Below are 57,671 nucleotides of genomic sequence, written 5' to 3'. Positions count from 1 at the left end.
CGATACCGGTTAATGGCTCTTGCAATGCTTCTAAAATTTCATTTGAATTCATTTTAAAGCCACGAGGAACACCTTCAGCAAGGTTACGACCGCGAACTTCAATTTCATACACTTCATCAGTTGGATAAGCAGAACCTATACCATGCTTAATACGCTCAGCGGTTGCTTCACCGATCAAAGAACCGTAATTGCGACGCACATAGTTAATGATAGCTTCATCAAAACGGTCACCACCGATGCGTACTGAAGAAGAATACACGACACCGTTTAAAGAAATGACAGCGACTTCAGTCGTACCGCCACCGATATCAACCACCATTGAACCCGTCGCTTCAGAAACAGGTAAACCAGCGCCAATCGCTGCGGCCATTGGTTCTTCAATTAAAAAGACTTCGCGTGCACCTGCACTCAGTGCAGATTCACGGATTGCTTTACGTTCAACTTGTGTTGCACCAACTGGCACACAAACTAGCACACGAGGGCTTGGACGAAGAAAGCTGTTGCTATGCACCTGTTTGATAAAATGCTGTAGCATTTTTTCCGTAAGGAAAAAATCTGCAATAACCCCATCTTTCATTGGTCTTATTGCTGAAATATTACCCGGTGTACGCCCCAGCATTTGCTTAGCTTCACCACCCACCGCAGCAACGCTTTTTGGTGTACCAGAACGGTCTTGGCGAATAGCGACAACAGAAGGTTCATTTAATTTTACGCCTTGTCCTTTGACATAAATGAGGGTATTGGCCGTACCCAAGTCAATTGACAGGTCATTAGAAAACATGCCACGAAATTTTTTAAACATAACGAAAGGGTTATCCTGCAAGCTGGGGACGAATAAAAACCCGTCTACTCTACCAACCACTTGAAGCTGTCTCAAGGCGTTAATGAGCAGCTTCTAAAAATATGGTTAATCCATCTGTTGTAACAGCACAAATACTGCACATGCCTCTTTTAGAAACGAAGCAGATAACAACCTTTAAGATAGCTATTGGTACTTATCTTACGTCAAGTTGCAGCGTTGTTAACCCGCCGTTCCTCGATATATTTTAAGCCTATTGATACGTAAATTTTAAAGCGCATCAATAAATAATAGCGTATTGGTTGTTATATACGCCGTCTTTTATTTCACCCTGTGTTGACAAGTTTTTATGACTACAAGTTCAAATAATCTTTTGTTATTTTTTTTATCGCTGCACATCGACTGACTTCACAGCTAAATATGTTCATTTTCTGTATGTTAGTCCAATAATCTACTCTAGAACCTAGGTAATACCACTGACACATAAACATAACGCTTCGCAACATGATATTTTGCACGATAAAATAGGTTTTATACCAGAAAAAATTACATTTTTACAAATTAATTACAATAGTAGCAGGTGCGCAAGTCACAACTCACTAATTATATTAAGCATTGCGGCTATATACTCCAAATAATTCAAGGGTAACGGGATGACAAATAAACAGATCACTAGAAGCATAGACAATACCGTCATTGGTATGAAGTATGAATAAGTATAGTTACCATACCTGAAGTATAAACAGAGTTTATTAATCTTAAACCATTCCTCACTAATTATAGGAGCGAAGTATGCAAGCTCTCATTCTACAAAAAGACCATGATCAACTGACAGCCAATATCCAGTCCATTCCGACAGAACAACTTCCTCCAGGCGATGTGATTATTGATATTTATTGGTCAACACTAAATTACAAAGACGCCTTAGCAATTAATGGAAAAGCGGGGGTTGTGCGCCAATACCCAATGGTTCCGGGGATTGATTTTTCAGGTGTGGTGCATCACAGCGAAGATCCTCGTTTTAGCGTAGGCCAACACGTTCTACTCACAGGTTGGGGAGTTGGAGAAACACATTGGGGTGGGCTCGCAACTCAAGCTCGAGTTCCCGCAGATTATCTCACCCCACTCCCTGAAAACCTCTCACTGAGACAAGCCATGATTATTGGCACAGCAGGCTTTACAGCCATGCTCTGTGTTAACGCCTTGCAAGATGCAGGTATCACCCCAGATAAAGGCGAAATTATTGTGAGTGGAGCCAGTGGTGGCGTTGGCTCAACGGCTATCCAGCTGTTATCACAACTGGGTTATGATGTAGTGGCCATCTCTGGTAGAGCAGAAAATAGTGATTATTTGCTGAAAATAGGTGCCAAAAGAGTACTTGCGCGCAGTGATTTTACTGGAACAGCTAAACCACTTGATAAGCAACATTGGGCAGGGGCGATTGATACTGTCGGAGGAGAAGTGCTTGCCAATATATTAGCGCAAACACAATACAACGGTGCAGTCGCAGCTTGTGGTCTTGCGGGCGGTTTTTCATTGCCAACCACGGTGATGCCATTTATTTTACGTAATATCCGCCTGCAAGGTGTCGATTCGGTTTATTACCCAGCGAGCAAACGCCCCGCTGTTTGGCAACGCCTTTCGCAGCTGTTACCTGAATCATTTTATTCGCAAATTACCTCAGAGATTACATTAGAACAGTCCGTTGAGTACGCGCAGAAATTTCTCAAAAATCAGATTACAGGGCGTACACTTGTTAAGATTTTAACACCATAATTGCGTTTTGTGCGGGCCAACCCAAAAGTTTGGATTACCGCACAATTTAAAAAAATAAATGTAGTTAATTTCTCTGATAAGACCAGTATTTTGCTGTCATATGCTGTGAAATAATTATAATAGCCCTCCTTATCACGAAAGATCTGATATATTTTTATGATAAAAGATGACAAACCATCCACATCAGGTTATGTTGTCGGGTTATTGACATATCGTCGGAGTTAGCAACACAATGGCAGAAGATATTCACATTTTACTTCTCAATGGGCCGAACCTAAATCTACTTGGCACAAGGGAACCTGATAAGTACGGTAACCTCACCCTTGGAGATATTGTGTCTAAACTCACAAAGGAAGCGGAACAACTAGGCGTAAAATTGAGTCATTTTCAGTCCAATGCAGAGCATGAACTGATCAATAAAATTCATGCGGCAAAGGATAACGTAGATTTTATTCTAATTAATCCGGCTGCATTCACGCATACTAGTGTTGCTTTGCGTGATGCATTATTAGCGGTTGCGCTCCCGTTTATCGAGATCCATCTGTCTAATGTGCATGCCAGAGAACCATTTCGTCATCATTCTTACCTCTCAGATAAGGCGGTCGGAGTGATTTGTGGTCTTGGTGCCGATGGTTACAGTTTCGCGTTACAGGCAGCGGTTAACCGTCTGTCATCTTACTCCGAGTAATTTGAGCTGTAGTTAGGCGACAAATGAATGAGTCTCTAGAAACATAGGTAACTGTGTCACTAGTATGAATGAAGTCACCATAACCTTAACTTAAGGCGCTACAACTTAAACTATAACGAGTATGTGCTCTAAATAATTCAGGACGTAGTTAGGCGGCTGCTGAGTAAGTCGCTAGGAATATACGCCAGTATATCGCTAGTGTGATTGAGCAAAGCCAACAACACTACAACTTGAAATATAGCGAGCATAAATCACTTAAATTCAAATATAAGAGTACGGAATCATATCCATGGATATTCGTAAAATTAAAAAGCTGATCGAGCTGGTCGAAGAGTCTGGCATTTCTGAACTGGAAATTTCTGAAGGTGAAGAGTCAGTACGTATCAGTCGAGTTTCAGCTGCTTCTCAGGTCATGGCGGCACCTCAACAGTTTTACTCTGCACCTGCGGCACCACAACCTGCATTAGCAGCTGCGGTAGCTCCAGCACAAGAAGCTGCGGCACCAGCGGCGGCAACGGCGCCAGCAGTTTCAGGCCATCAAGTGCGCTCTCCAATGGTCGGTACTTTCTACCGTTCACCAAGCCCTGAAGCCAAACCATTTATTGAAGTTGGTCAAACAGTCAATATTGGCGATCCTCTTTTCATCATCGAAGCGATGAAAATGATGAACCAAATCGAAGCAGAAAAAGCAGGTGTTGTGAAAGCAATCCTAGCGCAGAACGGTGAGCCGATTGAATATGACCAGCCGTTAGTGGTTATCGAATAACGAGGCGTTTCCATGCTGGAAAAAATTGTCATTGCTAACCGTGGAGAAATCGCACTACGTATTCTTCGTGCCTGTAAAGAATTAGGCATCAAGACTGTAGCTGTGCACTCTGCGGCAGATAGTGATCTAAAACATGTCCTGTTGGCTGACGAGACAATTTGTATCGGGCCAGCAGCATCCGCAAAAAGCTACCTGAATATTCCTGCCATCATTTCAGCGGCGGAAATATCAGGGGCTCAAGCAATTCACCCAGGATATGGTTTCCTGTCTGAAAATGCGGATTTTGCAGAACAAGTCGAACGTTCTGGCTTTATATTTATCGGACCAAAAGCTGAAACCATCCGCCTAATGGGTGACAAAGTTTCAGCGATTGAAGCGATGAAAATAGCTGGTGTACCTTGTGTACCGGGTTCCGATGGCCCATTGGGCAGCGATACTGATAAAAACAAAGCTATCGCGAAACGTATTGGTTACCCTGTGATCATCAAAGCCTCTGGCGGCGGCGGCGGTCGTGGTATGCGTGTGGTTCGTCACGAAAAAGATTTAGAATCTTCAATCAGTCTCACGCGTGCTGAAGCAAAAGCGGCGTTCAACAATGATATGGTTTACATGGAGAAATACCTTGAAAACCCTCGTCACGTTGAAATTCAAGTAATGGCTGACGGCCAAGGCAATGCGATTTATTTAGCTGAGCGTGATTGCTCAATGCAACGCCGTCACCAAAAAGTGGTTGAAGAAGCGCCAGCTCCGGGGATCACTGATGAAGTTCGCCGTGGTATTGGCGAACGCTGTGCCAATGCTTGCATTGAAATTGGCTATCGTGGTGCAGGGACTTTCGAGTTCCTATATGAAAATGGTGAGTTCTATTTCATTGAAATGAACACCCGTATTCAAGTTGAGCACCCAGTCACTGAAATGATCACTGGTGTTGACCTGATTAAAGAACAGCTGCGTATCGCTTCAGGCATGCCATTGTCTGTTAAGCAAGAAGATATCGTTGTTCACGGTCATGCTATTGAATGTCGTATCAATGCTGAAGATCCAAACACCTTTATGCCTAGCCCAGGTAAAATCACGCGTTTCCATTCTCCGGGTGGTTTTGGTGTCCGTTGGGAATCTCATATTTACGCAGGCTACACCGTACCTCCGTATTATGACTCAATGATTGGTAAGCTGATCACCTATGGTGAAACACGTGAAATCGCCATTGTTCGTATGAAAAATGCACTCAACGAACTGATTATCGATGGCATTAAAACCAATATTGAATTGCATCAAATGATCATGAATGATGAAAACTTCCAAAAAGGTGGGACTAATATCCACTATTTGGAGAAAAAACTCGGTATTCAGGATTAATTGATCGTATTACTGACGTAAAATAAACATACCGAGAACGCATACTTCTCGGTATTTTTTTATCTTTTCAATTAACATGTACACTCTAGATAATTCAAAATGCCGCTAAGCACAGTCACTACCCTTGCGACTTGAAATATGGCGTGGATAAATCAGGAACCCCTATGTCTCTTAAACACAACAACTGGAAAAATATTGGAAAAACGCCTGATTACCGATTTTCATTAGCCAATGAAAGAACCTTTTTAGCGTGGATCAGAACAGCTTTAGCGCTGTTAGCAGGCTCTATTGCAGTTGAACAGCTCCTGCATGAAACCGCAACACCATGGATAAGGATATTATTATCACTATTTCTGGCTTGTGCTGGTGGTATTACGGCGATTATGGCCCTCTACCGTTGGCGACAAAATGAAATTGCCATGCGCACCGATGAACCATTGAGATATACCTCTTTCCTCACCATGATGACATTGTTTATTACCACCATCGCCATCATTTCTCTCCTCTATATACTCATTTAATGCCATATGATACGTGATCCAGGTTTACAACCCGAAAGAACTCAGCAGGCATGGAGCCGTACTTTGCTGCTTTTGTTCGTGAACACATTATTGTTTCTGCGACTTGGTTTATTAGATTCGTCATGGTTACCATTTGTAGGAGCCGTGATCGCCACATCGCTGCTATGTATGATTGGCTTTAAAAGACACATTTCGTCGGCTTATCAAAATAGTGGCTTAAAAATTGATAATGCAATTTTCCTTTATATCACCGCTTTGGCCATTTTAGCGATGTCGATCCTGCTAATCATTCATATCCTTATCATGGCATAACCCCTATGACTCACTATTAATGGATATGAAAACCCACCACTTTAGCCTAACTTATCCTCTAACCCACTCAAAAAACAGGTCGATAAGTGCAGAGATAAACGTCGTTAATCTACCTACCCCCAATGCACTACATCTTGAAGTATCACGAGTATCGACCGTTTTTTTTTACACTCCCCCCTAGGTTTATCGTACAATCCCTGATTATTTTTATTTTATGAGGGGGAAATACGTATGGATAAGCGTTTTCTTCAATCAAATAAGGAAGCTCGCTGGTCACTCTATCTCACTCTTGCCTATCTTATTGGTTGGGTGATCTGTGCCTATCTTCCAAGTAATACCATTGGTGTGACGGGCCTGCCATTGTGGTTTGAATGGTCGTGCCTGATCTTACCTATCATCTTTATTTTGTTATGTATCATGATGGTCAAAATCATTTTTAAAGAGATTCCTTTGGAGGATAAAGATGCAAACTGAAGTTTTGCTACCTCTAATTGGTTACTTAGTACTGGTTTTTTTGCTATCTGTATACGCATACCGTAAACGAACCAAAGGTGAGTTTCTTAATGAATATTTCTTAGGAAATCGCTCCATGGGTGGGTTTGTGCTCGCCATGACCATTACCGCAACCTATGTTAGCGCCAGCTCGTTTATTGGTGGTCCCGGCGCTGCCTACAAATATGGCTTAGGTTGGGTACTACTGGCGATGATCCAGCTACCTGCAATTTGGTTATCCCTTGGCGTACTCGGCAAAAAATTTGCGATTCTAGCTAGACGTTATAATGCCGTGACCTTGAATGACATGCTGTATGCACGTTATCAAAGCCGCTTTCTCGTTTGGTTTGCCAGTATTAGCTTACTAATCGCTTTCTTTGGCGCAATGACAGTACAATTTATTGGTGGAGCGAGATTACTGGAAACCGCCGCAGGTATTCCGTATACCTATGGTCTGCTGATTTTTGGTGTCTCCATTGCGTTATATACCGCAATCGGTGGTTTCCGAGCCAGTGTGCTTAATGATGCACTGCAAGGGTTAGTGATGCTACTAGGCACTGTCATTTTACTGGTAGCTATTATCTATCATGCAGGTGGACTGGGCGCTGCCGTGGAAAAAATTCACACTATCGACCCTAAATTAGTTTCTGTTGAAGGTGCTGATGATATTTTAAGTGGCCCATTCCTTGCCTCTTTTTGGATTTTAGTCTGCTTTGGGGTAATTGGCTTACCGCATACCGCAGTGCGTTGTATTTCCTATAAAGACAGCAAAGCCGTTCATCGTGGAATTATACTTGGCACCATCGTGATGGCTGTGCTCATGTTTGGTATGCACTTTGCGGGAGCGCTAGGCCGTGCCATCCTACCTGACCTGACGATCCCTGACCAAGTGATCCCAACCTTAATGGTGCAAGTATTACCCCCATTTGCTGCTGGTATTTTCTTAGCCGCCCCCATGGCTGCAATTATGTCGACGATTAACGCACAGTTACTCCAATCATCAGCGACTATCGTCAAAGATATTTATCTCAGCAGTGCACCAAAGCAAATTCATAATGAAAAAAGATTGTCACGTATTTCCAGTTTTTCAACATTAATACTGGGCGCACTATTGCTAATTGCCGCATGGGATCCACCGCAAATGATTATTTGGCTAAATCTATTAGCATTTGGTGGCCTCGAAGCCGTCTTCTTATGGCCATTAGTTTTAGGTCTCTATTGGGAAAAAGCGAATAGTAAAGGCGCCATCAGTGGTATGGTCATCGGTGGTGTGAGCTATGCATTATTAGCCTCATTCAAAATTGAATTAATGGGCTTCCATGCAATTGTTCCTTCACTGCTATTTAGCCTGATTGCCTTTATAATTGGTAATCTTTTCGGTAAAAATCCAGTACAATCGGCAGCCAATGAGCAGGCTACGCCCGCAAGCAATTAAGTAAAAGAGATTAACTATGCCTTGGATACAACTACGACTTAACTCTACTGGCCAGCAGGCTGAAGCACTTGGTGATGAATTGATTGAAAGTGGCGCGGTTTCAGTCACTTTTCAAGACAGCCATGATACCCCAGTATTCGAACCCTTACCGGGCGAGACGCGTTTATGGGGTGATACCGATGTGATTGGTCTCTATGATGCCGAAACAGATATGGCAATAGTCGTAGCGCAATTAGAGAATAGCCCACTGCTTGAAACAGGCTTTATCCACAAGATCGAACAACTTGAAGATAAAGATTGGGAAAGAGAGTGGATGGATAATTTCCACCCAATGCGCTTTGGACAACGTTTATGGATCTGCCCAAGCTGGCGTGATGTGCCAGATCCTAACGCGGTCAATGTAATGTTAGATCCTGGCCTAGCATTTGGTACAGGTACTCACCCGACCACCTCCTTATGCTTAGAATGGTTAGATGGATTAGATCTCGAAGGCAAAACAGTGATCGATTTTGGCTGTGGTTCCGGTATTCTAGCCATTGCGGCGCTGAAATTAGGCGCCGCACAAGCAATTGGGATCGACATTGATCCACAAGCAATACTTGCTAGCCGCGATAATGCTGAACGTAATGGGGTTTCTGATCGTTTATCACTCTATTTACCTAAAGACCAACCAAAAGAGCTACAAGCGGATGTGGTGGTCGCTAATATCTTAGCAGGCCCATTACGCGAACTAGCCCCAATGATCAGCGTACTGCCTCATTCAGGTGGCTTACTGGGGCTTTCAGGTGTATTAGCAACCCAAGCAGAAGGCGTTGCAGATGCTTACCGTGAACAGTTTGCAATCGACCCAATCGCAGAGAAAGACGAATGGTGTCGCATCACTGGTGTCAAGCATTTTTAGCAAATTTATAATAAAAATCAGTGAATAATTTCTTTGAAATTAAAGCAGGAATAGATTATCGTATAGCTCAAATATTGTTCAACTGCTGGTGATATTCTATCCTGTTTGGGATTTGAACAGGCTAACGGCGAATTTAGTGATTTTTTTACAAAATCATCTAACTGATTGTTATTAAACACTAATAATTGTATTTTGAAAAAATCAAGATAAAAAAGTTAGTGATAAATAACGGTTTGCTCAAAGTTTGTCCTTTCATATCTCGAAAAAAATGCGTAATATACGCGCCCTTGCAGTCACAGTATGGCCCCCTTTAGTTATGCGAATCGGACAATATCAGTTGCGAAACTGTCTTATTGCTGCCCCCATGGCAGGCATTACAGATCGACCATTTAGGTCGCTTTGTTATGACATGGGTGCGGGTATGACGGTCTCAGAAATGCTCTCATCCAACCCACAGGTTTGGAAGACCGACAAATCAAGACTGAGAATGATCCATCGCGATGAACCGGGGGTGCGTTCCGTTCAAATAGCTGGCAATGATCCCGATGAAATGGCAGCCGCAGCTCAGATTAATGTTGAGAGTGGCGCACAAATTATCGATATCAACATGGGCTGTCCAGCTAAAAAAGTGAATCGTAAGCTTGCAGGTTCAGCGCTGCTACGTTATCCCGACTTGGTGCAATCCATCTTGTCTACGGTAGTCAAAGCAGTCGATGTCCCTGTCACGTTGAAGATCCGCACAGGCTGGTCACCTGAAGAACGTAACTGTATAGATATTGCCAAATTGGCCGAAGATTGTGGTATTCAAGCACTGACCATTCACGGTAGGACTCGAGCCTGTTTGTTTAATGGCGAAGCTGAGTACGACAATATACGGGCAGTTAAGCAGACTGTTGCCATACCGGTTATTGCCAATGGCGACATTACTGACCCGCTAAAAGCCAGAGCTGTATTGGATTACACAGGGGCGGATGCCCTGATGGTAGGACGAGCAGCTCAGGGAAGACCCTGGATCTTTCGGGAAATCCAGCATTATCTGGACACAGGTGAAATGTTACCACCGATGCCAATGGCAGAAGTGAAACGCATTATGATAGCGCATGTACAGGAGTTGCACGACTTTTACGGTCAAGGCAAAGGAGCCCGTATAGCGCGTAAACATGTTTCTTGGTATTTGCAAGAACATGCACCTGATGACCAGTTCCGGCGCTCATTCAACGCCATTGAGGACGCCAGCGAACAGCTGGAGGTGTTGGAAGCATTTTTTGAATATTTTGCGTAAATAAAGATAAGAGCTGACAGAACTATGTTCGAACAACGCGTAAATTCTGACGTACTAACCGTTGCTACTGTAAATTCACAAGATCAAGTAACTCAAAAACCATTGCGTGATTCAGTTAAGCAAGCACTGAAGAACTATTTTGCTCAATTAAACAATCAAGATGTTAATGATTTATATGAGCTGGTATTGGCTGAGGTAGAGCAGCCTTTGTTGGACATGGTTATGCAATATACCCGTGGAAACCAGACCCGTGCAGCCCTGATGATGGGTATCAACCGCGGTACTCTGCGTAAGAAACTGAAAAAATACGGCATGAACTAATCCTAGTCGGTTAATGCAGTGTTTTTAAAGGCACTTCTTGTTTTTCAAGAAGTGCTTTTTTAATACTTAATTTTTAGTTTACGACTTTAGCCTTTGCCTTGGCTACTTAGGTAAATTGCAGCTCTGACCTTCTCAACGACATCTTTGCCCGCGGCCATATCAGATGTTCCAAATGAAGGTAGCCATTAATCTACCCCGTTAATGAAAAAAGTATTTTCATTCTGCATTAGGTATTACAGGGGGGACAAAAATACTCAAAATCTGTGATGTTCAGTTCTGTCAGTTATGGTGAATAGTCCTCATGGGTTACAGATTGGTATGTAATCGAAGTAAATTGAGACTATCTCCATTTCATATTTAAATGAAATCGAATATTTTAAACCCCATGTTAAATATGAAAAAAGGTAATACTGAATGGCTAATTTAATTTATTTGAAACTTACAGGAAAAAACCAAGGGTTGATATCTGCGGGTTGTTCAACGCGTGATTCAATTGGCAATATGTTCTGCACAACACCAGCGAATGCTTTGTTTGATACAACCCAAACGAAGTAATATAGTGCTCACTGATGAACACTTACAGCGTAACTGTTTAATCTCATCCAAAGAGTATTAATGATTATAAATATAGGAAAATAAAGTGAAACTTATTGATTTCAAGTCAAAAAATGGAAAAAAAACATTTGGTGATTTATTTTTTGATGAAAAAACAGATTTTGCAGAACATCTGATAAAATTAAGAGAAGACATGCTGCAAGTGGAGTTTCCTAATAACTATATTTTAGATATAGGCTGGAGTAATGATTTTGAAATAGATGGCTATTTCATTATATATTTAATAAAACATTTTGATTGGGAAAATCCTGTTTATTTAGGTAATGCCTATAATTACTACGAGTTAGTTGAGGAGATAAATATTGCTATGGAACTAATTCCTTGAAAAACATTCTATAACTGACATTACTATTACAATAGTCACTTGCGAAATAAACATAGAGAGAACTTAGGTAAATAGTTCCGTCTATTAGAAATCATTAAAAAAAGACTATAGCTAAAGATGATAGCTTCAAATACTGTTTATCTAAATTTATTAAAGAAGTTTCGCAAAAATCAATAGACAGTTTTTATAAAAACAGTAAAAACACATGGCATTTTTGGAATAAAATCACATGAAAAAAATAAAGATTAGTAGATGGTATATATCTGGGTTTTGGGCTCCCCTTGATGGTGGACCGAATGAAGATGAATTATTATTGAAACTGAATTTGAACAATCCTTCGAGCATTGATTTAATTGTTGGTAAAATACTGAAACCATATATAGATATTTTACCATTAAAGTATCAAATCCGTTTTAAGAATAGTTTTAAGTATGCAATAACATACTACTCAGAAAAAGAATTAAAGGATTGTTACTATACAGGTACGCCTCAATTAGAGTTACCTGACGGTATAACAGCTCGTAATTTTTATATTTATGTATGGAATTTTATATATAAAGGTGAAAATTATTTAGCATCTGAAAATGATGATTATACAGAGCTATCACTTAACGAAATCTATAAAAAATAAGTACATTAATGTATCTAAGAAAAACTACACAGACAATAAAAGATACGTTAATAAACTTTACAGAGTTGAATAATATTATTAAAGTAGAGCAGGTAGCAAGGGAATGTAATTTTACCCTATCTTTAACTAGATGATAACTTTATAAATTTATATTTTCACGAAGTAAAATATCACTACAAATACGCTAACTACAATAAAATTATCAAGGTTTTAATAAGGATTAACTTATGATAAATAATAGGATGACTAACTTCAGAAGCATGTCTTTTTATATGAACGGTGAGTTAGCAGCATCAAACCTCGTTCTTTTTATAGAATTTGATAATGTCAACTGGTTTTCACTTACTATAGGCGAAGGGATGCTTGAATTCATTAAAAAAGAAACAGAACCTAAATGTAGCTCAACCGTGAAATTACAGGACTCATTCTCATATCCAATTACTGAGAATAGTCAACTGGAAAAATATAAAGAATGCAAGTTAATAAGTATTCATCAATACAGATTGATTAACAATTTAGATTACAGTCTGGGAATTTTTTTTGAAACTAATATGGGAGGAATAAGCATTATTGAAGATGGTGATAACCTGTTTATAAGTGAAGGGGTTAATAATGATTTATTATCTAAGTGTAATTTAATTAAATATAAAATATAATGATAAGAATCAACATAATGAAAACTATAACAGTTCCTCTTTCTAAAGAAGCAATGCATAGATTGGATTATAATGAATCTATTGATGGTGATCTACTAGAACTAGAGTTGAGTGATAGCCAACTAAATACCCTAAGTAAAATAAAATTATTTGAAGTAATCAATTATAATTTAGGGTTAAATATAGATGATTATGAAGATGAAAGCCTGTATGATATGAATAAAATAGAAATTTTAAATGAAATTCTCAAAAGCATGATAAATAAAGAGAATAAAGATATAATTAAATCAATTTTAGAATTGTCGAACACAGCATTAGATAAAAAAACAGGAATATTTTTCTTTTTTTAATCCATTTAAATTTCAAATACTCCATGAGTATTGAAATAACACTCATAATCTATGATAAAAATAACCCCAGATAAAGATAAAAAATTAATAACATTCTATATATAATGATTGGCATTTTGATGATAAACGGTATAATGTGACCAATAGATTATCATAAATAAAAACATGATAAAAAACTATAACTGTATCAATCTAACAGAGGCAAATAAAATATTATTACTAATTTCAGGTGATTATATTGGAATAATTAATCTCATCGATTACGCCGAAGATGATAATTTTTTATTGGTTAAGAGACTAAATGATTGGGAAGAAAAAGATGACATTATATATTAAAGGAAATCAATCTAAAACATTACCAACTAGGTGAAGTGATTATATTAAATGATTTTTATACAGAAACAAAATAGCATATTTATTAGACTCTAAATATATTAACTGTTTTTCAACGGAATATTTTAAAAATATAAAATTTATAAAGGTCACTTTTCTTGAAAGTAAAACAATCAGTATATATGTTTGTTTTTTACAATAAATTCCATTAATGTTTAAGTTGAGATAATAGTGAAATTTTCAATTAGTAATTTTAAAAACAAAGAAACTGGTGAAAAATTAGACCACTTTGGTTATGTACATATAATTTACAATCATACTAACATACCTGAAGACCTAATATTTTCGATGATAGAAATTATTTCACCAACATTTAAGGTTGTTGATAACATGCTATTTATTGATAATCTCTTTTCACAGAGAAAATATGATGAACACCTATCTTCTGGAATAAGTAAAGAAAAAACTCAATTTTGGCTTAATTTAGTCGATATTAGTAGCGTTTTTGATATATTAGAATATGAAGAGACTATTATAGTAGCGGAGAAACTAGTTCATTGCTGGAATTTAAAAATTAAGGGAGAAAATTTACAGGCATTTGGCCAAGCTCGAATTCTTCGTGATGATTCAGAAACTGAAGTGTTAATTACTGTTGACCAATATAGCCATGATTAATTTATGATAGGTGCCTAGCCATTCAACTAAATATAACAAATCAGCTCTGCTAGTTTTACATATTACTATCTTAATCAATAATGTTTTGGCTATTACGACAAAAAAACACATCAATTAATTTAATATATTTATAGAAAGGGACTGATATGTGCTGCATAGTGTATAGCCATAAAATTACTTTGAAGAACGACACTACTCATACCAATGGTAATATATTTACTAGCTCTAGTACTTAGTTAAACCAACCTAAGGTATAGCTTGAGTTGGTGACTCAGTTTATGATGCTCTAAGCCAAAAATAAACAAAAAATTGACTAATGACATTTAAACTGTTCTTTCCCCTACTTCAATAAGATATATCATACCTACAGTCTAATTTGATGATAAGAAACACAAACACAAATAAAAATGCATGATACTTTTATTCGATAAGCTTTACTACATTAGCCTTTTATCAAATTATCTAGATAGTTTTTAGTTATATGAAATGACAATTAAAATAAAAAATTTAATTGTCATTTCATTAGTACATTCAAGTAATTAAAATATTTTTATTTAGCATTATCTTTAATAATCATAAATTATGATACCGCTCACAATTACGATTGTTATAAAAAATAAAAACTTGTTTTGTAAAAATATTATTTATAAATTTATAAAAATAATCTATCCCTATTATAAGTGAGAGTGTACACACGAAACAATTAAATATAAAACAATTAGGGATGCAATTATCTATGGATTTAATAGACCTCAGAAGTGATACATTGACAAGATTACAACCCAAAGATCTACTCAACATTAACTATGATTACATTAGTGATGACTGCTACGATGAAGATCGTTACGTTAAGATGCTTGAATTTAAAATTGCTGACCTTTTCGGTAAAGAAAGCGCGTTGTTTATGCCTTCTGGAACAATGAGTAACCAAATTGGTTTGAACGTTTTATCAAATCCAGGTGATGAACTCATTACTGAGGCCGGCTATCATGTGTGTTTTTTTGAGTCATCACAAACCTCTGCATTGAGTGGTTTAGTTATCAATAACGTACGTTCTAAACATGGAATATTAACAACCGAAGATGTATTAAATGCGATTAATAATAAAGCTCGCTGGTCAGATTTATATGCCACACCTAAAATTATTTCAATCGAAAGCAGTATTAATACCTATGGTGGGTTAGTGTTTCCATTGGATGAAATATGCCATTTAAAAATGTTATGTAATAAAAAAAATATGCACTTATTTTTAGATGGTGCTCGGGTTTTGAATGCGTGTATCGCTATTGGTATTTCACCTGACAAATATACTGAACATGTTGATATATTGAATATTTGTCTCTCTAAAGGGATCGGTGCTCCTTTTGGCTCGCTTCTTGTAGGAAGAAAAACCGATATTGATAAAGCCAAAAAAGTAAGGAAATGGTATGGCGGAGCACTACATCAATCAGGGCTGATGGCTGCCATTGCATTAAATAAATTAAAAGACTATTCTGCTAGGCTCGAAAATGACAATATGAATGCTCAATATTTAGGCGCAATTTGTTCCCAATACTGCCAACTTACTCATCCAGTTGAAACTAATATTGTGATGATAAAAAGCCGCAATGCAGATAATCTGGTTAGAAAACTTAAAACATATGGAGTATTAGCTACAGCATGGACATCGAATACTGTCCGTTTCGTCACGAGCTCTAATATTAATAAAGAGATGCTCACGCGCTTAAAGTCGATCTTTGAAAAGATACATAAATATAAAGAGTTTATATGATAAATAAAATAATCACGTCACGTTTTTTTTCTGGAATATCATTTTATAGTTTCTTGCCATTTTATTCTATTTACTTGATTAACTATAAAAATATGATAGAAAGCAATGTTGCTATTATTTTATTTATATTCTTATTCATTAGTCGTGCATGTTCATTATTCACACATTATATTATTGACTATATAGGTTATAAACTGACTTTAATACTTAGCTATCTTATGGCTTCAGTTGCTATATTATCTATTTATGTCATTAATAGCTTTTCATTTCTACTCCTAGCTTCTGCTATCATTGGTGCCGGTTTTTCTATCGCCAATGTATGCACTAGCCTTTTTATCGCAGAAAATAATAACCATTCAGAACGCGTCAAAAACTTTTCTTTACTTAATGTTGCTGTCAATATTTCATCTGCCATTGGTGGTGTAATAGGTGAGTGGTTTTATCATGGCTTCTACTCAGGAATTATCATGCTTCCTGCTGCTGTCATGTTAGCCTCATCACTTTATTCATGCACCTTGCAGAATATAAAACAGAGTAAAGTAAACTCCCAAAATGAAGAAAAAGCGCTTTCTACTTTTGCGGAGTGGATAGTATTTGTTTGCTATAGTTCAATATCTTTCTTCATGATCGGCTTGATATTAAGAAATCTCGCCTTCCATTTTGAAGTCAATAATAACGAGACTATTCGCTATGTCTCCGTTTCATCTCTATTTGCCTTAAATGCCGCTATCATTATATTTTTACAGATAAAATCGACCTCTTTACTATCAGTCCAACGTACTGATCTTCAAATTTTCATCTATAAATTGAGCTTAATAGTCGTCTCTGTTTTGCTATTAATATTTAACTTTCAATCAGCATTAAGTATGTATTTATTGATCGTGTTATTTACATTGAGTGAACTGATTTGGAGTCCATATAACAATAGCTTATCGATAGATAAATGCCCTTTTAAAAACAAAAAATTATCACTATCTATCTGCATATTTTTTTGGGGATTAGCAGAATCGCTTGGGGCTTATATGGGAATTATTGCAAACTCCTACCAACTACACTTTCTCATTCCATTTTGCTCATTTTTAATCCTTATTTTTTTATTTTGTATTGAAGGCTTGCTAACTAAAAGGAAACGTAATGAAAACGATTATATTTCTGGAGTGTAATCTATCAGGAACTGGTGTGAAGGCAATAAAGATAGCCAAAGAAATTGGCTATCAAACAATATTATTTACTAAAGAGAAAACCTTTTATGAACAGATTGCGGACAACCCATTGCAATTTGTTGATCATGTTGTTGAGCTGAATACCGATAACCTTGCTTCAGTTATTTATCATGCGATGAAGTATAAAACTCACGGTATTGTAGCATTTGATGACTACCGATTAATCACTGCGGCGGCAGCTTCTCATGCATTAGATCTACCTTCTCCCACCATCAAATCTTTAATTGCATGTCGATACAAGCAAGAAACTCGTAGGATCCTAAGCCAATATCATCAAGGTTTTAATTATAGCGTTGTTAGTATTAAGGATAAGATAAATATTTCAAACCTCTCATTTCCATTAGTGGTAAAACCTTGTGACGATAGTGGAAGTAATAAAGTGGCTATTTGCCACACACCGATAGAGCTATCCAGTGCTATCCAAGCGATAACGGCATGTCGGATTAATCAGCGTGGCTATGAATTATCTTCAGATTATCTTATAGAAGAGTTTATTCAAGGTGATGAATATAGCGCTGAAGCCTATTGGGATACTAAGAAAAATCGATGGGAAATACTTGGCATTACTAAAAAACATACAACAACAGGCCAATATTCCGTCGAAATAGGTCATGATTTCCCTTGTGAGTTCCCCCTATTCGCTAAAATTAAAACAACACTAATCAGTTGGCTCAACCATATTGGACTATCTCATACCGTGGCACACGTTGAGTTTAAATTACAAAATGATGTTGTTAAGCTAATTGAAATTAATCCACGGGTCGCTGGAGGTATGATTGATAAGTTATGTGAAATCGCAACAGGATTCGACCTAGTACACTGCTATTTATCTCAGTGTGTAAAAGACATGGAGTATGTTCCTCAACTAAAAAAAGAAAAACATTATGCATCGATTCGCTTTTTAACCTCGGGTAAATCGGGTGTGATTAATCGTATTAAACCTAATTTCTTATTCAATCAGCCTTTACTGTTTAATTTTGTTCCTACACCAATAGAAGTTGGGCCACTAAAAGATAGTTACGGCCGCTTAGGGTACGTCATTACACAGTCTGCCACTCAAGAACAAGCAATGAATGACGCAGAAAACTTTATTAAGCAGGTAGACATAACATATCAATAAATATTCAGAAGCTATGATAGCTTTTACTGTTGTGGGAAATTTTTAGATAAAAACTTTACAACTTATAATAAAAATCTAATTCCACATACGCGATTTATTTTTTATCAATCTTATATTCTAGAAAAAAGGCACAGTAAACAGCGCTGTGCCTTTACCAGTTAGCTATAATAACATTGAAAAGTTAACGGTATATCGGTAGTAAATTAAATTGAGCGAGTAATTGGCAAATAATACCCACAACACCAAAAGCAATCACTGCATATATTAAGCCTTTTCCTCCCCAAACTTTAAATTTGGATTCAGGAAAACGCTCTCTCACTTTAAGTGCCATAATGGCTGGGCAAATAATTGCCCAAATGCAAGCCGCCATTCCTGCATATGCAATCGCAATTAAAAAACCATTCGGAAACAACATACAAAGTATCAATGGTGGTAAGAAACATAATAGTGCCGATTTCATACGTCCTGATGGGTTATCCTGAAAATTCAAAGATGCCAATATATAATCAAATAAGCCAATAGCTACACCTAAGAATGAACAAAATACGGCACTAATCGAGAACCATAGTAAGAAGCTGGCAATATGTGGGCTACTCAACACAGAATATAGCGATTCAATAAAAGCATCCAGATTACCACCTTTATTGATAATGGTTAAAAACTCCGTTCTAGGTAGATTGCCCATCGTACCCAATATCCATAAAAAGTATAGAACTAACGCTAGCAAACATCCGATAACACAGCTTTTTACTACTTTCCGTTCGTTCTCATGATACAGTTTATAAAGACTGCATACATTCCCATGATATCCAAACGAAGTGATAGCATAAGGAATAATAATGAAAATAAAGGGAAGTAATGATGTTTGCCCTCCTTCAACAGGGGATTTCAGTAATAAGTCCGTTTTGACAATAAAAAAAAGTCCTGAGAATGCTAAGACAAATAATACTATTTTGATTAATAAAAATATTGATGTTAAACGGCTCGCCCCAATACCACTCCACCAAATACTCGCACCCAGTATTAAAGTGAAGATAAAAAATATTAGTCTTAAGTTAATATCAAATCCGTATATGAAGGCTGCTTCTTTAATGACAGAACCTGCTGCTGATATGTAAGCATAAATTAAAATATACAATACAAATATTAATGCTGCATTCGCGATATAACAGGCCCATTTAGGTAACAATTCTTTAGATATAAAAAAATAGTTAGTACCTGAGCCATATTTTGATATACATTCAAGAATATATATTCCTGAGTGAAACATAAAAAAACAAACAATCAATAGAATAACAACTGAATTAATAAACCATGCTCCTGCCATAATAGTTGGCAAACTAAACATGCCTGCCCCTATCATAGCGCCACCGAGCACAAAGCCCCCTACCATTATGGAGGGTTCTTTCTTCGCTGCCGAATTATTCATGGTATTTACCTTAGAAATAAGGGTGAGGCTCCCGCATTGCACGGGAACCTTTTAATTATTACCTATTATTTGATTGGCTTTAATCTAGCAGTAAAGTGCCTTAACACTGGTGGCTCATACTCAAAATCAAGTCCTTTCAGTGTTGCAAATTTATCTTTAAGACCAATTAATGCATCTGCAATATAATCCATATGATCATTGGTATAGACACGTCTCGCTATAGTTAAACGCATAAATTCCATATCTGCATGTTTTTGTTTGCCTGTTTCTGGATCACGACCTAATAAGAATGAGCCAATTTCAACAGCACGAACACCTGATTCCAGATATAGGGCATTAATCACTGCTTGAGCAGGAAATTGATCGCCAGGAATTTGCGGGACTAATTTTTTACAGTCAACAAACACTGCGTGACCACCTGTAGGATATTGAATTGGAATTCCACCTTCACGTAGACGGTCACCTAAGTATTTAACCTGCCCTATGCGATAATGGAGATACTCTTCACCAGCACCTTCCTCAAGGCCTTGCACCATTGCTGCCATATCACGTCCAGCTAAACCACCATAAGTGACGAAACCTTCCATAGGTACACAGCGCTGTCTCGCTAATGTAAAAATATTTTCATCGTTCTTAATTGCAACTAAACCACCAATATTCAACAGCGGGTCTTTCTTCGCTGACATTGTTAATGCATCAGCATATTTGTACATATCAAATATAATTTCTTTAATTGTGGCATTTTTGTATTTAGGATCACGCTCTTTAATAAAATAAGCGTTCTCACAAAAACGCGCAGAATCCATCACCACAAAAATATTATGTTGTTTAGCAATTTCATAAACTTCTTTTAGGTTAGACATTGATACCGGTTGCCCACCAGCACTATTACAGGTGACTGTCGAAACAATAGCAACAATGTTCTCAGCCCCATATTTAGCAATATTTTCTTTCAATTTTTGAATATCAAAATTGCCTTTCCAGTCATCATACGTTTCTGAATCATATGCTTTTTCAGTAACAATATTAATTGCTTTACAACCATTTAATTCAACATGCGCTGCTGTAGTATCAAAGTGAAAGTTGGAAATAAATACAGGTTTTTGTGCGCCGCCTTGCTGCTGTTTTACTTTTAATAATACAGGAAATAGCATATTTTCAGCGCCACGCCCTTGGTGAGCAGGGATGGTATAATCGTAATCAAACATCTCTTTGACTTTATTTTTTAAGTCATAATAATTACGAGAGCCTGCATATGCCTCATCACCTGTGATCATCGCTGCCCACTGATGGTCACTCATGGCATTAGTCCCTGAGTCAGTGAGTAAATCAATATAGACTGCACTACTTGGTAATAGGAATGGGTTATAACCAGCTTCTTTTAATGCAACTTCACGCTCTTCTCTGGATGGGATACGGATGTTTTCAACCATTTTAATACGGAACGGTTCTACGATTCTTTTGGCCATGATAATACCTTTAATTTTTCATTAAATAATAAAAATAGAAATTAGGGCTTATGATTAATAAGCTAACGATATCTTAACGATGAAAAATAAAGGATTACTTTTGAGGAAAAAAGAAGGCAAGAGCAATATCGATATTGAACCATTTCTTCATGTAGAAGAAACCCCTTGATATCAACAGATTATTTAGTAAAAACATACTATAACTCCTTTAATTAAGGATTTAGTACAACTGTTACTATTATATATATAACAATCCAGTCTAAACTTTAATCATGATTGTCATGATATTGTACATTCATCACACTATTACTTAATTTCCAAACTACAGTATGATATATATCACAATAATAAATTTATATTTAACATTGTTATTAGAACCACTACATTATCGATTAACAAAAATAAAATATCACTTATGTTTAAATAAACTTAAATAAAATTAAATGGGTAATTTAAATTAAAAAGAGCCAGTACAGCTCCTTTTAATTAATCGTTTGCAAGAATGTTATTCTGTGTCTTTACCGTATTTTGGCGATCGAGGGCCGTACAAAATACCATTAACTTTACCTGCTGATAGCAATCTAGCGCTTGTCATGCCTGCGATTTGATAGCTTTTATCCGTCAAGGTATTAGCAATTTGTTCAACAACAGCAGAAACCAATACACCAATGATGCCACCGGATGATGAGTTATTTTCTGTGCTTGATGCGGTCGCTGAACCACTCCATAACAATTTTCCAGTACGAGCATCAACCAATTTAGCACTGGCACTCACACGAGTATCACTCGCAATAACCTGATAGCTCGTCCCATATTCTGTAATAGATAAATATAGCACTGCATCATTGCCAAAAATTTCATGTAACTTGGCGACAGGAACCGCTTGAATATCCCCAGCACTGGTCATGCCATTCTGTTTAAAAGTTTCTTCAACCACAGCAACTGGGAAAACATAATAACCGGCCTCTGCTAATGGTAATGTAGTTTGTGATAACAGGCCATGACTTGCTTGTACTTCAGGGGTATTATTTTGTGGCAATAACACTAAAATGCTTTTGGGCTTGCTTTGATTAAACGCAGTATAATCCATTTTCGTTGGCTGAGCACAACCCGTAAGTAACCATGTTATAACTAAGCTACTGATGATCAAAATCCGTTTCATTTTTTAATCCCTTTATTTTTCATCAAGAAATCCATGTAATTAGCTGATTCAGGAAATAAAGCTTTCTCAGTATTAAACTCTGCCATTGCAAGATCAATCGCACCTGTTGAGCTGTACAATAACCCTAAATGAGCATGTAGCCCTGGGGGTACTGCTGTACCCTGTGTTTTATTGAGCTCAATATTTTTCTTTAATACTTCGATTTGTTGCTGTGGACTTGTTTCAGTCTGTTGATAATATTGATAAACCGTTTTTTGATAACCATCCCAGTTATAAAGCGGTTTTGGTGCTGTTGAGCAACCACTTAATGCAATAATGGCAAATATCCCTAATAATTTAGCTTTCATCATATTCCCTTTTATTTTATTTGGCTGGCTGCCAAGCGCCATTTTCAATCCCAGTAACAAGATTATTCACCGCTTCTCTAATGGCTAAATCAAGAACCTTGCCATTTAACGTTGAGTCATAGCTAGCGGTACTACCAAAACCAATAATTTCACGATTAGATAATTCATACTCACCAGCTCCTTGTGAAGAAAATACCACTTCAGAAGTCTGAACATTGATGACATTTAAATTAACTTTTGCATAAGCAACTTGTGATTTTCCACGGCCTAAAATTCCAAATAATTGGCGATCACCGACCTCTTTACGACCGAATTCAGTGACATCACCAGTAATGACATAAGTTGCCCCTTTAAGCTGCTGTGCTTGGCCTTTAATCCCTGCTTCTTCTTTTAGCTCCTGCATATTAGCGCGGTCAAGTACATTGAATCGCCCAGTTTGCTGAAGATGAGTCATCAAAATCGTTTTTGACTGATTACCTAAACGATCAACCCCATCAGAAAAAATACCATTCATATAGCTAGAACGGTTGTCAAATTTGCCTATTGATATTGAATTTTTAGAGCCTGAATAATGAGTATTATATGTTGTAACTTTTTCGATTTGTAATGAACGTGATGATTCTTTAGCACATCCGGTTAATAATGCTGTAGCAATAAAAACGGAAGGAATTAACATTCTTGATGTATTCATTTATAATATTCTCAATTTGAATTTTCTTGGAATCAATTTGTTACATTTATATTTTGCATCAAATTCTCTTTATGCACCACCAAAATTTAATTGTTATCAAAATCGCAAAAATTAATTTCATTATCAATATAGTTTTATTTATTTAAAGTTAAATACATTTAATATAATTCATTAAACCTTATAAAATTAAATTTAATATTCACCCAGCAAATACATTAATTTAAAATTCATTTATTTATCAATAAAAATACCCCTTGTTTTTAATTTAACTTAAAGAGAAATAGTTTTCCTTTTGTTATTCACTTACTAAAAGTAAGGCTATTAAACCTAATAATGCATAATTTATCCATTCACTGCATGAATTCAACAATTACTTAACATCACTTATTGTGAGTTTGTTATATAAAAGTTAAGAGTAGAGAGTGCCATTTCCAATCTAATAACACAGATATATCCAAACATTTGAAACGGTATTAATCGCTTACGATGAGATAACTAACTATGACAATACAATCACCAGCGGTCACAACATTCGGTACCCCAAAAACTACGATGAAGGTTTTATTGGTTTGCTGGATGAGTATTTTATTTGAGGGGTACGATGTTGGCGTTATGGGCGCGGTATTACCCACACTCGCTGAATATAAACAATGGTCACTTACCCCCTTAGAACTAGGAGCATTAAGCAGTTACGCACTTGTGGGCATGTTTTTTGGTGCCTTTATCATCGGGACATTAAGTGAGCTTTATGGTCGCCGCCGTATGCTACTCATTTGTGTCTGTCTATTTTCACTCACTATGTTGGGGGCTGCTCTTGCACCAACACCATGGTTTTTCGGTATAATGCGCTTTATTGGCGGTATCGGATTAGGAGGAGTGATCCCTGTTGCTGCGGCACTCACTATCGAATATTCTCCCGCAGAGAAACGTTCTTTTAATTATGGGATTATGTATTCAGGTTACTCACTGGGTATTTTAAGCGCAGCATTAGTCGCTATTTGGTTATTAGAGCATTTTGGCTGGCGTAGCGTCATTGCATTTGGGGCCTTACCTTTATTATTGATTTGGCCAATGGCGCGCATCTTACCTGAGTCACTTGAATACCTTTCGCATAAAGGAATGCATACACAAGCTCAAGCCCTTGCTGACAAATTAGATATCCAATATCAAGCTCCAGTGCAGCAACATCTGCAAAAGCAAAGTATTAAAGATATTGTCGCTGTGGTTTTTGCATGGCGTTATTTACGAGCGACAACCTGTTTTTGGGTGGCTTTATTTTGTGGAATGTTATTAGTTTATGGATTAAATACTTGGCTACCTTCTATCATGCGCAAAGAAGGGTATAACTTAGGCTCTAGTCTCACTTTCTTAATTGTATTTAGCTTAGCATCGGCACTTGGTGGGTTATTTTTAGGAAAAATAGCAGATAGATACGGTGTCAGAGGTTCTGTTTCATTCTTCTTTTTATTAGGCGCAATCGGTGTAGGAGCACTTATATTTAAACAAAATATCTATGTGAATTACCTATTGGTGGCTTTTGCAGGAGTTGGCAGTATTTCTGCCGCCTTAATACTGACTGGTTATATTGCTAACTACTATCCGGCAAATGTACGTGCTTCAGCAACAGGTTGGGCATTAAGTTTTTCACGAATAGGTGCCATGTCAGGCCCTATGTTCGGAGCCTATATTGCCAGCCTAGGTATCGCTAGTAGTTGGAATTTTATTGCTTTTGCCATTGTGGCTGTGGTTGCCTCATTAGCGGTCATGCTGCTACCTAAACGCGTTCAGTAAGTCACAACGGGTTATTACACTCGTTTGAAATTGTTAACGAAGCGGGATAAAGGCATTTTTCCCGCTTCGTGTTGTCAGCCGAAAATCAATCAATTTATTGCCAATAATCTTAGTCACTGCTGCCAAACACAGTACGTTTGTCCGCAGTCTGAAACGAGCGCTTACGCCCATTTTTAGTTAAATAACTATTTAGCTATTTGATGACTCACCAAGTCACCATTTGCTATTTCAACATCATCTAAATAACTGTTACCTAGTTTAATAAAGGTATTATCAACACTATTAAAGGTTTTATCGTACTCATTTAGCTCAGCGCGATGTGTTAGCTGATTATCTTTCACATCGACCAGCAAATAACCTTGCTCTCCTCGCCACGTCTCATTTAGCAATGCAGTTTGGTTGCTGACCTGTAAACCATATAGTTGGCTATAGCCATTTTCCGTCACCACAGAAAACTCCCCATTATCCTGAAACTGTAATAATGAAAACAGCTTACGTGACGGTTCTTGGGCAATAGCATAAATATCACCATTAGGTGATTGCTCAACTTCATTGATCCGCAATGGTAGCCATTTATTACCTAAAATTTTGCCTGTTTCGCTATTAATAGTGATCTCAAGTGAGCCCATATTATTACCATAACTAAACCAAACGATGAGCTTGTTTTTTTGAGTAGCAAATAAGAAGTGAGAATTATCAACAAGTTCTTCTGGGTAATATAATTTAACTAAGTCACGTACATTACCAAAAAGTTGCCATGTACGGCCTTTATCTGTTGTTTTAAATAAATCGCTATTACTCACCACTAGATAAGTTTGGTCATTGGGTGTATTCAGTATCTTCCCTATAATTAAAGTTGAATATTGTTCACCATATGGCTCTTGCCAAGGTTCCATGTCTGTTATTGAATAATCAGCTAAGTTTAGCACCCGACTACCATCATTAAAGATCAGTGTGCATTCAGCTTTATTACATGCTGCATTGTAAAAGCTATGATTTCCTTTACCGATATAGTGGATACCCGTTTTATTTGCTAGAAGCACCTGATAACTGTAATCATGAGAAGGAATATTATAACGTGAATAAGAGTAATAACCTGCACGTTGGCTTCTTTGAACAACGATCAACATTCCCTGATCTGTTGGGAAAGTTTTAACCCAATCAAAATTAGCGATTTCCGAGCCAATTTTTTGATTTTCCCATGTCCAACTGGCCGCATTACCGCGAAAGTGAAATGCAATGGTTGCAACTAAACAAGTGATAAATGCGATCGTCAAAATAATAAAACGTTTACTGAGGAATGGATTCATGTACGCACCTCAGTGACATAATCTGATTGGCCATTTTTTTTGCGTAAGTAGCTTAAATAACGTTGCGCAATAAAATTCATACGCCCTCGCTTAGAAACGTAAAAATAGATTGCTACACATAAACCGGTTAAAAAACTAATGCCTAACGTGATTGAAGATGCAAAACTAATAAATCCAACACCATTATCCAAAATATAAAGCCAATCCCAATAATCCCAATGATTACCTCGTTCAATAACTTCAGTTATATTCATTACTAATAGGGCGATAGCAAAAAGCGCTATCAGTGCAGCTGTAAATATCCATAATCCTTTATAAAAACTACGCTCTTGTGGGCTACCACCATTACTTAAGGTATATGCTAGATGATCTTGTTGATTAAAAACACCAAATACCATCTCCACTGTATCCGTTTCATTCAGTTTCTTATGAATAATTTCAATTTGATCGCCTTGAGCAATAAATAAACTGTGATTATTAAACAAAGGTTCATTTTCGGGAGTCACGACACTGAAAGGTTCGCCATCTATTTGTAATAAATTGGCATTAAAAACTGTTTGTGCGCCTTTATAACCAATCACTGTATATTGCTGAATACCAAATAAATTAACTTTCCCTTGTGTGGATTGAAACTCACCCTCTGCTATTTTTAGCTCATTAACAAACTGAGGCTTAATTGGCTTCATCTTAGGATTTTTGATCCCTGATAGGCTAATTAACTTGGGATTTTCATGACTGATTTGATATTGCCCTGCAATGACTTGATCAAGTGCTTTTAGTATTGATTTTCGACGCGGGCTAACGATATCCCAAATGGTTTTGAGGAAAAGGGTTACCATACTAAAACCAACTAAAGCGGCACAGCTAGCAAATGCTCCTAGTACAATCAGCAACATATTATCATCTGAATAAATAAAGCAGGAATAGGCAAGTACAGCAAAAGCCGAGAGACCGAAAGCCCAAAGAAATTCTTTGATAAGTCCTCTATGGAATGACACATTTCTATCAGGTTCAATCCAACCTTTAGTTTTATGATATGCCCATTTGAGCCAATAACTGCCATCATTCAGTATTTCAGCGCAGATCACTAATTCATCGCCGCAGCTTAGGCTCTCTAAAAAAGCATCGCTATTTTTAAAATCTTCAAGATTAAAAAAGAAAACTAGGTCAGATGCAATTAGCCTTACCATTCCTGTTGGGATAACATTTTTGTAGTCACATTGGGTTAACGTGACATTAAAATATTGAGCACGCATTTTTTCTTATCCTAATTATCAATTTATTGCGCTAAATAATTTGAGTTGCAGGTGGGCGACAAGCAAAGATAAGTGGGGAGCATAAATAACAGTCAACTGAGCGTAGTCAACCCCCTACCGCTTGAAGCATGATGGATCCACCACCATCATAGTCAAAACATACTCGCCTCCCAATAGGAATTGACTATGATTCAGATAATTACAGATTATTCTCTATCTGTGTTTTATCAAAATTTGTGCTGCTAACTATACTCTAAATAATTCGAGGTGCAGCTAGGCGACAAGTGGGTGAGTCGCTAGGAGCTTACACTAGTATGTGACTGGCGCGAGTCAGTATCGTCAACAACGCTGCAACTTGAAGTATGACGAATCTATACGAGGTGACTAGAAAAGAACGTATTTACTGTTAAACTTGAGCAACGGCGATGAATGCCATAAATAGGTTCTCCCTAATACTATTACTAATTAAATAATAACAATGAATTCACAACCAGCTTACAAGCAAATTCAATCGTACATTCTGCGAAGTATTGATTTAGGTATTTTTAAACCTGAAACGCAGATACCTACAGAACTCGAACTCTGCGCACAGTTTAATGTAAGCCGCATGACGGTGAATAAAGCTATCTCTGAATTGAGCCAAAAAGGTATCCTCAGCCGTATCGCTGGTAAAGGGACGTTTGTTGCTACGCAAAAGCATGAGCTACCGGTAACTAAAGCATTTGATATATTTGATGAAATATCATTAAGTGGTAATAAATATAGTGGTCATCAATTACAATTAAAAGTCATTACTGCTTCAGCCGAGATCGCTTTACAGCTTGGTGTAAGAGAAGGGAGTGATGTCGGTTATTGTAAAGTACTGCATTTTGAAAATGACATCCCATTAATGCTGGAAGAGCGTTACGTCAATCACGCCATCGCACCTGATTTCGTTAAACAACATTTTGGGGATACAGAAACCCCTAGTGGCTATTTACAACGACATTTCCCTGTCAGTGAGATGGAGCATACTATTGAAGCCGCATTAGCAACCAAAACTATCGCGCATTCGCTATCAATTAAAGAAGGTTCTCCTTGCTTACAACTCAGCCGCCGCACGTGGACAGGGACTGCACTAATTAGTTATGTCAATATGATAACCGCAGGCTCACGTTATAAATTAAAACTCCATTCACGTATTGAAAACCCTTAATTTCGAGTAAAAAAATGGGGCAAATAATTAAATGCCCCAAAGCGACTGATAAAATCAAGCACAATTACACATCACAACAAAGTCGTTACATCCCTTGATAAATAGGGCCTTCCCCCCCTTGAGGCGCCGTCCAACAGATATTTTGTGTTGGGTCTTTAATATCACACGCCTTACAGTGCAGGCAGTTTTGCGCATTAATTTGCAATTTGGGTTGTTCTTGTTCCTGAATAATTTCATATACCCCCGCGGGGCAATAACGCGTTTCAGGTGCTGAATACATCGATAAATTGACAGTTATTGGTACATCATCATCTTGTAATTTCAAGTGACAAGGTTGCTGCTCTTCATGGTTAGTATTAGATAAAAAAACCGAAGAGGGTTTATCAAACGTTAAAATGCCATCAGGTTTTGGATACACGATCGGCTGGAAATATTTAGCCTCTTTCAAGCATTGATGGTCTGCCTGTTTTAGTTTCAGCGTCCATGGTGTGCGCCCTTTTAATAGCAATTGTTCAGCACCGAATAATAAAGAACCTATATATAACCCTTTTTTCATGTAAGGCTTAAAATTACGGGTTTGATATAATTCACGATATAACCAACTCTGCTCAAATTTTTGCCGGTATTGCAGATTAAATTTGTCATAATCTATCGATTCATGGTCAATCGATGCCAACAATGCTTCAGCAGCTAATGAACCACTTTTCACAGCACAATGACTCCCCTTGATACGTGCGGCATTCAGAAACCCAGCATCATCACCAATCAACGCACCACCAGGGAAACTTAATTCAGGTAGTGCCGTTAAGCCACCAGCAACAAGGGTTCGCGCACCATAGCTCACCCGCTCGCCACCACGTAAAAAAGCACTAAATGATGGATGCGTTTTTAGACGCTGAAATTCATCAAAAGGTGACAAATAAGGGTTTTCATAATTGAGTCCAACCACCAAACCAACCGCGACAAGGTTGTCACCATAATGATATGCAAAGCCGCCACCATAAGTATGGTTATCTAGGGGCCAGCCAATAGAGTGAACCACCAGCCCTGCCTGATGTTGTTCTTTGGGTATTTGCCAGATTTCTTTTATACCAAGCCCATAGGTTTGCTTCCCACGACCTTCTGCTAAATCGAAACGTTCAATGAGTTGTTTCCCTAACTGCCCACGGCAGCCTTCGGCAAATAAGGTCATTTTTGCCAGTAAATTCATCCCTGGTTGATACATAGGCGTTGGATTTCCCGATTTATCCAACCCCATATCGCCAGTAGTGACACCAACAACGGCACCCGATTCATCGTATAAAATGTCTGTCGCAGCAAAACCGGCAAAAACATCAACCCCCAATTGTTCAGCGTGCGTTGCCAGCGCAGCACAAACCTGCCCAAGGCTACCAATTAAATTACCGCTATTTTTTAAACTCGCAGGTAGTAAAGCCAAAGGTAAGCGGCTCGCCTTATGTTCTTTTAGTAGTAGAAAACTATCCTGAGTGACCTCAGTTAATTCACTGGCAACAAGCTGTTGCCAGTTTGGTAGCAATTCATCTAATGCACGAGGATCAATAACCGCCCCTGATAAAATGTGTGCACCAACTTCAGCACCCTTATCAATTAAGCAAACTGATATCTCTTGGTTATTTTCTACAGCGAGCTGCTTTAGTCGGATCGCCGCCGATAATCCCGCAGGTCCACCACCGACAATCAGGACATCAAATTCCATCGATTCCCGCTCTGGAGCCTCGTTAACATTGACACTATTGTCGATAGCCATAATCAATTCCTCTTAGGCCAATGCTTTATCAAATTCAGGCAAGATCTCAAACAGATCACCAACAATGCCATAATCAGCAACTTGGAAAATAGGCGCTTCAGGATCGCTGTTAATTGCCACGATCACTTTGCTCTCTTTCATTCCTGCTATATGTTGAATCGCGCCTGAAATACCGACCGCGATATACAGATCAGGGGCAACAATTTTGCCTGTTTGCCCAACTTGATAGTCATTTGGCACATAACCCGCGTCAACTGCCGCTCTTGATGCCCCCACCGCGGCACCCAGTTTATCGGCAATGGTTTCAATCAAGGCAAAGTTTTCGCCTGAGCTTAATCCCCTCCCCCCTGATATCACAATTTTGGCGGAGCTGAGTTCTGCTCGGCTAACTTGTGTTAACGACTGACTTTTTAACTGCGATAGTGGGTTAAATTGACCAACGGTATAGTTTTCAATAACAGCTTTATTTTGTGAGTGACTTGTTGCTGGAAAAGCAGAACTACGGATCGTGAGTACCACTTGTTGCCCATTATTTTGTACTGTAGCTAATGCATTACCTGCATAGATTGGGCGCACATACGTTTGTGTATCAATCACTTCTGTAATATCAGAAATTTGTGCAATACCGAGTGTCGCAGCAACACGTGGCGCGATATTTTTACCGTATGTCGTCGCAGGAAATAGTATATGACTATAATCTTTCGCAACCGCTATCACTGCCTCTGTAATGGTTTCCGCTAACTGGTGCTGTAATTCATGACTATCAATCACAATTACTTTTCCCACACCATCAATGGTTGCAGCCTGTTCAGCCACTTTCGCACATTCGCTACCTGCAACTAACAGATGCAGCTGGCCCTGACCCGATAGAATTTGCGTTGCCGCATTCACGCTATGGTAGGTTGATGATTTAATTGTTTGGTTGTCATGTTCGACCACAACAAGTACAGATAATTGACTCATAGTATTCCCCTTACTAGAAAACGTTTTTTGCTTGTAATTCATTCACTAATGCATTGATGTCATTAAATAATGTGCATTGGCCTACGCGCTTTTTCGGCTCAGTCACGGTTAATGTTTTCACTTGATTTAAGGGGGTAAAATCCATCTCTGAAATCGGTTGTATCTCTAATGGTTTCTTCTTTGCCTTCATAATGTTTGGTAACGTTGCATAGCGCGGCTCGTTTAAACGTAAATCGGTTGTTACTACCGCAGGTAGTGATAAAGACAATGTTTCTAGGCCACCATCTATTTCGCGCGTTACCTGCAATAGCGCTCCTTCGATTTCAATTGAAGAGGCAAAGGTTGCCTGACCACATTTCAACAATGCCGATAGCATTTGCCCTGTTTGGTTACAATCGTTATCAATAGCTTGTTTACCAAGGAGAATTAAATCAGGTTGCTCTGTTATGACGACTTGTTGCAATAATCGAGCGATATCCAACGGATCTAATACCAAATCATTGGGTCTCTGAATTAAGATTGCACGATCAGCACCAATCGCCATTGCACTACGTAATGTATCCTGTGAACTAATATCACCAATGGAGACCACAACGACTTCACTCGCTTTTCCAGCTTCTTTAAGGCGAACCGCTTCTTCCACCGCAATTTCATCAAAAGGATTGATCGCCATTTTGACATTCGCTAATTCAACACCCGAACCATCTGCTTTCACACGCACTTTAACGTTGTGATCAATAACTCTTTTAACAGCCACTAAAATTTTCATAATTACTCCTAATGCTCTCTGCCAGAAGAGGTTTTTTAGGCTGAGGGGAGCCTTAGCAGTGAATAAATCACTGCTAATCCACTCGCCGATTTTTTTAACTTTATGAAATACTTATATTATTTTGTTAATTAATGAGTAGATGGCAATATCAAGCGATCCGCGACTGACATTGGCCATATTTTAATCGCCACATAATAGATAATACTGGTTGCCACTAAGCCAACAATCCATGAAATATCAACGCCTCCTAACGTTTCAACTAATGGCCCTGTATAGAAACCTGTTGCGATAAAAGGTAATTGGATCAAGACCCCAACCACATAGGTGATAATGCCCACTTTGTTCCAACGTCCATAACGGCCATTTGGGTTTGATAATTGAGGTACATCATAGCGACCTTTGGTTACCCAATAGTAATCAACAAGGTTGATAGCACTCCAAGGTGTAAAAAATGCCAGTAAGAATAATAAGAAAGCAGAAAATAATTTTAAGAAGGAGTGCTGGCCAGCAAGACCTAAGAGAGTTGAGAAACTCACCATCAGTATGATGAAAAATAGCCTTTGCCCACGTGAAATTTGCTGTTTACCTCGGAAACCACAAAATATAGCGGCCATCGACATAAAGCTGCCATAGGCATTTAACGCTGTAATAGTCACTTTACCGAAAAAGATGCTGATATAGAGTAGTGCTGCAATCAAACCTGTACTACCTAATCCAACAATATAAGCCACTTCATGGCCTGCAAATTGGCTTCCTGCTAGCGCTGCTGCAAATACACCAAGGATCATCGAAGCTTGAGTCCCGATCACCGTTCCTGAACCTACCGCAAGGAAAGCTTTAATAGTGGGGGTTTTTGTAGGTAAATAGCGTGAATAGTCAGCCACATAAGGGCCAAATGCAATTTGCCATGATGCAGACAATGACATCGCCAATAAGAAATTGGTCCAACTAAAATGACGATTTTCAAGTAACACGGAAACATCATTCATGTAGAAAAGGCGGAAGAACAAATAAAAGAATGCGATCACCCCAACTACACTCGCCACTTTGCCCAATATGTGAATGATACGATAACCACAGATAGTAATGGCGATGATCACTGCGCCAAAAATCAAAATACCAATCCAGTCACTAACATGAAGTAACTGCCCAACGGCTTGCCCTGCTAATACAGTCCCACTCGCAGAGAAACCTACGTACATCATGCAAACCAGTAAGATAGGGATCACCGCACCATACACACCAAACTGCACACGACTGGAAATCATTTGTGGCAAGCCCAGCTTAGGCCCTTGCACCGCATGCAAAGCCATAACTGCCCCACCAAGCAACTGGCCAATAAATAAACCAATCAAAGACCAAAACACGTCTCCACCTAAAACCACAGCAAGTGCCCCTGTGACAATGGCGGTGATCTGTAGGTTTGCCCCAAACCAAAGGGTAAATTGGCTTGATAACGTGCCATGGCGCTCAGATTCAGGAATGTAATCAATCGAACGAGCTTCTATTAGGGGAACGTTGTCCTGCCGGCTTTTTTTATCTGCGATTATATTGTTTGAAACTGTCATGGTAACTCCTCTTTAAGCAAGGCTGGCTTAAAGAATGAACCAATTTGTCATCATGGATGCTGTAGGGTGCAGCCGTTAGACATTAAGTCGGGTATTGTTATTGATAGAGATCACCCGCCATTAAAAATTGAAATACATTCTTAAACCTGATTGTTGTTGTGTTTTTAATTCCATGATCGTGATTGCAGCTCAACTTCTCATTGATGGGTGCCTGTCCACCCATCAATGCGTGATATTTAATTATTAAACGGCATCTAAAACCGCACGTGAGATAATAATTTTTTGAATTTCCGAGGTACCTTCAAAAATTCGTAAAATTCTTGCATCACGAACATAGCGTTCTAGAGGCAGATCGCGAATATAGCCATAGCCGCCATGCAGTTGTAATGCAGCATCAGTGACAAAGCCGGCACATTCTGCGGCAAATAATTTTGCCGTCGCCGATTGCAAACTAAAACGCTCCCCTGTATCACGGCGTTCAGCGGCATTCCAAGTCAACATTCTTGCTGCCTCCAACTGGGTATGCATATCTGCGAGGCGCCATTGTGTTCCTTGATAGGCTGCTAATGGCTTTTTGCCAATTTGACGTTCTTTGACCCACCCCAGAGCACATTCCATCGCTGCTCGGGCAATACCTAATGACGTTGCAGCAACCTCCACACGCCCTTTATCCAATACTTCCATTGCAGTATGGAAACCTTTATTTTCTTCACCTAATAATGCAGATTCAGGTAACCAACAATTCAGGGCTAATTCATAGATTGTGCTACCACGTAGTCCCATGGTTTTTTCAGGGGAAGAAAACTCAACACCTTCAGTGCCTTTTGGGATCATAAATGCACTGATACCACGAGCTCCTGCTTCAGGGTCTGTTTTGGCATATAACACAATAAAATCAGCTTCTTTGGCATTGGTAATATAGTGTTTATTACCACGAATTCGCCAGCCGCCATTTTCACGTGTTGCAATAGTACGCATATCTGCTGGGTTTGAACCTGCTGCGGGTTCAGTTAAGCCAAATGCACCTAATAGCTCACCACTGGCTGCTTTGGGTAACCAATATTGTTTTTGCTCTTCAGTCCCACCGATTAAGATAGAGTCCGTTGCAAGAAAATGCGCAGTCAGTGCTGATGATGTTGATGCACATGCAGCAGCAACGGCTTCAACAATCATACTCATCGCAATGCTACCAATACCAAAACCACCGTATTGCTCCGGTAAGTTAATTCCCCAGCATCCCATTTCACCTAAAGCAGATAAGCTTTCTGCACAAAAAGTTTCTGTTTCGTCATAACGCTGTGCGTTCGCTTGCAAAACATCTCGGCAAACTTTTTCCACAGCATCGACAATGGCTTGTTCTGTTTCATCAATTTGAAAGCTCATTGTATTGTCTCCGCATTTTTCGTTGTTATTGTTGACGGCTTATAAACCTGATTAGCTTCTCCTAAATGTGGTGCTCTTTGCATCACATGAGGTTTACGTCCATTGAAGAAAACAGGCTGAGAAATTAACGGGGTACCGCCATCATTGAGATCGATAAGAATTTGGCGAACTTTTGCATGCTCACTTTGTGTCGCCTGCTGTAAGTTATGGATCGGCGATGCAGGTACGCCTGCGTTTAACAATAAATCACAAACTTGCTCTACTGTTTTTTGCGCTGTCCATTGTTCTATTTCTTTACGTAAATCAGCGTGATAAATCGTTCTGGTTGGGTCGTCTTTATAACGAGGATCATCACGTAATGTTGGCTGTCCCATACATTCACAGAAACGCTGAAATAATTTTTCACTGGCAATGGCTATGACGACTAAGCCATCTTGCGCCTGATAGGTATCAAAAGGCGTTGAAACTGGATGACGATTACCGACTAAGCTAGGTGCCTCACCATTGGCAAATAAGTTAGATAAGCCTGTTAGCTGCATACTTAGCAATACATCAACCATTGCTACATCAATATATTGCGCACTTTCTTGGTGGGCTTCCCGAGCGAACAAAGCACTGCTGATCGCCCAAGACGCGAACATGCCTGCACAAACATCTCCTATTGATTCACCGCTGCGTGTAGGACCTGTTTGTGGGAAACCTGTCACACTCATCAGCCCTGACATGGCCTGTGCTACGATGTCATAAGCGGGATAATTGGCTAATGGGCTATCTTGGCCAAAACCAGAAATACTGGCGTAAATTAACGTGGGATTATGTTGTTTTAAGCTCTCAAAATCGATCCCGAGTCTCGCCGTCACCCCCGGTCGAAAATTTTCAACCACCACATCGCTTTCTTTGACCAGTTGGTAAAGGATCTCACGATCAGCATCAGACTTCAGATCGAGCTCAATGCTACGCTTACCTCGGTTGATCAAACCGTAATAAACGCTTTCTCCATCAATAAAAGGACCTAGATGACGGCTATCATCACCGTGGTCAGGAACCTCGATCTTTATCACTTCGGCACCGAGATCGGCCATCATACCTGTGCAATAGGGTCCAGCTAGTACACGACTTAAATCAATCACTTTGATCCCTGACAGTGGCCCTTGCCTTTTTTGCTGTAGCTGCATATTCATACAGAAATCCTTATAAATAAGGCCGACCAATTACTTGGTCGGCAAAAGACATTACTTGACCATGGGTAGATTTAAACCCTGCTGTTTTGCACAGTTGATTGCGATGTCATAGCCTGCATCAGCATGACGCATAACCCCTGTCGCTGGGTCATTATGTAAAACGCGGGCTAAGCGTTTATCTGCCGCATCGGTACCATCACAAACAATGACGACACCGGCATGCTGTGAAAAGCCCATACCGACACCACCACCATGATGCAAACTCACCCATGTCGCACCACCCGCGGTATTCAGTAGCGCGTTCAGCAGTGGCCAGTCAGACACGGCATCAGAGCCATCTTTCATGGCTTCCGTTTCGCGATGTGGACTCGCTACAGAGCCTGAATCTAGGTGATCTCGACCAATGACAATCGGACCTTTTAGTTCGCCATTTTTCACCATTTGGTTAAATGCACGACCTAACCTTTCGCGATCTTTGAGCCCTACCCAACAAATACGAGCTGGTAAGCCTTGGAATGCGATCCGCTCACGAGCCATATCCAGCCAGTTATGTAGATGCTTATCATCGGGGATCAGTTCTTTAACTTTTTGATCTGTTTTATAGATATCTTCAGGATCCCCTGAAAGTGCGACCCAACGGAACGGTCCGATACCTTCACAAAATAGAGGGCGAATATAAGCAGGAACAAAACCTGGGAAATCAAAGGCATTGGAGATACCTTCATCTTTTGCCATTTGACGAATATTGTTGCCATAATCGAAAGCCGCTGAACCACGTTGTTGCATGGTCAACATGGCATCAACCTGCACTGCCATACTTTTTTTCGCTGCTTTTGTCACTTCATTTGGTGCTGTTTGCTGCTTTTCACGCCATTGTTGCAGTGTCCAACCTTGTGGTAGGTAGCCATGAACAGGATCATGCGCACTTGTCTGATCTGTCACCGAATCAGGGGTGATATTGCGTTTCACCAATTCGCTGTATACATCAGCAGCATTGCCTAATAAACCAACGGATACAGGCTTACCATCACGCTTTGCTTCCTCGATATATTGCAACGCTTCATCTAATGAAGTGGCTTTTTTGTCGACATAACGAGTTCTTAAACGGAAATCGATGCGGCTTTCATCGCATTCAACCGCGATCATGCTAAAACCGGCCATAGTTGCGGCTAAAGGCTGTGCACCGCCCATGCCTCCTAATCCACCGGTTAAGATCCAACGGCCTGCTGGGTTGCCATTAAAATGTTGTTTTGCTAAAGAAACGAAAGTTTCATAGGTGCCTTGAACGATGCCCTGTGAGCCAATATAGATCCACGATCCCGCAGTCATTTGGCCATACATCATCAAGCCTTTTTTATCTAACTCATTAAAATGATCCCAATTTGCCCAATGTGGAACAATGTTTGAGTTAGCGATTAATACACGGGGTGCATCTGGATGAGTGGGAAAGACACCGACAGGCTTACCTGATTGCACCAATAAGGTCTGATCGTCTTCGAGAGTTTTCAGAACCTCTAGGATTTTGTCATAACATTGCCAATCACGCGCTGCACGACCAATACCACCGTACACCACTAAACTTTGTGGATGCTCAGCCACGTCGGGGTCTAAGTTGTTTTGGATCATGCGGTAAACTGCTTCTGTCAGCCAGCTTTTGCAGGTCTTCTCGCTACCATGCGGAGCACGAATAATACGTGTAGAGTCTGTACGGTTTAACATCTGCTATCCCCTTTCATTCAATTTAACTTTTTTACAACAATCAATGATATTTATGATTAGTCATTATTTTTTCACTGACTGATAACTGAGTAGCCATCTTTAGTTAATTAATTAAAATTCAATCAGTTAAACTTTTTAGCGCCTAATTTTATTATCATCATAATCTGTGTTGTTACTCATCTGACTCTAAATATATATACATTTAATTCACAAAGTATATACATTTAAATTTTAATTTTTGTACAAAAATTAGATAGAAAGGAGGGAGTGTACCTATACAACAATGGGTAACTTGCTATTTATTCAAAAGAAGATGTATATACAATTGATTTAATCTGTAGAAACAAGCAAATAGCTGAAATGAGAACTGCTTCACAATTAAAAGTGACCAGATATTATCGCCAGTGAGTATAGCCAGTTGTCTTTTTGTGATTTAAATGGCGGTAAAAGTATCTATTTATACAATTTTAGTGGTGGTATTTAAGGTATATATGCATCTAAAAGAATTAAATAAATAGGTGAGCTTGCTATGACAATAACCATTCCAGTAACATGTTCCAATCCGGCCATTAATTCTAATAGATTAAAAAAACCGGTTTGTGGATCAACCTCATTCATTAGCTCTGTTAATAATATTCAAAATAATAATAATTCCATATGGAAAAAACTAATATTGTTTATAAATGGAATTAGATTTAAATCTGACAGAAAAGCGAATGTTAATTTTATTGAAAGGCATTTCAAATTACCAGACTCATATAAAAAAGAGATATTTCATGATAAAAATACAACGTCAATAATGATAAAAAAAGAATATGAGAAATTTATACCTTCAGAAAATGAGATAAAAACTGGTGAAGATTTAGATCTTAAAAACCCAAAAAATGGATTCATTTATGACTCTAAATTATCTAAACAATTCAACCTTGATCTTCATCGAATGGATTATTTTCTATATACACCATATCGACAACCAGAACCCTATAAACTTGTAGATGCAAAACTTCTTACCGCAGAGTTTGGACGTAGAAATGCACAATTTATATCTCAATTTGCTCACCAAGGTTTTACAGCAGATCCATTGATTGCATTACAACCACTCATCAAAAATGATAATTATGTTATTAGTAATAGCATGATGGATAATGAACAAAGTATTAAACGACCTTTAATTTTTATAGAAAAAACCATGCAAGGGCATTGCATTGTCACTGCCAAAAAAACAATCAGGCTAATAAAAAAGGAGGATGGCGAAATATTAAAAGGGATGACGGTTTCAATAATAAGAAAAACATTTTTCATTAAAGGTAAAGATGGACTGTTTTTAGAAAATCATGATAAAAAAGATCAACTAGCATTCGTAATAACAAAAAAATACAGTTCAACGAATTCATGATAATATTTTTCAAAGGACATTAATATATTTTACATTAATGCCCTTCTCTTAATGATTAACCACCTAAATAAGCACTTCTTACCGCTTCATTCGCCAGTAATGCTTTACCACTATCTTCCAGTACAATATGCCCATTTTCAAGTACATAGCCCCTATCCGCTAATTTCAATGCCTGATTTGCATTTTGCTCAACCAGAAAGATCGTCATACCTTCCTCACGTAATTGCAAAATAGTATCGAAGATTTGCATGATAATGATCGGGGCTAGCCCCAATGATGGCTCATCAAGCAACAGCAATTCAGGTTGGCTCATCAGTGCACGACCAATCGCCAACATCTGTTGTTCGCCCCCTGACATGGTTCCTGAACGCTGACTACGACGTTCGTATAAACGAGGGAATAGCGTATACACACGTTCAATACGTTGCTGATATTGCTGACGATTAGCAAAAAAACCGCCCATCGCCAAATTCTCTTCAACCGTCATTCGTGAAAATACACGTCGCCCTTCAGGCACAATCGCAATATCTTCACGCATAATTTTTGCTGTAGGCAACTGAGTAATATCCACATCTCGATAAAGGATCTGCCCTTCAGAGGCGCGTGGATCACCACATAATGTACTTAGCAGAGTGGTTTTCCCTGCGCCATTAGCACCGATCAGGGTGACAATTTCGCCTTTTTGAATATTCAAACTGACCTGATGTAAGGCTTGGATTTTTCCATAATGGGCAGAAACTTGTTTAAACTCTAACATTAGTAAGCCTCCCCCAAATAAGCTTTGATAACATCAGGGTGCTGACGGATTTGCTCAGGCGTTCCATTCGCCAGTGGTGTTCCCTGATTAACCACATAAATACGATCTGAAATCCCCATCACCAACTTCATATCATGCTCAATCAATAAAATAGAAACTTGATGATGTGAACGTAATTCAGCAATTAATTCATCCAGATCGTTGGTTTCTTTTGGATTCAAACCTGCCGCAGGCTCATCTAACATCAAAATTTCAGGGCGAGTCACCATGCAACGAGCGATCTCTAAGCGACGTTGCTGACCATATGCTAAGTTACCTGCTTGACGGTTAGCAAACTGTAATAGATTAACGCGTTCAAGCCATTTAACGGCATTATCAATCGCTTCTGATTCTGCTCGACGAAATGCAGGTGTCTTTAATAAGCCAGAAAAAATACCACTTTTCAAATGTTGATGCTGCGCGACTAATAGGTTTTCAATCACCGTCATTTCTTTAAATAAGCGAACATGTTGAAAGGTTCTGATCACCCCCAGACGAGCAATTGCCTGCCCCGATAAGCCTTCCAAATGTTTTTCACGATAAATAATCGAGCCGCTAGTCGGTTTATAAAAACCGGTTAAGCAGTTGAAAATAGTGGTTTTACCAGCACCGTTCGGGCCAATCAAAGAGACGATTTCGCCTTGATTTAACGTCAATTCCACGTTATTCACTGCCAATAAGCCGCCAAAGCGCATCGACAAACCATTAACTTGTAATAGAGGGGTCATACTTTTTCCCCCTGATCCACTAATTGTTCTGTATTCTTCAATTTCATTTGACGACGTTTCATTGGCAATAGCCCTTGAGGGCGCCAAATCATCATTAAGACCATTAGAGCCCCCAACAACAACATGCTGTAGGCATTCAGATCACGCATCATCTCTCTTGAGACGACTAATATGATCGCAGCTAATATTACTGAGGTTTGCGATCCCATACCGCCAAGAACAACGATCGCTAATACAAATGCAGATTCAACAAAAGTGAATGACTCAGGGCTGATAAACCCTTGGCGAGCGGCAAATAGCGTGCCTGCAAAACCAGCAAAGGCAGCACTGATAGTGAATGCGGTCAGTTTAATTTTTGTGGGTGATAAACCTAAAGAACGGCAAGCTATCTCATCTTCTCGCAGAGCTTCCCAAGCACGCCCTAATGGCATACGCAGTAAACGGTTAATCACAAATAACGTTAACACTACCAATAATAGCGCAACGAAATACAAGAAAATAATGCGATCGCCCGCATTGTAATCAAGACCAAAGAAATTGTGGAAAGTGTCCCAACCGTCTTTTGCGTTACGACTAAATTCTAAACCGAAAAAGGTGGGTTTAGGCAGTTGGCTGATCCCATTTGGCCCCCCAGTAATTTCAGTATTATTGAGCAATAAAATACGCACAATTTCACCAAAACCTAGGGTTACAATCGCCAAATAATCTCCCCGTAATCGCAGCACTGGGAATCCTAGCAAAAAACCCGCTAATGCTGCGGTTAACCCTGCAATAGGTAAACTTTCCCAGAAGCCAAAACCGTAATAATGATTTAATAACGCAAATGTATAGGCGCCGATGGCATAGAAACCTGCATAACCTAAAACCAACAGACCCGAAAGACCCACCACCACGTTTAGCCCCAAACCTAACATTACATAGATTAATGTTAAGGTAGCTATATCCACACTGCCACGAGAAACAATGAATGGCCAAATAATTGCAGCAATAATAATAACAACAGCCAGAATCTTTTGCCTTGCCGTAGAGCCATCAAAATCTGGTATTGCCCATGATTTTTTAGGGACACCTTGCCATACTTTGGTTAATGAGGGTCGGACTAGCTGGAAAATAAAAATCACCGCAATACCCGCAAATATCCAATTCCAACGAACCGAATCAGCGCTAGACACCACGAGCTTAGTACCATCAAGGGTAAGCTGTAACCCCATCATAAAAACCGCTAAGATGAAGAACATCACCGAAGCAACAATGGCATTAATCCAATTTTCTTTTCTCATACTTTTTCGACCTCCGGACGACCCAGAATGCCGGTTGGCATGATCAACAGCACACCAATTAATAACCCAAATGACACAACGTCTTTATATTCAGTGCTTAAATAAGCCGATGTCATCGCCTCAGCAACACCGAGGATCAGACCACCTAACATGGCGCCAGGGATACTCCCAATTCCACCCAGTACCGCAGCGGTAAAGGCTTTCATTCCAGCCATAAACCCAATGTATGGGTTGATAACACCATAAAATTGCCCCAATAATACACCCGCAACAGCAGCCATTGCTGCACCGATGACAAAGGTTAAAGAAATGACGCGATCGGTGTTAATTCCTAGCAAACTCGCCATTTTTAAATCTTCAGCACATGCGCGGCATGCCCTACCCATCCGTGAATAACGAATAAATACCGTTAGCGCTAACATGGCTAGCAAAGTCACAACCCAAATAGTCAGCTGCATTTTGCTAATGGTCGCTTCGAAACCATCACTTTCACCTAATACCCATTGCCCTGTGATCAAACTCGGTAGTGCGAGATCACGGGAGCCTTGAGATAGGCTGACGTAGTTTTGTAGGAAAATTGACATCCCGATCGCGGAGATCAGCGCTATTAGTCTTTTTGAATGGCGAACTGGCCGATAAGCGACACGCTCAATACTCCAGCCATAAGAACTTGAAACAACAATTGCTGCCACAAATGCCGCAGCGATGAGGATCCATCCAACATCAATCCCTAACATCATCAGGCCGGCGATCACAATAAACGAAACATAGCTACCTATCATGTACACTTCGCCATGCGCAAAGTTAATCATACCTATAATGCCATAAACCATAGTATAGCCGATGGCAATCAGCGCATAGGTACTGCCTAGTGTTAAGCCATTAAGGAACTGTTGGATAAAATAAAGAATTTGATCTGACATAAGGCTATCCTTTCATACTACTATCCCTAAACAGAGTGCAGAAACCGGAAGCAGCATAGCTCACTTCCGGTTAGCGCCTGAATAGTAAGATTACTTCACCGCAGTGGATGTGCCATCTGCATGCCATTCGAATACACCAAACTCAAAACCTTTCAAGTCCCCATTAGGCTGCCAAGTCAATGTTCCCATTACAGTATCAACAGGATTGGCTTTTAGATCTTTAGCCAAATCTTCTGGTTCACGGCTCCCCGTACGCTCCATTGCCGTTGTCAGACCTTGGATTGCTGCATACGTTGTCCAAACGAATGGACCGGTTGGATCTTCTTTTTTAGCTTTGATCGCATCAACAATCGGTTGGTTTGTTGGTACTTGATCGTAGCGTTTAGGCAGCGTCACTAACATGCCCTCAGAGGCTTCGCCGGCAATATTCGACAGTGATGAGTTACCAACACCTTCAGGTCCCATAAAACGAATATTCAGACCTGATTGTTTTGCTTGGCGTAAAATTTGCCCCATTTCTGGGTAGTAACCACCAAAGTAGACGAAATCCACGTTCTCTTTTTTCAATTTCGCAACTAACGCAGAGAAGTCTTTATCACCTGCGGTCACACCTTCAAACATGACTTCTTTGACACCTGCTTTGTTCAAGTTTTCGCGCACAGAGCGCGCTAAGCCTTCACCGTACTGTTGTTTATCATGAACGACCGCAATACGTTTAGGTTTGACTTGATCCATTATATATTTCGCCGCTGTTGGTCCTTGGTCTGAATCCAAACCCGTAGTACGCATGATCATTTGATAACCACGCGTGGTTAAATCAGCATTAGTCGCAGCAGGGGTGATCATGATAACGCCTTCATCTTCATAGATATCAGATGCTGGCTGTGTTGAAGAAGAGCACAGGTGACCGATAACATAGCGGATACCATCGTTGATAACTTTGTTTGCCACGGCGACCGCTTGTTTTGGGTCACATGCGTCGTCATATTCCACCGCAACTAAGGTATCGCCATTAATACCGCCTTTTGCATTGATATCAGCAACCGCTTGGCGTGCCCCTGTAAATTCCATATCGCCATATTGAGCAACAGGACCTGACATAGCACCAACAACCGCGATTTTAATTTCTTTAGCCCATACCGCTTGGCTAAATGCCATCGCAATACATCCCGCTAATAATGCTTTATTCATTTGTTTCATTCGTCCGTCCCCATCTTTATGGTTCCGCATGATTCTGCGTGTTTGTGTTTGATTTGTTGTAGATTATTATAATTGGTATTAATCTATACTTTATATTTCAATGCATAGCCAATAAGACCATATATTTCATAACATTAAACAAGATAAATATGCTAAATAGCAAATGGATATGATAGATAATTACGTTATAAGCAGAATAAAAATCTAATGTTAATCGGTAGTTTTTGGCTAAATGCTAGTGTTATATTCTAGTTAAATTTAAATAAATCCGAGCTAAACTCGGAAGATCTCTTCAAGCCAAATTTTTAACTCTAAAATCTAAAAATCGGTTACAGATCACTCTGTCGGCAGGTGTGACTGAAAAATGAACGGGGAAACAGCTACAAATATCATGAAACTGACAATAATTCCTTTGGTGGATCCTACTGAACAACAATATCTTGACCTGTACAAAATCTGGACAGACCAGACCCGAAATCACGTCGATGATCTGCTTAAATCAGAACAAAAAATCTATGCGGCGCGTTTTAATGATCGCCTACTTGGTGCTGCAAAAGTGCAAATTAACCACCAACAAGGAATTATTAGCCACTTTTTAATACGTGAGATCACCCGCCGTCGTGGTGTAGGGCTTTATTTGCTGGATGAAATTTGTCGACAACAGCCCCAAGTCACGCATTGGCTGTTTAGTTTAGAAGACGTTACCGATACAAATAAAAATATACTCATACCGTTTTTATTAGCCTGCGGCTTTACGGAAACAGCAAATGAAAATCAATGGGAAAAGCGAGTTTAATTAGATGAAACTAAAACGGATCCATCATGTTGCCATCATTGCTTCTGATTACGCATTGAGTAAACATTTTTATTGCCAGATCTTAGGTATGCATTTATTGGAAGAACATTATCGAGTAGAGTCTGATTCGTGGAAGGCCGATTTAGCACTAGATAATCAGTATCAAATTGAATTGTTTAGTTTTCCAACGCCACCACCACGTCCAAGTTACCCCGAAGCTTGTGGCTTACGTCATTTGGCGTTTAGCGTTGATGATCTTGATAAGTGGATTGATTATTTGCGCCAACATGATGTGGCTTGTGAAGCACCACGAGTGGATCCCTATACACAAAAAAGATTTACCTTTTTTGCTGATCCTGATGGATTACCCCTAGAGCTATATAGTGAGTCATAAATAATTTCTGCATTTATTGCACCATAGTGATTGGTAACAATAAATGCAGGAGTAGATAGATTAAAAGAAGATTAGTATTCGTCTTCTTCGTCATCTTCCATAGCAGCACGCAATTTTTTCATTGCGTTTTTTTCTAGCTGGCGGACACGTTCAGCGGAAACACCATATTTGTCAGCCAGTTCTTGTAACGTCGTTTTATTATCATCATCCAACCAACGCGCGCGAATGATGTCTTGGCTACGTTCGTCTAATGAATCTAAAGCATCTGCAAGGCGATCTGTCGCATGGCTTTCCCAGTTATCTTCTTCGATAGAACCTGCAAAATCCGACGACTTATCTTGCAAGTACAGCACAGGCGCAACAGGCTGACCAAAATCACCGCTGTCATCATCGTCTGACATATCAAATGCCATGTCTTGCGCAGACATACGGGATTCCATTTCACGGACATCTTTTGTGCTAACACCCAGCTCTTTTGCCACCATATCTACTTCATCTTGATTAAACCAACCAAGACGTTTTTTGTTTTTTCTTAAGTTAAAAAACAGCTTACGTTGTGATTTAGTGGTTGCAACTTTAACAATACGCCAATTACGTAAGACGTATTCATGAATTTCAGCTTTGATCCAATGAACAGCGAAAGAAACTAAGCGAACGCCAACTTCTGGATTAAAGCGACGAACGGCCTTCATCAGGCCAATATTTCCTTCTTGAATGAGATCTGCCTGCGGTAAACCATAGCCTGCGTAGCTACGAGCCACATGGATCACAAAACGCAGGTGCGATAGGATCAGTTGTTTTGCCGCATCCAGATCACCATGGTAATGCAGCCGTTCAGCAAGTTCCTTTTCTTCCTCAGCGGTGAGCATAGGATAAGCATTAGCCGCCCGCATATAGGCTTCAATACTTCCTTGCGGAACAAGTGCTAATGATTGCATGTCTTTGGTCATTCAGATCCTCATTGAAAATAATAAAAAAGAGATTAATTCGATGTGATATACGAGATTAGTGAAACGTAGTTTAGCAGTTTTAGTGAGTCAAATAAATGACACTTACTATTATCGCAGCAAGTCAAAGTCAGACATTTTTAAAACTCAAAAGTTCCTACTGATATCGTTTTTTTATCGGCACAGTCGGTAAAGTTGACCGCTGTGCCGATAATACTATGATTACTCAGGCGTAAAATGGCGTAGATGCTGAACTGTTGCTAGCCACGCGGCCACCCAACCAATCATTGCTGACATAAGAATAACCAATAATGATTCTTCCCATAGCAGTCCTTCGATATGGAATTGTGTGCCAAAGACACTAGCAACTTGGGTCACAACATCGGATAACTTCCAAACCAATAGCGCTGACATAATCAGGGAGATCACTGCACCAAGTGCCCCCATTAGCAAGCCACCATGTAGGAATGGCCGCATAATAAATCCATCTGTCGCACCGATGAGTTTCATAACATTAATGGTATCTCGACGGGCAAAAATATTTAAACGTACACTATTACCAATAACAAGGAATAGCGACACAATCATTAAAATACCAATCACCGTCGCAATTTGCCCAACCAACTGAGTCAACGCCGCAAGTCGAGAGAACCAGCTGTCATCCATGCGTACTTCTTCAATTCCACTAACCTGACCGACTCGGTCACGTAAGGTGGTTAACACCTCTGAGCTTTGAAAATCAATTTTTGGTGTAATGATTGCCACAGCAGGTAATGGGTTTTCTTCTAACATATCAAGTGCGGTACTAAAACCCGACCAACTACGGAACTCGCTCATCGCTTGATCACGTGACAAGTAGTTTACGCTTTCAACCCCATCAAGGGCTTGCAGTTGATTAACCACATTTTGCCCACCTTGCTCATCAAGGGATTTATCTAAATAAACAGTAAGCTGAGGCGTCGGATACCATTGGTTTGCTGCTTGAGCAACGTTTTTCCAAACAATGTAACAAAGACTTGGTAAAGCTAAAGAAATTGCAATTACCATAACCGTCAAAAAGGTCGCTAGAGGCTGTCTTAGCATATCCGCAATCGTATTTAACCATGCATAACGCCATTGCTCACGCCAGCCACCTTTCAACGCTTTGGTTTTTGACTGCATTGGCCTTTCTGGTCTACCTTTGCGTACATTTTTAGCCATGTTGACCTCCGACCATTCTTCCTTCACTCAGGGTCAGTACACGGCAGTTACGTCGCTCAATCAATGCAATATCATGAGTCGCCATGAGCACCGTTACACCAACACGATTGAACTCTTCAAACAAACGCATGATCCCCTCAGACAATTCGCCATCAAGGTTACCCGTTGGTTCATCCGCTAATAACATCGTTGGTTTATTGACTACCGCACGGGCAATACCAACACGTTGTTGCTCACCGCCAGATAATTGTATTGGCAGGTTTTTTGCTTTATCAAGCAAACCAACTTTGTCCAAAGCCGCCGAAACTCGGCGACGAATATCTTCTGAACTCGCCCCTGAAATAATCAATGGCATCGCGACGTTGTCATAAACTGTTCTATCAAATAGCAGGTGATGATCTTGAAAAATCATCCCAATTTGCCTGCGCAAGAAAGGGATCTCCCGATTTTTCAATCGACTGATATCATGACCATTAAACAGTATATGCCCTGCACTTGGGCGCTCAATACCACAAATGAGTTTGAGTAGCGTACTTTTACCGGCACCTGAGTGCCCAGTTAAAAAAGCCATCTCTCCCGGTTGCAGATGAAAATCTACCCCCTGAAGAGCCTGCCGGCCACCACGATAAGCTTTACTGACATGTTCAAAGCGGATCATCGAAAATTATTCCTCTCGGGCAAATAGAGCCTCGATAAAGTCGTCTGCTTTAAATGGGCGCAAATCTTCAATTCCCTCACCAATACCGATATAACGAATAGGAATACCGAATTGATCAGCAATAGAGAAGATAACCCCACCTTTTGCTGTACCATCGAGCTTAGTCAATGTAATACCTGTCAGACCTACAGCATCATTAAAAAGTTTCGCCTGACTGACAGCATTTTGTCCAGTACTTGCATCTAAGGTTAGCATGATTTCATGCGGCGCTTCTTCGTCCAGTTTCTTCATGACTCGGACGATTTTTTTCAATTCTTCCATCAAGTGCGCTTTGTTTTGCAAGCGACCTGCGGTATCAGCGATAAGAACATCCACACCTTTTGCTTGTGCAGATTGAATGGCATCAAAAATCACAGATGCAGGATCGGCACCCGTATGTTGAGCGACAACAGGGATCTGATTACGCTCACCCCATACTTGTAATTGCTCAACCGCCGCAGCACGGAAAGTGTCTCCAGCCGCTAACATGACGCTTTTCCCTTCTGACTGATACTGGCGAGCTAATTTACCAATGGTGGTTGTTTTACCCACACCATTAACCCCAACCATAAGAATAACATAGGGTTTCTTGTCTTCAATAACCAGCGGTTTGTCCGCACCTGCTAAAATATCAGACATTTCTTCACGCAGACGACCATATAACGCTTCTGCATTTTTTAAATCTTTACGACTTGCATGTGCAGTTAGGTTATCAATGATCTTGCGCGTAGTTTCAACGCCAACATCGGCGATCAACAGCTGTTCTTCTAATTCATCAAACAGATCATCATCAATTTTTTTCCCCGTGAATAAACCAAGGAAACCTGAACCTAAATTTTGACGAGTTTTTAATAAACCTTTTTTCAAACGACTAAAGAAACCTTCTTTTTTCGGTTTCTCTTGTTCAACTTGCTTAGGCTCTTCCTCTTCGGTTTGTTCACTGAGAACTTCATCGCGTAATGCAACAATTTCTTGCGCTTCAAGCTCAGCTTGTTCCACAGCTTGGCGTTGGCGTTCAGCTTCTTCTTCCGCTACACGCGCCGCTTCCGCGGCTTGGCGGTCACGTTCCGCTTGCTCTGCTGCGGCTTTCGCTGCCGCCAGCTCTGCTTGACGTTGGCGCTCGGCTTCCTCTTCCGCTACACGTGCCGCTTCCGCGGCTTGGCGATCACGTTCCGCTTGCTCTGCTGCGGCTTTCGCTGCCGCCAGCTCTGCTTGACGTTGACGCTCGGCTTCTTCCGCTACACGCGCCGCTTCTGCGGCTTGGCGATCACGTTCCGCTTGCTCTGCTGCGGCTTTCGCTGCTGCCTGCTCTGCTTGACGTTGGCGTTCAGCTTCTTCTTCCGCTACACGCGCCGCTTCCGCAGCTTGGCGATCACGTTCGGCTTGCTCTGCTGCGGCTTTCGCTGCTGCCAGCTCTGCTTGACGTTGATGTTCAGCTTCTTCTGCTACACGCGCTGCTTCCGCGGCTTGGCGATCACGTTCCGCTTGCTCTGCTGCGGCTTTCGCTGCTGCCAGCTCTGCTTGACGTTGACGTTCAGCTTCTTCTTCTGCTACACGCGCTGCTTCCGCAGCTTGGCGATCACGTTCCGCTTGCTCTGCTGCGGCTTTCGCTGCCGCCAGCTCTGCTTGACGTTGACGTTCAGCTTCTTCTGCTACACGCGCCGCTTCCGCGGCTTGACGATCACGTTCGGCTTGCTCTGCTGCGGCTTTCGCTGCTGCCAGCTCTGCTTGACGTTGACGCTCGGCTTCTTCTGCTACACGCGCCGCTTCCGCGGCTTGGCGATCACGTTCCGCTTGTTCTTGCGCGGCTTTCTCAGCCGCCAGCTCTGCTTGACGTTGGCGTTCAGCTTCTTCTTGAGCTGCTTTTAACTCAGCTTGCTGTGCTTGATGTAAGCGCTCCGCCTCTTCTTCAGCTGCCTTAATTGCCGCTTGCTCTTGCGCTTGCTTCTCTTGATACTGGCGCTCGGCTTCATCTTCAGCTGCTTTGATGGCAGCTTCATTATCTTGTTGTTGCAGCTCATTCGCTTTAGCAGCATCTATTTTTTGTTGTTCTGCTTCTTGCTGTTGGGTCTCTTTTTCGTCTTTACGACCAAAACCCAACCATGAGAAAAAGCCTTTTTTCTTGTCTTTAGCCATCAGCCACTACACTCCTCGCGGTAAAAACATGGCGCTTAATAATTAAATCGCAATAAAATTACATGCAGTCTATCATTTCATCGCGCTGCAACACATATCTGAAAGAAAAATCATGACAATTTAATCTGATTTTTTAAGTAAAAACTGTGAAAATGACGCGCTACAATAGATATACTCTCAATAATTCAGGGTGCGGCTAGGCAACTGATGAACCAATCACTAGACGCATAGAACACTATGTCACTAGTGCGCATGAACGTAGTCACTCTACCTTAACGAAAAGTGCTACAACTTGAGGTATGGCGAGTATAACATCAATTTTTCGACGCTCAGTTACATTGAGCAGCAATGGATATTATGGCAAAAAAACCACAAAGTGCATCAATCGGTCAAATACGTATCATCGGTGGAAAATGGCGCGGAAGAAAGCTCCCTGTCCGCGATAGTGAGGGCTTACGCCCCACCACCGATAGAATTAAAGAAACCTTATTTAACTGGCTAATGCCTATTGTACGAGATGCGCGTTGCCTTGATTGCTTTGCGGGTAGTGGCTCACTGGGGTTTGAAGCCCTCTCTCGATTTGCTGATCATGTGACTTTTATTGAATTAGAGAAACAAAACAGCCAGTTACTCACTGAAAATAAAGCACGTTTGCAAGCAGATAACGCCACAATTGTACAAGGAAATAGCCTTGCAGTGCTTGCACAAACAGGCACCCCTTTTGATGTGGTGTTTATTGATCCCCCTTTTCGCAAGGGCTTACTACTCGAAACCATTCAACTATTAGAAAAAAATCAATGGTTAGCCGATGAAAGCTGGATATATGTAGAATCAGAAGCGGAGTCACCACTTACTAACATTCCAACAAATTGGCAGCTGCATCGTGAGAAAATTGCAGGCCAAGTCGCCTATCGTTTATTTATTCGTCATTCAATTGAGGAAACAAGCCATGCTAATTAATGCAGGCCGTGTGCTAATGATTTGTGTTTGGGCATTTATGGTATTCAATTTAATCCATCCATTTCCTAAGCCTCTGAAATATTTTATGGATATTGCGATGATCTTTATGATTTTCATGCATGCATTGCAGACTATCTTTTTAAAAGCTACCTTAGCCAAAGGCGAAAAATTATCAGGTTGGCTGCAAACACGTATTTTCTTTTTTGGCGTATTTGAGATGTTAGCCATGCAAAAGAAACAAAAACAAGCCATTGAAGACGCTAAGAAAAAACAATAAAACCGTTAATCAGGTGTGAAGCCAAGAAACCTTGTCCCTTGCATGCGCAAAGTTCCTTGGCTGCCTTGTTCAATCTCTTGATACTGTTTTTCGGTTACGATCACTTTCATCACCTTCATGTTATTCAATGGTTTGAAATAAACTTCGTAGCGGAAAGTTTCTGGTGACACAACATCACGTTCACGAGAGCGCATATTTGGATAAGGATAGTCTTTTTTTACTTTCTACCACGACGGAGTAGCTAACGGGTAAAGAACTATCATTAATTTCATTTTGCTTGCGTTGGTCAAAAAAACGTTTAGTCGCTAATACTGCAATAATCGCAAACACAATAATTAATAAAATTGGTTTATTCATAAATTTAACATTGCACTTAATCTGTTCAACAATATAGTTTATCTTAATGTCAAAGAACCAATACCACCACAGTTGCTTCATTTATTCGAATCTATAAGGATGTGTTTATGATTAGTTGGCCATTCCTTGCCGTACTTTTTTCTGGTTGGCTGTATGTTGATGCCGCTTATCGTGGCCCTGAGTGGCAACGCTGGCTATTTCGCCCTATCACACTGATATTACTACTACTTTGGGGGTGGAACGCTGATTTTTTAACCTCTCAAGGTTATCTGATCTTGGCCGGTTTAGCAGTTTCACTACTGGCTGATATGATGCGCATGCTATCAAGTGAGCGCTTACTTGCATCTGTAGCTTTGATGTTCACTAGCTACCTGCTCTATACCATCAGTTTTGGTATGCAACTTGATTTCAGCTTATACCTACCTTGGCTTCCTATCCCTCTAGTCATTGCAGCTATCACCCTAGTTTTAATTTGGACCAAATTAGAAGATATGCAAGCGATGGTGTTTGCTTTGTTAATCATGAGCATGATCATGGCATGGGTCGCTGGTGACCAGTTCTTTGGTTTAGGTCGTGATTACAACTTTTCCATTATGGTTGGCGCTTTCTTGCTATTTATTTCCAACTGTATTTGGCTGATTGCACGCTTCCGCTTCTCGTTTAAAGCATCTAAAGCGATTGTTGCCGCACTCTATTTCCTTGGGCAATTCTTTATTATCCGAGCGATTTATCTATAAAATACACTTCGCCAATTGATAAAATTCTCAAATAGCATTTATTGTCAATTGGCGCCCCTTTATTTATTTGACTCTGGAGTAGACTCCAAAGTGTAAACTTATCAATATTGATCATACTCTAAATAATTCGAGTTGCAGATAGGCGACAAGCGAAGATAGACGGGGAGCATAGATAAACTATGTGACCTAGGCGTAGCGCAGTCACTTATACCTTAGCGAAAAGCCCTGCAAATTGAAGTATGACGAGTATAAGTTTAGTGTTTGATAAGGGGGCTTATATGCACTCACACAACCATAAAGAAGCACATCAGCACACCAGTTCTTGCTGCTCAAGTAACAGCTGTTCGTCTACCGCTGTACAAAATAGTCAAAAAGTAAGTGATGACTCACATACCCACGCTCATAGTACTGTTGAGAAACACCCTGACGATGATGAGGAGACTCATCAGCACACAGGCTGTAGTAGTTCCTCTCATCAAACTCATGATCATACAGAACATCAACATGGCTCTGCCTGTAGCGCATCTCATAATGTGGCAGACGAAATTGAGCCCGTACAAACAGCGGGACAACGTTTCAACTGGATAATCCGTGGGATGGATTGCCCGAGTTGTGCGCAAAAAATCGAAAATGCCGTTAAACAAATACCCCAAGTGACTCAAGCTAAGGTTTTGTTTGCAACTGAAAAGTTGGTGGTTGATGCCGATAGTGATATCAGTGCAACTGTCCGCTCAACCGTTGAAGCCGCGGGTTATGAATTACATGATGTTGGTAATAATAGCGCTGCAACAATCGCGCCACCGCAGAGCCTGTTAAGCGAATCCAAACCCGTTATCATTTTAGCTATCCTGATGGCCATTAGCTGGGGTATTGAGCTGTTCAACCCGAAAGTTGGCCTGATTGCTTTTACATTAACGACGTTGTTTGGGCTTTACCCTATTGCACGTAAATCATTACGTTTGATTCGAACAGGTACACCTTTTGCCATCGAAACATTGATGACAGTAGCAGCTATCGGTGCCATTTTTATCCAAGCTACCGAAGAAGCGGCAATGGTTATCTTACTATTTATGTTAGGCGAAATGTTGGAGTCCTACTCCGCAGGCCGAGCAAGGCGCGGAGTCAGTGCACTAATGGCTCTTGTTCCTGAAGAAGCCATCTTAGTGAAAGATGGGCAAAAAATGACGGTTCCGGTTTCACAATTACGTCCAGGCGATATTATTGAAATTGCACCGGGCGGGCGTTTACCAACAGATGCTGAATTGGTTTCTGGTTTTGCTAGTTTTGATGAAAGCTCACTAACGGGGGAATCTGTCCCTGTTGAACGTAATGTAGGTGAAAAAGTCGCGGCGGGTTGTTTATCTGTTGATCGCGCTGTACAGATGAAAGTGGTTTCTGAGCAAGGTCAAAATGCTATCGACCGCATTCTACAGCTGATTGAAGAAGCGGAAGAGCGCCGTGCGCCTATTGAGCGCTTTATTGATCGCTTTAGCCGTATTTATACTCCATTAATCATGCTGTTTTCGGCACTCGTTGTTGTTATTCCACCTATTTTCTTTAGTGCGCCATGGGAAACATGGATTTATCGCGGTTTAACGCTGTTACTAATAGGTTGTCCTTGTGCATTAGTTATTTCAACACCAGCAGCAATCACTTCAGCCCTAGCAACGGCAACACGCCGAGGTGCATTAATTAAAGGTGGTGCCGCATTAGAACAACTCGGTTCTGTTACGACAATTGCATTGGATAAAACAGGCACCTTAACTGAAGGTAAACCTCATGTTACCGATTTAGTGCCCGTTGATGGTTTATCTGAAAATGAGTTAGTGAGGATCACTGCATCCGTTGAGGCAGGTTCACATCACCCATTAGCTAAAGCAGTGATTAATAAAGCAGAAGCACTGTCTATCACGATTGTCGAAGCTGAAAATCGCAAAGCCTTGGCAGGTAAAGGTGTTGAAGGCTACCTTGGTGATAAACATATCTTAGTGAGTGCACCAAGCCGCTTAGATACACCGCTTGAGCCAACTTGGCAGAATCAAGTTGAAGCACTTGAAGCGCAAGGTAAAACGGTTGTTGTGACGTTAGAAAATAACCAAGTTATTGGTTTAACTGCATTGCAAGATACCTTACGTAGTGATGCTACTGATGCAATGACTATGCTTAAAGCGCTCAATGTGAATGCCGTTATGTTAACGGGTGATAACCCACGAGCGGCAAGTGCTATCGCAGGACAACTCGGTATGGAATACCGTGCAGGTTTGCTCCCTGAAGACAAAGTCACCGCAGTCATGGAATTAAACCGTAATCACAGCACCATGATGGTTGGTGACGGCATCAATGATGCGCCAGCAATGAAAGCATCCAGTATTGGTGTTGCAATGGGCAGTGGAACTGATGTTGCACTGGAAACAGCAGACGCAGCGCTGACACATAACCGTTTAACCGGTTTGCCAGAAATCATTGCGCTGTCCCAAGCAACTCGTAAGATCATTCGTGAAAACATTACTATTGCACTTGGTTTAAAAGCGGTGTTCTTAGTGACCAGCTTGCTGGGGATCACAGGGTTATGGGTGGCAGTACTCGCCGATTCAGGGGCTACGGCTCTAGTAACGGCGAATGCCGTACGGTTACTGAAAGTGAAATTGCCGCAAGTGAAAAAATAACTTTCATTATTGATTGCATCTAGTTAAAAGCGCCCTTGTGGCGCTTTTTTAATACATATAGCAAACTCATTACTAGTCGACTAAGCAACTATTGTTTTTTACTACTAATCAAATGTAGTTTTCGTTTAAATGATAAGACTAATACTTTGTTTTAATTGATTAATTTTTGCTAAAATTAGGAGTAACTTGCTCCTCTCTCACCGTCATATTGGTTACTATCAATGCTCCAAAATAACTTTGATATATACGCTATGTCACTACAGCCACCTAGAACACCGCATGATGCGACTTTTAAGGGTTTTCTGAACCAAGTCGATAATGCACGAGACTTTTTTGATATTTACCTTCCAGAAAATATCAAATCATTATGTGATTTTAAGACGCTAGCACTCACTAACTCGTCTTTTATCGATAATAAATTGCGTTCACGATTGTCAGATGTTCTCTACTCTGTAAAAACAGATATGGGCGATGGTTATTTTTATTTATTAGTCGAACATCAATCAACACCCGATAAATTAATGAGTTGGCGATTGATGTACTATGCTTTTTCCGCAATGAACCAACACTTACAGCAAGGACACAAGGTACTACCATTGGTTGTACCCATACTGTTTTATCATGGAAAAATGTCCCCCTACCCTTATCAGAATTTATGGACTCGCTGCTTTGATTGGAAAGAGCTTGCCGAAGAGCTGTATTTTAAACCGTTTCCTTTAGTTGATATCACTGTCATAGATGATAATGAGCTAGCTAATCATCGAAAAATTGCAGTAATGGAACTGGCAATGAAGCATAAAAACCTGCGTGATGAATACCAACGAATGGTTGAACTCTTTGCTCAAACGCTCAATAATAATGGTAACAGTCAAGATGACATTACGATTATTTTGCAGTACTTACTGGTGGTTTTGGAGTCTCCAGAGCACTTTGAACAAATAATTCATTGCTTTAGTCAGCAAATTCCACAACATAAAGAGGTGGTTATGAATTTAGCAGAGCGGCTACGACAAGAAGGTCAGGAAAAAGGTCATAAAATAGGTATTGAAGAAGGTATTGAAAAAGGCCGTAAAATAGGCGTTGAAGAAGGTGTCAAAATAACCCAACGTCAAATGGTAAAATCGCTCTTCACTGCTGGCGCTAATATTGAATTAATTATGGCAGGCACAAAATTGAGCCGCGAAGAGATTTTGTCACTGATTGAAGAGCAAACGCAATAACCAATAGTTAAATCAAGGTGCTAGTTCCGATATAGAACTTGCGTTGTACCTTGATCAATTTTAAATAGATAACATATTCCCAGCCAGTCATACGGTTTCAAATCACAGTTACAGCCCTTCTGCTTTTTTGCGTAACAAATAGCGATAAGGTGCTTGTTCCGCTTCAACCGCCAGCAATTCATGTTCCATAAAACGGCAAAATCCGGGTATATCGCGCGTTGTTGCTGGGTCATCGGCAATAATCAGTAATGTGTCTCCCGCTGCCATTCCACGAACAGTTTTGCGAACTAACATCACAGGTTCAGGACAACGTAAGCCAAGTGTATCAAGGGTTTTTGTGGCATTTGCAAATGAATCAGACATAACCATACTTATAAAAAAATAAATGATGTTTTGATTATATAATAAAAAGCCTATCTCAGGTTTAACAGTTTTGCTTTTGTTGCGCAACAAACGTATTATACTCCAAATAATTCAAGGTGCAGCTAGGCGACAAGTGAACAAGTCGCTAGGAGCATAGATAACTATGTGACTGGCGCGAGTGAGTGTAGTCACTTATACCTTAACGAAAGGCGCTGCAACTTGAAGTATACGAGTATATACGCGCTC

Annotated in this window: 55 protein-coding genes and 2 pseudogenes (1 of these 57 only partly in view); 30 read left to right on the top strand and 27 right to left on the bottom strand. The window is 39.9% G+C overall.

Annotation, left to right across the window (positions count from 1 at the left end; all coding sequences use genetic code 11):
- Positions 1 to 802: the 5' portion of a rod shape-determining protein gene (locus SC428_RS12740; RefSeq protein ID WP_014657562.1), read on the bottom strand. The gene continues 242 nt to the left of window position 1, outside the view; 802 of the gene's 1,044 nt are visible here — the first part of the coding sequence; it begins with the start codon at positions 800 to 802; its stop codon lies beyond the left edge, outside the window.
- Between the two features lie 789 nt (positions 803 to 1,591).
- On the opposite strand from SC428_RS12740, the gene SC428_RS12735 reads away from it, so the two are divergent.
- The 20 genes and pseudogenes from SC428_RS12735 to SC428_RS12640 all read left to right on the top strand — a co-directional run bounded on the left by SC428_RS12735 (position 1,592) and on the right by SC428_RS12640 (position 18,351).
- Entirely contained in the window at positions 1,592 to 2,575 is a 984-nt protein-coding gene (locus tag SC428_RS12735) for an oxidoreductase (protein ID WP_140186504.1), read from the top strand.
- Positions 2,576 to 2,807: 232 nt separating this feature from the next.
- Complete coding sequence (aroQ, locus tag SC428_RS12730; protein ID WP_070928964.1) at positions 2,808 to 3,263, top strand: type II 3-dehydroquinate dehydratase; 456 nt, start codon at positions 2,808 to 2,810, stop codon at positions 3,261 to 3,263.
- A gap of 289 nt (positions 3,264 to 3,552) precedes the next feature.
- Entirely contained in the window at positions 3,553 to 4,029 is a 477-nt protein-coding gene (accB, locus tag SC428_RS12725; protein WP_070928965.1) for an acetyl-CoA carboxylase biotin carboxyl carrier protein, read from the top strand.
- Between the two features lie 12 nt (positions 4,030 to 4,041).
- Positions 4,042 to 5,388, top strand: a complete 1,347-nt coding sequence (gene accC, locus SC428_RS12720) for an acetyl-CoA carboxylase biotin carboxylase subunit (protein WP_070928966.1) — start codon at positions 4,042 to 4,044, stop codon at positions 5,386 to 5,388.
- A gap of 164 nt (positions 5,389 to 5,552) precedes the next feature.
- Positions 5,553 to 5,909, top strand: a complete 357-nt coding sequence (locus SC428_RS12715; RefSeq protein ID WP_070928967.1) for a YidH family protein — start codon at positions 5,553 to 5,555, stop codon at positions 5,907 to 5,909.
- A gap of 6 nt (positions 5,910 to 5,915) precedes the next feature.
- Positions 5,916 to 6,221, top strand: coding sequence for a DUF202 domain-containing protein (locus SC428_RS12710; RefSeq protein ID WP_233445680.1), 306 nt, complete (start codon positions 5,916 to 5,918; stop codon positions 6,219 to 6,221).
- Positions 6,222 to 6,452: 231 nt separating this feature from the next.
- Positions 6,453 to 6,695, top strand: a complete 243-nt coding sequence (locus tag SC428_RS12705) for a YhdT family protein (RefSeq protein ID WP_070928968.1) — start codon at positions 6,453 to 6,455, stop codon at positions 6,693 to 6,695.
- Positions 6,685 to 8,148 (top strand): sodium/pantothenate symporter, encoded by a 1,464-nt coding sequence (gene panF / locus SC428_RS12700; RefSeq protein WP_070928969.1) that lies wholly within the window; start codon positions 6,685 to 6,687, stop codon positions 8,146 to 8,148. Before SC428_RS12705 ends, panF begins: the two co-directional genes overlap by 11 nt.
- Positions 8,149 to 8,164: 16 nt before the next feature.
- Complete coding sequence (gene prmA / locus SC428_RS12695; RefSeq protein WP_070928970.1) at positions 8,165 to 9,049, top strand: 50S ribosomal protein L11 methyltransferase; 885 nt, start codon at positions 8,165 to 8,167, stop codon at positions 9,047 to 9,049.
- 316 nt (positions 9,050 to 9,365) lie between these two features.
- Positions 9,366 to 10,331 carry a tRNA dihydrouridine synthase DusB gene (gene dusB, locus SC428_RS12690; protein ID WP_070929020.1) on the top strand — a complete coding sequence of 322 codons (966 nt, stop codon included), beginning with the start codon at positions 9,366 to 9,368 and terminating at the stop codon, positions 10,329 to 10,331.
- A gap of 24 nt (positions 10,332 to 10,355) precedes the next feature.
- Positions 10,356 to 10,652: a DNA-binding transcriptional regulator Fis gene (fis, locus tag SC428_RS12685; RefSeq protein WP_004258438.1), complete on the top strand. Its 297-nt coding sequence runs from the start codon at positions 10,356 to 10,358 to the stop codon at positions 10,650 to 10,652.
- Between the two features lie 414 nt (positions 10,653 to 11,066).
- Positions 11,067 to 11,159 (top strand): annotated as a pseudogene (locus tag SC428_RS12680) (type VI secretion system tube protein Hcp); the annotation flags it as partial.
- Positions 11,160 to 11,292: 133 nt separating this feature from the next.
- Positions 11,293 to 11,592 (top strand): hypothetical protein, encoded by a 300-nt coding sequence (locus SC428_RS12675; protein WP_318707916.1) that lies wholly within the window; start codon positions 11,293 to 11,295, stop codon positions 11,590 to 11,592.
- A 229-nt stretch (positions 11,593 to 11,821) separates the two neighbouring features.
- The gene (locus SC428_RS12670; RefSeq protein ID WP_318707915.1) at positions 11,822 to 12,223 is read left to right on the top strand and encodes a hypothetical protein; all 402 of its coding nucleotides are present in this window, start codon (positions 11,822 to 11,824) and stop codon (positions 12,221 to 12,223) included.
- Between the two features lie 227 nt (positions 12,224 to 12,450).
- The gene (locus SC428_RS12665; protein ID WP_318707914.1) at positions 12,451 to 12,879 is read left to right on the top strand and encodes a hypothetical protein; all 429 of its coding nucleotides are present in this window, start codon (positions 12,451 to 12,453) and stop codon (positions 12,877 to 12,879) included.
- A 17-nt stretch (positions 12,880 to 12,896) separates the two neighbouring features.
- Positions 12,897 to 13,229 carry a hypothetical protein gene (locus SC428_RS12660; RefSeq protein ID WP_318707913.1) on the top strand — a complete coding sequence of 111 codons (333 nt, stop codon included), beginning with the start codon at positions 12,897 to 12,899 and terminating at the stop codon, positions 13,227 to 13,229.
- 564 nt (positions 13,230 to 13,793) lie between these two features.
- Positions 13,794 to 14,237, top strand: a complete 444-nt coding sequence (locus SC428_RS12655; protein WP_318707912.1) for a hypothetical protein — start codon at positions 13,794 to 13,796, stop codon at positions 14,235 to 14,237.
- Between the two features lie 736 nt (positions 14,238 to 14,973).
- The gene (locus SC428_RS12650) at positions 14,974 to 16,008 is read left to right on the top strand and encodes a threonine aldolase family protein (RefSeq protein ID WP_318707911.1); all 1,035 of its coding nucleotides are present in this window, start codon (positions 14,974 to 14,976) and stop codon (positions 16,006 to 16,008) included.
- Positions 16,005 to 17,171: an MFS transporter gene (locus SC428_RS12645; RefSeq protein ID WP_318707910.1), complete on the top strand. Its 1,167-nt coding sequence runs from the start codon at positions 16,005 to 16,007 to the stop codon at positions 17,169 to 17,171. The genes SC428_RS12650 and SC428_RS12645 overlap by 4 nt, the downstream gene beginning before the upstream one ends.
- Entirely contained in the window at positions 17,143 to 18,351 is a 1,209-nt protein-coding gene (locus tag SC428_RS12640; protein ID WP_318707909.1) for an ATP-grasp domain-containing protein, read from the top strand. Before SC428_RS12645 ends, SC428_RS12640 begins: the two co-directional genes overlap by 29 nt.
- A gap of 181 nt (positions 18,352 to 18,532) precedes the next feature.
- Here the strand turns inward: SC428_RS12640 and SC428_RS12635 are convergent, their stop codons facing one another.
- The 6 genes from SC428_RS12635 to SC428_RS12615 form a co-directional block, all read right to left on the bottom strand.
- Positions 18,533 to 19,780, bottom strand: coding sequence for an aromatic amino acid transporter (locus tag SC428_RS12635; protein ID WP_070928975.1), 1,248 nt, complete (start codon positions 19,778 to 19,780; stop codon positions 18,533 to 18,535).
- A gap of 65 nt (positions 19,781 to 19,845) precedes the next feature.
- On the bottom strand, positions 19,846 to 21,249 hold the full coding sequence (locus SC428_RS12630) for a tryptophanase (RefSeq protein ID WP_318707908.1): 1,404 nt from the start codon (positions 21,247 to 21,249) through the stop codon (positions 19,846 to 19,848).
- Positions 21,250 to 21,343: 94 nt separating this feature from the next.
- Entirely contained in the window at positions 21,344 to 21,400 is a 57-nt protein-coding gene (gene tnaC / locus SC428_RS22190; RefSeq protein WP_369097243.1) for a tryptophanase leader peptide, read from the bottom strand.
- Between the two features lie 354 nt (positions 21,401 to 21,754).
- Entirely contained in the window at positions 21,755 to 22,411 is a 657-nt protein-coding gene (locus SC428_RS12625; protein ID WP_070928977.1) for a DUF799 domain-containing protein, read from the bottom strand.
- On the bottom strand, positions 22,408 to 22,758 hold the full coding sequence (locus tag SC428_RS12620; RefSeq protein ID WP_070929022.1) for a DUF4810 domain-containing protein: 351 nt from the start codon (positions 22,756 to 22,758) through the stop codon (positions 22,408 to 22,410). The genes SC428_RS12625 and SC428_RS12620 overlap by 4 nt, the downstream gene beginning before the upstream one ends.
- A gap of 16 nt (positions 22,759 to 22,774) precedes the next feature.
- A complete protein-coding gene (locus SC428_RS12615; RefSeq protein ID WP_140180965.1) occupies positions 22,775 to 23,449 on the bottom strand; it encodes a CsgG/HfaB family protein in 675 nt (224 codons plus the stop codon).
- Between the two features lie 501 nt (positions 23,450 to 23,950).
- On the opposite strand from SC428_RS12615, the gene SC428_RS12610 reads away from it, so the two are divergent.
- Positions 23,951 to 25,240: an MFS transporter gene (locus SC428_RS12610; protein WP_140180967.1), complete on the top strand. Its 1,290-nt coding sequence runs from the start codon at positions 23,951 to 23,953 to the stop codon at positions 25,238 to 25,240.
- A gap of 185 nt (positions 25,241 to 25,425) precedes the next feature.
- On the opposite strand, the gene SC428_RS12605 is transcribed toward SC428_RS12610, so the two are convergent.
- Positions 25,426 to 26,550, bottom strand: coding sequence for a hypothetical protein (locus SC428_RS12605; RefSeq protein WP_140187591.1), 1,125 nt, complete (start codon positions 26,548 to 26,550; stop codon positions 25,426 to 25,428).
- Positions 26,547 to 27,806: a hypothetical protein gene (locus tag SC428_RS12600; RefSeq protein WP_318707907.1), complete on the bottom strand. Its 1,260-nt coding sequence runs from the start codon at positions 27,804 to 27,806 to the stop codon at positions 26,547 to 26,549. The genes SC428_RS12605 and SC428_RS12600 overlap by 4 nt, the downstream gene beginning before the upstream one ends.
- Positions 27,807 to 28,284: 478 nt before the next feature.
- Here SC428_RS12600 and SC428_RS12595 point away from each other — a divergent pair, with 478 nt between their 5' ends.
- Positions 28,285 to 29,001: a UTRA domain-containing protein gene (locus SC428_RS12595; protein WP_283126711.1), complete on the top strand. Its 717-nt coding sequence runs from the start codon at positions 28,285 to 28,287 to the stop codon at positions 28,999 to 29,001.
- An 85-nt stretch (positions 29,002 to 29,086) separates the two neighbouring features.
- On the opposite strand, the gene SC428_RS12590 is transcribed toward SC428_RS12595, so the two are convergent.
- From SC428_RS12590 to hutU, 7 genes are all read right to left on the bottom strand, one after another.
- On the bottom strand, positions 29,087 to 30,769 hold the full coding sequence (locus SC428_RS12590) for an electron transfer flavoprotein-ubiquinone oxidoreductase (protein WP_318707906.1): 1,683 nt from the start codon (positions 30,767 to 30,769) through the stop codon (positions 29,087 to 29,089).
- Between the two features lie 12 nt (positions 30,770 to 30,781).
- Positions 30,782 to 31,732 carry an electron transfer flavoprotein subunit alpha/FixB family protein gene (locus tag SC428_RS12585; protein WP_070928983.1) on the bottom strand — a complete coding sequence of 317 codons (951 nt, stop codon included), beginning with the start codon at positions 31,730 to 31,732 and terminating at the stop codon, positions 30,782 to 30,784.
- Positions 31,733 to 31,745: 13 nt separating this feature from the next.
- Positions 31,746 to 32,501 carry an electron transfer flavoprotein subunit beta/FixA family protein gene (locus SC428_RS12580; RefSeq protein WP_070928984.1) on the bottom strand — a complete coding sequence of 252 codons (756 nt, stop codon included), beginning with the start codon at positions 32,499 to 32,501 and terminating at the stop codon, positions 31,746 to 31,748.
- A gap of 128 nt (positions 32,502 to 32,629) precedes the next feature.
- Positions 32,630 to 34,069, bottom strand: a complete 1,440-nt coding sequence (locus tag SC428_RS12575) for a purine-cytosine permease family protein (RefSeq protein WP_070928985.1) — start codon at positions 34,067 to 34,069, stop codon at positions 32,630 to 32,632.
- A gap of 243 nt (positions 34,070 to 34,312) precedes the next feature.
- Positions 34,313 to 35,452 (bottom strand): acyl-CoA dehydrogenase family protein, encoded by a 1,140-nt coding sequence (locus SC428_RS12570; protein ID WP_070928986.1) that lies wholly within the window; start codon positions 35,450 to 35,452, stop codon positions 34,313 to 34,315.
- On the bottom strand, positions 35,449 to 36,633 hold the full coding sequence (locus SC428_RS12565) for a CaiB/BaiF CoA transferase family protein (protein WP_070928987.1): 1,185 nt from the start codon (positions 36,631 to 36,633) through the stop codon (positions 35,449 to 35,451). The genes SC428_RS12570 and SC428_RS12565 overlap by 4 nt, the downstream gene beginning before the upstream one ends.
- 51 nt (positions 36,634 to 36,684) lie before the next feature.
- Entirely contained in the window at positions 36,685 to 38,352 is a 1,668-nt protein-coding gene (hutU, locus tag SC428_RS12560) for a urocanate hydratase (RefSeq protein WP_140180977.1), read from the bottom strand.
- Positions 38,353 to 38,881: 529 nt separating this feature from the next.
- Between hutU and SC428_RS12555 the strand changes: the two genes are divergently transcribed.
- Positions 38,882 to 39,748, top strand: a complete 867-nt coding sequence (locus tag SC428_RS12555) for a hypothetical protein (protein ID WP_318707905.1) — start codon at positions 38,882 to 38,884, stop codon at positions 39,746 to 39,748.
- Between the two features lie 55 nt (positions 39,749 to 39,803).
- Here the strand turns inward: SC428_RS12555 and livF are convergent, their stop codons facing one another.
- From livF to SC428_RS12530, 5 genes are all read right to left on the bottom strand, one after another.
- Positions 39,804 to 40,505 carry a high-affinity branched-chain amino acid ABC transporter ATP-binding protein LivF gene (gene livF, locus SC428_RS12550; protein WP_070928989.1) on the bottom strand — a complete coding sequence of 234 codons (702 nt, stop codon included), beginning with the start codon at positions 40,503 to 40,505 and terminating at the stop codon, positions 39,804 to 39,806.
- The gene (gene livG / locus SC428_RS12545; RefSeq protein ID WP_070928990.1) at positions 40,505 to 41,272 is read right to left on the bottom strand and encodes a high-affinity branched-chain amino acid ABC transporter ATP-binding protein LivG; all 768 of its coding nucleotides are present in this window, start codon (positions 41,270 to 41,272) and stop codon (positions 40,505 to 40,507) included. Before livG ends, livF begins: the two co-directional genes overlap by 1 nt.
- A complete protein-coding gene (locus SC428_RS12540) occupies positions 41,269 to 42,552 on the bottom strand; it encodes a high-affinity branched-chain amino acid ABC transporter permease LivM (RefSeq protein ID WP_140180983.1) in 1,284 nt (427 codons plus the stop codon). Before SC428_RS12540 ends, livG begins: the two co-directional genes overlap by 4 nt.
- Positions 42,549 to 43,475, bottom strand: coding sequence for a high-affinity branched-chain amino acid ABC transporter permease LivH (gene livH, locus SC428_RS12535; RefSeq protein WP_070928991.1), 927 nt, complete (start codon positions 43,473 to 43,475; stop codon positions 42,549 to 42,551). Before livH ends, SC428_RS12540 begins: the two co-directional genes overlap by 4 nt.
- Before the next feature lie 90 nt (positions 43,476 to 43,565).
- Positions 43,566 to 44,675 (bottom strand): branched-chain amino acid ABC transporter substrate-binding protein, encoded by a 1,110-nt coding sequence (locus SC428_RS12530; protein WP_070928992.1) that lies wholly within the window; start codon positions 44,673 to 44,675, stop codon positions 43,566 to 43,568.
- A gap of 391 nt (positions 44,676 to 45,066) precedes the next feature.
- Between SC428_RS12530 and panM the strand changes: the two genes are divergently transcribed.
- Together panM and SC428_RS12520 are read left to right on the top strand one after the other, a co-directional pair.
- A complete protein-coding gene (gene panM / locus SC428_RS12525; RefSeq protein WP_070929023.1) occupies positions 45,067 to 45,471 on the top strand; it encodes an aspartate 1-decarboxylase autocleavage activator PanM in 405 nt (134 codons plus the stop codon).
- 4 nt (positions 45,472 to 45,475) lie between these two features.
- Entirely contained in the window at positions 45,476 to 45,865 is a 390-nt protein-coding gene (locus SC428_RS12520) for a VOC family protein (protein WP_318707904.1), read from the top strand.
- A 71-nt stretch (positions 45,866 to 45,936) separates the two neighbouring features.
- Here SC428_RS12520 and rpoH read toward each other — a convergent pair whose 3' ends face one another.
- The 4 genes from rpoH to ftsY form a co-directional block, all read right to left on the bottom strand.
- Positions 45,937 to 46,815, bottom strand: a complete 879-nt coding sequence (gene rpoH, locus SC428_RS12515) for an RNA polymerase sigma factor RpoH (RefSeq protein ID WP_070928993.1) — start codon at positions 46,813 to 46,815, stop codon at positions 45,937 to 45,939.
- Between the two features lie 219 nt (positions 46,816 to 47,034).
- Positions 47,035 to 48,012 carry a permease-like cell division protein FtsX gene (ftsX, locus tag SC428_RS12510; RefSeq protein WP_070928994.1) on the bottom strand — a complete coding sequence of 326 codons (978 nt, stop codon included), beginning with the start codon at positions 48,010 to 48,012 and terminating at the stop codon, positions 47,035 to 47,037.
- Entirely contained in the window at positions 48,005 to 48,670 is a 666-nt protein-coding gene (gene ftsE, locus SC428_RS12505) for a cell division ATP-binding protein FtsE (protein WP_070928995.1), read from the bottom strand. Before ftsE ends, ftsX begins: the two co-directional genes overlap by 8 nt.
- Positions 48,671 to 48,676: 6 nt before the next feature.
- Positions 48,677 to 50,845 carry a signal recognition particle-docking protein FtsY gene (ftsY, locus tag SC428_RS12500; RefSeq protein WP_318707903.1) on the bottom strand — a complete coding sequence of 723 codons (2,169 nt, stop codon included), beginning with the start codon at positions 50,843 to 50,845 and terminating at the stop codon, positions 48,677 to 48,679.
- A 357-nt stretch (positions 50,846 to 51,202) separates the two neighbouring features.
- Between ftsY and rsmD the strand changes: the two genes are divergently transcribed.
- Positions 51,203 to 51,805 (top strand): 16S rRNA (guanine(966)-N(2))-methyltransferase, encoded by a 603-nt coding sequence (gene rsmD, locus SC428_RS12495; RefSeq protein WP_175442546.1) that lies wholly within the window; start codon positions 51,203 to 51,205, stop codon positions 51,803 to 51,805.
- Entirely contained in the window at positions 51,795 to 52,082 is a 288-nt protein-coding gene (locus tag SC428_RS12490) for a DUF1145 family protein (protein WP_070928998.1), read from the top strand. Before rsmD ends, SC428_RS12490 begins: the two co-directional genes overlap by 11 nt.
- 5 nt (positions 52,083 to 52,087) lie before the next feature.
- Here SC428_RS12490 and SC428_RS12485 read toward each other — a convergent pair.
- A pseudogene (locus SC428_RS12485) lies at positions 52,088 to 52,439 on the bottom strand (DUF2500 domain-containing protein).
- A 110-nt stretch (positions 52,440 to 52,549) separates the two neighbouring features.
- On the opposite strand from SC428_RS12485, the gene SC428_RS12480 reads away from it, so the two are divergent.
- The 3 genes from SC428_RS12480 (at position 52,550) to SC428_RS12470 (ending at position 57,062) form a co-directional block, all read left to right on the top strand.
- The gene (locus SC428_RS12480) at positions 52,550 to 53,176 is read left to right on the top strand and encodes a lysoplasmalogenase (protein ID WP_175442547.1); all 627 of its coding nucleotides are present in this window, start codon (positions 52,550 to 52,552) and stop codon (positions 53,174 to 53,176) included.
- A 278-nt stretch (positions 53,177 to 53,454) separates the two neighbouring features.
- Entirely contained in the window at positions 53,455 to 55,842 is a 2,388-nt protein-coding gene (locus tag SC428_RS12475) for a zinc/cadmium/mercury/lead-transporting ATPase (RefSeq protein WP_140187602.1), read from the top strand.
- 221 nt (positions 55,843 to 56,063) lie between these two features.
- Positions 56,064 to 57,062, top strand: a complete 999-nt coding sequence (locus SC428_RS12470; protein WP_283125876.1) for an Rpn family recombination-promoting nuclease/putative transposase — start codon at positions 56,064 to 56,066, stop codon at positions 57,060 to 57,062.
- Positions 57,063 to 57,170: 108 nt separating this feature from the next.
- Here the strand turns inward: SC428_RS12470 and tusA are convergent, their stop codons facing one another.
- Positions 57,171 to 57,425: a sulfurtransferase TusA gene (tusA, locus tag SC428_RS12465; RefSeq protein ID WP_070929026.1), complete on the bottom strand. Its 255-nt coding sequence runs from the start codon at positions 57,423 to 57,425 to the stop codon at positions 57,171 to 57,173.
- Between the last annotated feature and the right edge of the window lie 246 nt (positions 57,426 to 57,671).

Origin of the sequence: Providencia sp. 2023EL-00965 (assembly GCF_033550225.1) — a bacterium.
GTDB classification, from domain to species: domain Bacteria; phylum Pseudomonadota; class Gammaproteobacteria; order Enterobacterales; family Enterobacteriaceae; genus Providencia; species Providencia manganoxydans.
This window is presented reverse-complemented; position numbering and strand designations above follow the sequence as displayed.

Bases quoted from the DNA above. Each gene is read 5' to 3' on its own strand.
- ftsY (WP_318707903.1), bottom strand. From the start codon at position 50,845: ATGGCTAAAGACAAGAAAAAAGGCTTTTTCTCATGGTTGGGTTTTGGT.
- SC428_RS12620 (WP_070929022.1), bottom strand. From the start codon at position 22,758: ATGAAAGCTAAATTATTAGGGATATTTGCCATTATTGCATTAAGTGGT.
- SC428_RS12470 (WP_283125876.1), top strand. From the start codon at position 56,064: ATGCTCCAAAATAACTTTGATATATACGCTATGTCACTACAGCCACCT.
- SC428_RS12580 (WP_070928984.1), bottom strand. From the start codon at position 32,501: ATGAAAATTTTAGTGGCTGTTAAAAGAGTTATTGATCACAACGTTAAA.
- SC428_RS12600 (WP_318707907.1), bottom strand. From the start codon at position 27,806: ATGCGTGCTCAATATTTTAATGTCACGTTAACCCAATGTGACTACAAA.
- aroQ (WP_070928964.1), top strand. From the start codon at position 2,808: ATGGCAGAAGATATTCACATTTTACTTCTCAATGGGCCGAACCTAAAT.
- SC428_RS12615 (WP_140180965.1), bottom strand. From the start codon at position 23,449: ATGAATACATCAAGAATGTTAATTCCTTCCGTTTTTATTGCTACAGCA.
- SC428_RS12735 (WP_140186504.1), top strand. From the start codon at position 1,592: ATGCAAGCTCTCATTCTACAAAAAGACCATGATCAACTGACAGCCAAT.
- fis (WP_004258438.1), top strand. From the start codon at position 10,356: ATGTTCGAACAACGCGTAAATTCTGACGTACTAACCGTTGCTACTGTA.
- panF (WP_070928969.1), top strand. From the start codon at position 6,685: ATGCAAACTGAAGTTTTGCTACCTCTAATTGGTTACTTAGTACTGGTT.
- livF (WP_070928989.1), bottom strand. From the start codon at position 40,505: ATGTTAGAGTTTAAACAAGTTTCTGCCCATTATGGAAAAATCCAAGCC.
- SC428_RS12610 (WP_140180967.1), top strand. From the start codon at position 23,951: ATGACAATACAATCACCAGCGGTCACAACATTCGGTACCCCAAAAACT.
- SC428_RS12475 (WP_140187602.1), top strand. From the start codon at position 53,455: ATGCACTCACACAACCATAAAGAAGCACATCAGCACACCAGTTCTTGC.
- SC428_RS12595 (WP_283126711.1), top strand. From the start codon at position 28,285: ATGAATTCACAACCAGCTTACAAGCAAATTCAATCGTACATTCTGCGA.
- SC428_RS12555 (WP_318707905.1), top strand. From the start codon at position 38,882: ATGACAATAACCATTCCAGTAACATGTTCCAATCCGGCCATTAATTCT.
- panM (WP_070929023.1), top strand. From the start codon at position 45,067: ATGAAACTGACAATAATTCCTTTGGTGGATCCTACTGAACAACAATAT.
- tusA (WP_070929026.1), bottom strand. From the start codon at position 57,425: ATGTCTGATTCATTTGCAAATGCCACAAAAACCCTTGATACACTTGGC.
- SC428_RS12540 (WP_140180983.1), bottom strand. From the start codon at position 42,552: ATGAGAAAAGAAAATTGGATTAATGCCATTGTTGCTTCGGTGATGTTC.
- livH (WP_070928991.1), bottom strand. From the start codon at position 43,475: ATGTCAGATCAAATTCTTTATTTTATCCAACAGTTCCTTAATGGCTTA.
- SC428_RS12625 (WP_070928977.1), bottom strand. From the start codon at position 22,411: ATGAAACGGATTTTGATCATCAGTAGCTTAGTTATAACATGGTTACTT.
- dusB (WP_070929020.1), top strand. From the start codon at position 9,366: ATGCGAATCGGACAATATCAGTTGCGAAACTGTCTTATTGCTGCCCCC.
- SC428_RS12645 (WP_318707910.1), top strand. From the start codon at position 16,005: ATGATAAATAAAATAATCACGTCACGTTTTTTTTCTGGAATATCATTT.
- SC428_RS12605 (WP_140187591.1), bottom strand. From the start codon at position 26,550: ATGAATCCATTCCTCAGTAAACGTTTTATTATTTTGACGATCGCATTT.
- SC428_RS12670 (WP_318707915.1), top strand. From the start codon at position 11,822: ATGAAAAAAATAAAGATTAGTAGATGGTATATATCTGGGTTTTGGGCT.
- accB (WP_070928965.1), top strand. From the start codon at position 3,553: ATGGATATTCGTAAAATTAAAAAGCTGATCGAGCTGGTCGAAGAGTCT.
- SC428_RS12650 (WP_318707911.1), top strand. From the start codon at position 14,974: ATGGATTTAATAGACCTCAGAAGTGATACATTGACAAGATTACAACCC.
- hutU (WP_140180977.1), bottom strand. From the start codon at position 38,352: ATGTTAAACCGTACAGACTCTACACGTATTATTCGTGCTCCGCATGGT.
- rpoH (WP_070928993.1), bottom strand. From the start codon at position 46,815: ATGACCAAAGACATGCAATCATTAGCACTTGTTCCGCAAGGAAGTATT.
- SC428_RS12520 (WP_318707904.1), top strand. From the start codon at position 45,476: ATGAAACTAAAACGGATCCATCATGTTGCCATCATTGCTTCTGATTAC.
- SC428_RS12530 (WP_070928992.1), bottom strand. From the start codon at position 44,675: ATGAAACAAATGAATAAAGCATTATTAGCGGGATGTATTGCGATGGCA.
- SC428_RS12575 (WP_070928985.1), bottom strand. From the start codon at position 34,069: ATGACAGTTTCAAACAATATAATCGCAGATAAAAAAAGCCGGCAGGAC.
- SC428_RS12705 (WP_070928968.1), top strand. From the start codon at position 6,453: ATGGATAAGCGTTTTCTTCAATCAAATAAGGAAGCTCGCTGGTCACTC.
- accC (WP_070928966.1), top strand. From the start codon at position 4,042: ATGCTGGAAAAAATTGTCATTGCTAACCGTGGAGAAATCGCACTACGT.
- rsmD (WP_175442546.1), top strand. From the start codon at position 51,203: ATGGCAAAAAAACCACAAAGTGCATCAATCGGTCAAATACGTATCATC.
- SC428_RS12665 (WP_318707914.1), top strand. From the start codon at position 12,451: ATGATAAATAATAGGATGACTAACTTCAGAAGCATGTCTTTTTATATG.
- SC428_RS12585 (WP_070928983.1), bottom strand. From the start codon at position 31,732: ATGAGTCAATTATCTGTACTTGTTGTGGTCGAACATGACAACCAAACA.
- SC428_RS12710 (WP_233445680.1), top strand. From the start codon at position 5,916: ATGATACGTGATCCAGGTTTACAACCCGAAAGAACTCAGCAGGCATGG.
- livG (WP_070928990.1), bottom strand. From the start codon at position 41,272: ATGACCCCTCTATTACAAGTTAATGGTTTGTCGATGCGCTTTGGCGGC.
- SC428_RS12570 (WP_070928986.1), bottom strand. From the start codon at position 35,452: ATGAGCTTTCAAATTGATGAAACAGAACAAGCCATTGTCGATGCTGTG.
- ftsE (WP_070928995.1), bottom strand. From the start codon at position 48,670: ATGATCCGCTTTGAACATGTCAGTAAAGCTTATCGTGGTGGCCGGCAG.
- SC428_RS12660 (WP_318707913.1), top strand. From the start codon at position 12,897: ATGAAAACTATAACAGTTCCTCTTTCTAAAGAAGCAATGCATAGATTG.
- prmA (WP_070928970.1), top strand. From the start codon at position 8,165: ATGCCTTGGATACAACTACGACTTAACTCTACTGGCCAGCAGGCTGAA.
- SC428_RS12565 (WP_070928987.1), bottom strand. From the start codon at position 36,633: ATGAATATGCAGCTACAGCAAAAAAGGCAAGGGCCACTGTCAGGGATC.
- SC428_RS12490 (WP_070928998.1), top strand. From the start codon at position 51,795: ATGCTAATTAATGCAGGCCGTGTGCTAATGATTTGTGTTTGGGCATTT.
- SC428_RS12635 (WP_070928975.1), bottom strand. From the start codon at position 19,780: ATGAATAATTCGGCAGCGAAGAAAGAACCCTCCATAATGGTAGGGGGC.
- ftsX (WP_070928994.1), bottom strand. From the start codon at position 48,012: ATGGCTAAAAATGTACGCAAAGGTAGACCAGAAAGGCCAATGCAGTCA.
- SC428_RS12640 (WP_318707909.1), top strand. From the start codon at position 17,143: ATGAAAACGATTATATTTCTGGAGTGTAATCTATCAGGAACTGGTGTG.
- SC428_RS12630 (WP_318707908.1), bottom strand. From the start codon at position 21,249: ATGGCCAAAAGAATCGTAGAACCGTTCCGTATTAAAATGGTTGAAAAC.
- SC428_RS12590 (WP_318707906.1), bottom strand. From the start codon at position 30,769: ATGGCTATCGACAATAGTGTCAATGTTAACGAGGCTCCAGAGCGGGAA.
- SC428_RS12715 (WP_070928967.1), top strand. From the start codon at position 5,553: ATGTCTCTTAAACACAACAACTGGAAAAATATTGGAAAAACGCCTGAT.